The 54,251-nt window shown below is 59.3% G+C and carries 50 protein-coding genes and 5 pseudogenes; 26 read left to right on the forward strand and 29 right to left on the reverse strand.

Features of this window, described 5'->3' with window-relative positions; translation table 11 throughout:
- Positions 1-508: 508 nt before the first annotated feature.
- The 7 genes and pseudogenes from IVA74_RS35775 to IVA74_RS35805 all read right to left on the reverse strand — a co-directional run bounded on the left by IVA74_RS35775 (position 509) and on the right by IVA74_RS35805 (position 10,266).
- Positions 509-2,083: a porin gene (locus IVA74_RS35775; RefSeq protein ID WP_247352201.1), complete on the reverse strand. Its 1,575-nt coding sequence runs from the start codon at positions 2,081-2,083 to the stop codon at positions 509-511.
- Positions 2,084-2,802: 719 nt separating this feature from the next.
- Positions 2,803-2,913, reverse strand: a pseudogene (locus tag IVA74_RS35780) (transposase); the annotation flags it as partial.
- Positions 2,914-3,577: 664 nt separating this feature from the next.
- Positions 3,578-5,293 (reverse strand): arylsulfatase, encoded by a 1,716-nt coding sequence (locus IVA74_RS35785; RefSeq protein ID WP_247352203.1) that lies wholly within the window; start codon positions 5,291-5,293, stop codon positions 3,578-3,580.
- Positions 5,294-5,650: 357 nt separating this feature from the next.
- Positions 5,651-6,625, reverse strand: a complete 975-nt coding sequence (locus tag IVA74_RS35790) for a formylglycine-generating enzyme family protein (RefSeq protein WP_247352205.1) — start codon at positions 6,623-6,625, stop codon at positions 5,651-5,653.
- Between the two features lie 107 nt (positions 6,626-6,732).
- Positions 6,733-7,266 carry a DUF308 domain-containing protein gene (locus tag IVA74_RS35795; protein WP_247352207.1) on the reverse strand — a complete coding sequence of 178 codons (534 nt, stop codon included), beginning with the start codon at positions 7,264-7,266 and terminating at the stop codon, positions 6,733-6,735.
- Between the two features lie 150 nt (positions 7,267-7,416).
- Positions 7,417-9,111 (reverse strand): arylsulfatase, encoded by a 1,695-nt coding sequence (locus IVA74_RS35800; RefSeq protein ID WP_247352251.1) that lies wholly within the window; start codon positions 9,109-9,111, stop codon positions 7,417-7,419.
- Between the two features lie 201 nt (positions 9,112-9,312).
- Positions 9,313-10,266 (reverse strand): helix-turn-helix domain-containing protein, encoded by a 954-nt coding sequence (locus IVA74_RS35805; protein ID WP_247352210.1) that lies wholly within the window; start codon positions 10,264-10,266, stop codon positions 9,313-9,315.
- 331 nt (positions 10,267-10,597) lie between these two features.
- Between IVA74_RS35805 and IVA74_RS35810 the strand changes: the two genes are divergently transcribed.
- Entirely contained in the window at positions 10,598-11,599 is a 1,002-nt protein-coding gene (locus IVA74_RS35810; protein WP_247352212.1) for a transporter, read from the forward strand.
- Positions 11,600-11,890: 291 nt separating this feature from the next.
- On the opposite strand, the gene IVA74_RS35815 is transcribed toward IVA74_RS35810, so the two are convergent.
- Complete coding sequence (locus IVA74_RS35815) at positions 11,891-12,904, reverse strand: HAD family hydrolase (RefSeq protein ID WP_247352214.1); 1,014 nt, start codon at positions 12,902-12,904, stop codon at positions 11,891-11,893.
- Positions 12,905-13,188: 284 nt separating this feature from the next.
- Positions 13,189-14,175 carry an AraC family transcriptional regulator gene (locus IVA74_RS41320; RefSeq protein ID WP_247352215.1) on the reverse strand — a complete coding sequence of 329 codons (987 nt, stop codon included), beginning with the start codon at positions 14,173-14,175 and terminating at the stop codon, positions 13,189-13,191.
- Between the two features lie 241 nt (positions 14,176-14,416).
- Here IVA74_RS41320 and IVA74_RS35825 point away from each other — a divergent pair, with 241 nt between their 5' ends.
- From IVA74_RS35825 to IVA74_RS35850, 6 genes are all read left to right on the forward strand, one after another.
- Positions 14,417-14,590 (forward strand): hypothetical protein, encoded by a 174-nt coding sequence (locus IVA74_RS35825; protein WP_247352216.1) that lies wholly within the window; start codon positions 14,417-14,419, stop codon positions 14,588-14,590.
- A gap of 768 nt (positions 14,591-15,358) precedes the next feature.
- Complete coding sequence (locus tag IVA74_RS35830; protein ID WP_247352218.1) at positions 15,359-15,706, forward strand: HdeA/HdeB family chaperone; 348 nt, start codon at positions 15,359-15,361, stop codon at positions 15,704-15,706.
- 140 nt (positions 15,707-15,846) lie between these two features.
- Positions 15,847-16,617 carry a hypothetical protein gene (locus IVA74_RS35835; RefSeq protein WP_247352219.1) on the forward strand — a complete coding sequence of 257 codons (771 nt, stop codon included), beginning with the start codon at positions 15,847-15,849 and terminating at the stop codon, positions 16,615-16,617.
- A gap of 163 nt (positions 16,618-16,780) precedes the next feature.
- Positions 16,781-17,503: an outer membrane protein gene (locus IVA74_RS35840; protein WP_247352220.1), complete on the forward strand. Its 723-nt coding sequence runs from the start codon at positions 16,781-16,783 to the stop codon at positions 17,501-17,503.
- A 59-nt stretch (positions 17,504-17,562) separates the two neighbouring features.
- Positions 17,563-18,048: a DUF992 domain-containing protein gene (locus IVA74_RS35845; protein ID WP_247352221.1), complete on the forward strand. Its 486-nt coding sequence runs from the start codon at positions 17,563-17,565 to the stop codon at positions 18,046-18,048.
- A 94-nt stretch (positions 18,049-18,142) separates the two neighbouring features.
- Positions 18,143-18,607: a cysteine rich repeat-containing protein gene (locus IVA74_RS35850; protein WP_247352222.1), complete on the forward strand. Its 465-nt coding sequence runs from the start codon at positions 18,143-18,145 to the stop codon at positions 18,605-18,607.
- Between the two features lie 574 nt (positions 18,608-19,181).
- Here IVA74_RS35850 and IVA74_RS35855 read toward each other — a convergent pair.
- Positions 19,182-19,589, reverse strand: a complete 408-nt coding sequence (locus IVA74_RS35855; protein ID WP_247352223.1) for a hypothetical protein — start codon at positions 19,587-19,589, stop codon at positions 19,182-19,184.
- Between the two features lie 324 nt (positions 19,590-19,913).
- Between IVA74_RS35855 and IVA74_RS35860 the strand changes: the two genes are divergently transcribed.
- Positions 19,914-20,741: an LssY C-terminal domain-containing protein gene (locus IVA74_RS35860; RefSeq protein WP_346730999.1), complete on the forward strand. Its 828-nt coding sequence runs from the start codon at positions 19,914-19,916 to the stop codon at positions 20,739-20,741.
- Positions 20,742-20,942: 201 nt separating this feature from the next.
- Here IVA74_RS35860 and IVA74_RS35865 read toward each other — a convergent pair whose 3' ends face one another.
- From IVA74_RS35865 to IVA74_RS35890, 6 genes are all read right to left on the reverse strand, one after another.
- Positions 20,943-21,845 (reverse strand): GNAT family N-acetyltransferase, encoded by a 903-nt coding sequence (locus IVA74_RS35865; RefSeq protein ID WP_247352225.1) that lies wholly within the window; start codon positions 21,843-21,845, stop codon positions 20,943-20,945.
- Between the two features lie 217 nt (positions 21,846-22,062).
- Complete coding sequence (locus IVA74_RS35870) at positions 22,063-22,221, reverse strand: hypothetical protein (RefSeq protein ID WP_247352226.1); 159 nt, start codon at positions 22,219-22,221, stop codon at positions 22,063-22,065.
- A gap of 173 nt (positions 22,222-22,394) precedes the next feature.
- Positions 22,395-22,985, reverse strand: coding sequence for an NADH-quinone oxidoreductase subunit B family protein (locus IVA74_RS35875; protein ID WP_345946890.1), 591 nt, complete (start codon positions 22,983-22,985; stop codon positions 22,395-22,397).
- A gap of 43 nt (positions 22,986-23,028) precedes the next feature.
- Entirely contained in the window at positions 23,029-23,244 is a 216-nt protein-coding gene (locus tag IVA74_RS35880) for a hypothetical protein (RefSeq protein WP_247352227.1), read from the reverse strand.
- Positions 23,245-23,364: 120 nt separating this feature from the next.
- A complete protein-coding gene (locus IVA74_RS35885; RefSeq protein ID WP_247352228.1) occupies positions 23,365-24,252 on the reverse strand; it encodes a hypothetical protein in 888 nt (295 codons plus the stop codon).
- Between the two features lie 4 nt (positions 24,253-24,256).
- Positions 24,257-26,248 carry a protein-L-isoaspartate(D-aspartate) O-methyltransferase gene (locus IVA74_RS35890; RefSeq protein ID WP_247352254.1) on the reverse strand — a complete coding sequence of 664 codons (1,992 nt, stop codon included), beginning with the start codon at positions 26,246-26,248 and terminating at the stop codon, positions 24,257-24,259.
- A 358-nt stretch (positions 26,249-26,606) separates the two neighbouring features.
- Between IVA74_RS35890 and IVA74_RS35895 the strand changes: the two genes are divergently transcribed.
- The 3 genes and pseudogenes from IVA74_RS35895 to IVA74_RS35905 form a co-directional block, all read left to right on the forward strand.
- Positions 26,607-26,933, forward strand: coding sequence for a hypothetical protein (locus IVA74_RS35895; RefSeq protein ID WP_247352229.1), 327 nt, complete (start codon positions 26,607-26,609; stop codon positions 26,931-26,933).
- Between the two features lie 317 nt (positions 26,934-27,250).
- Positions 27,251-27,757, forward strand: a complete 507-nt coding sequence (locus IVA74_RS35900) for an Hsp20/alpha crystallin family protein (RefSeq protein WP_247352230.1) — start codon at positions 27,251-27,253, stop codon at positions 27,755-27,757.
- 127 nt (positions 27,758-27,884) lie between these two features.
- Positions 27,885-28,274, forward strand: a pseudogene (locus tag IVA74_RS35905) (IS481 family transposase); the annotation flags it as partial.
- A gap of 1,381 nt (positions 28,275-29,655) precedes the next feature.
- Here the strand turns inward: IVA74_RS35905 and IVA74_RS35910 are convergent.
- The 3 genes from IVA74_RS35910 to IVA74_RS35920 all read right to left on the reverse strand — a co-directional run bounded on the left by IVA74_RS35910 (position 29,656) and on the right by IVA74_RS35920 (position 33,234).
- Entirely contained in the window at positions 29,656-30,045 is a 390-nt protein-coding gene (locus IVA74_RS35910; protein ID WP_247352255.1) for a response regulator, read from the reverse strand.
- Positions 30,046-30,130: 85 nt separating this feature from the next.
- A complete protein-coding gene (locus tag IVA74_RS35915; RefSeq protein WP_247352231.1) occupies positions 30,131-30,802 on the reverse strand; it encodes a response regulator in 672 nt (223 codons plus the stop codon).
- On the reverse strand, positions 30,799-33,234 hold the full coding sequence (locus tag IVA74_RS35920; RefSeq protein ID WP_247352232.1) for a PAS domain-containing sensor histidine kinase: 2,436 nt from the start codon (positions 33,232-33,234) through the stop codon (positions 30,799-30,801). The genes IVA74_RS35915 and IVA74_RS35920 overlap by 4 nt, the downstream gene beginning before the upstream one ends.
- A gap of 726 nt (positions 33,235-33,960) precedes the next feature.
- Between IVA74_RS35920 and IVA74_RS35925 the strand changes: the two genes are divergently transcribed.
- From IVA74_RS35925 to IVA74_RS35935, 3 genes and pseudogenes are all read left to right on the forward strand, one after another.
- Entirely contained in the window at positions 33,961-34,329 is a 369-nt protein-coding gene (locus IVA74_RS35925) for a hypothetical protein (protein ID WP_247352233.1), read from the forward strand.
- A 1,042-nt stretch (positions 34,330-35,371) separates the two neighbouring features.
- Positions 35,372-35,643, forward strand: a pseudogene (locus tag IVA74_RS35930) (hypothetical protein).
- A gap of 75 nt (positions 35,644-35,718) precedes the next feature.
- Positions 35,719-35,883 carry a DUF2934 domain-containing protein gene (locus IVA74_RS35935; RefSeq protein WP_247352234.1) on the forward strand — a complete coding sequence of 55 codons (165 nt, stop codon included), beginning with the start codon at positions 35,719-35,721 and terminating at the stop codon, positions 35,881-35,883.
- Between the two features lie 439 nt (positions 35,884-36,322).
- Here IVA74_RS35935 and IVA74_RS35940 read toward each other — a convergent pair whose 3' ends face one another.
- Positions 36,323-36,499, reverse strand: a complete 177-nt coding sequence (locus IVA74_RS35940) for a hypothetical protein (RefSeq protein WP_247352235.1) — start codon at positions 36,497-36,499, stop codon at positions 36,323-36,325.
- Positions 36,500-36,862: 363 nt separating this feature from the next.
- On the opposite strand from IVA74_RS35940, the gene IVA74_RS35945 reads away from it, so the two are divergent.
- Positions 36,863-37,630: a Crp/Fnr family transcriptional regulator gene (locus IVA74_RS35945; RefSeq protein ID WP_247352236.1), complete on the forward strand. Its 768-nt coding sequence runs from the start codon at positions 36,863-36,865 to the stop codon at positions 37,628-37,630.
- Positions 37,631-37,635: 5 nt separating this feature from the next.
- Positions 37,636-37,875: a hypothetical protein gene (locus IVA74_RS35950; protein ID WP_247352237.1), complete on the forward strand. Its 240-nt coding sequence runs from the start codon at positions 37,636-37,638 to the stop codon at positions 37,873-37,875.
- 217 nt (positions 37,876-38,092) lie between these two features.
- Here IVA74_RS35950 and IVA74_RS35955 read toward each other — a convergent pair whose 3' ends face one another.
- Positions 38,093-38,338 (reverse strand): PilZ domain-containing protein, encoded by a 246-nt coding sequence (locus IVA74_RS35955; RefSeq protein ID WP_247352238.1) that lies wholly within the window; start codon positions 38,336-38,338, stop codon positions 38,093-38,095.
- Positions 38,339-39,248: 910 nt separating this feature from the next.
- Between IVA74_RS35955 and IVA74_RS35960 the strand changes: the two genes are divergently transcribed.
- From IVA74_RS35960 to IVA74_RS35970, 3 genes are all read left to right on the forward strand, one after another.
- A complete protein-coding gene (locus IVA74_RS35960; RefSeq protein WP_247352239.1) occupies positions 39,249-40,019 on the forward strand; it encodes an outer membrane beta-barrel protein in 771 nt (256 codons plus the stop codon).
- Positions 40,020-40,082: 63 nt separating this feature from the next.
- Complete coding sequence (locus IVA74_RS35965; protein ID WP_247352240.1) at positions 40,083-40,373, forward strand: addiction module antidote protein; 291 nt, start codon at positions 40,083-40,085, stop codon at positions 40,371-40,373.
- A gap of 273 nt (positions 40,374-40,646) precedes the next feature.
- A complete protein-coding gene (locus IVA74_RS35970; protein WP_247352241.1) occupies positions 40,647-40,823 on the forward strand; it encodes a hypothetical protein in 177 nt (58 codons plus the stop codon).
- 85 nt (positions 40,824-40,908) lie between these two features.
- Here IVA74_RS35970 and IVA74_RS35975 read toward each other — a convergent pair whose 3' ends face one another.
- Both IVA74_RS35975 and IVA74_RS35980 read right to left on the reverse strand, forming a co-directional pair.
- Positions 40,909-41,229: a DUF4142 domain-containing protein gene (locus IVA74_RS35975; RefSeq protein WP_247352242.1), complete on the reverse strand. Its 321-nt coding sequence runs from the start codon at positions 41,227-41,229 to the stop codon at positions 40,909-40,911.
- On the reverse strand, positions 41,195-41,359 hold the full coding sequence (locus IVA74_RS35980; protein ID WP_247352243.1) for a hypothetical protein: 165 nt from the start codon (positions 41,357-41,359) through the stop codon (positions 41,195-41,197). Before IVA74_RS35980 ends, IVA74_RS35975 begins: the two co-directional genes overlap by 35 nt.
- Before the next feature lie 685 nt (positions 41,360-42,044).
- On the opposite strand from IVA74_RS35980, the gene IVA74_RS35985 reads away from it, so the two are divergent.
- Together IVA74_RS35985 and IVA74_RS35990 are read left to right on the forward strand one after the other, a co-directional pair.
- Complete coding sequence (locus IVA74_RS35985; protein ID WP_247352244.1) at positions 42,045-42,710, forward strand: hypothetical protein; 666 nt, start codon at positions 42,045-42,047, stop codon at positions 42,708-42,710.
- An 80-nt stretch (positions 42,711-42,790) separates the two neighbouring features.
- A complete protein-coding gene (locus IVA74_RS35990; RefSeq protein ID WP_247352245.1) occupies positions 42,791-43,417 on the forward strand; it encodes a hypothetical protein in 627 nt (208 codons plus the stop codon).
- Between the two features lie 64 nt (positions 43,418-43,481).
- Here IVA74_RS35990 and IVA74_RS35995 read toward each other — a convergent pair whose 3' ends face one another.
- The 3 genes from IVA74_RS35995 to IVA74_RS36005 form a co-directional block, all read right to left on the reverse strand.
- Positions 43,482-43,802 carry an SMR family transporter gene (locus tag IVA74_RS35995; protein WP_247352257.1) on the reverse strand — a complete coding sequence of 107 codons (321 nt, stop codon included), beginning with the start codon at positions 43,800-43,802 and terminating at the stop codon, positions 43,482-43,484.
- A gap of 112 nt (positions 43,803-43,914) precedes the next feature.
- Positions 43,915-44,370 (reverse strand): carboxymuconolactone decarboxylase family protein, encoded by a 456-nt coding sequence (locus tag IVA74_RS36000; protein ID WP_247352246.1) that lies wholly within the window; start codon positions 44,368-44,370, stop codon positions 43,915-43,917.
- Positions 44,371-44,496: 126 nt separating this feature from the next.
- Complete coding sequence (locus IVA74_RS36005) at positions 44,497-45,918, reverse strand: PLP-dependent aminotransferase family protein (RefSeq protein WP_247352247.1); 1,422 nt, start codon at positions 45,916-45,918, stop codon at positions 44,497-44,499.
- A 423-nt stretch (positions 45,919-46,341) separates the two neighbouring features.
- On the opposite strand from IVA74_RS36005, the gene IVA74_RS40890 reads away from it, so the two are divergent.
- The 5 genes and pseudogenes from IVA74_RS40890 to IVA74_RS36030 all read left to right on the forward strand — a co-directional run bounded on the left by IVA74_RS40890 (position 46,342) and on the right by IVA74_RS36030 (position 50,771).
- Entirely contained in the window at positions 46,342-46,638 is a 297-nt protein-coding gene (locus IVA74_RS40890) for an NAD(P)H-dependent oxidoreductase (protein ID WP_346731000.1), read from the forward strand.
- A 182-nt stretch (positions 46,639-46,820) separates the two neighbouring features.
- On the forward strand, positions 46,821-47,813 hold the full coding sequence (locus tag IVA74_RS36015) for a nitrilase-related carbon-nitrogen hydrolase (RefSeq protein WP_247352258.1): 993 nt from the start codon (positions 46,821-46,823) through the stop codon (positions 47,811-47,813).
- 117 nt (positions 47,814-47,930) lie between these two features.
- Positions 47,931-48,206 (forward strand): annotated as a pseudogene (locus IVA74_RS36020) (tyrosine-type recombinase/integrase); the annotation flags it as partial.
- A gap of 42 nt (positions 48,207-48,248) precedes the next feature.
- Complete coding sequence (locus IVA74_RS36025) at positions 48,249-49,418, forward strand: IS91 family transposase (RefSeq protein ID WP_247352259.1); 1,170 nt, start codon at positions 48,249-48,251, stop codon at positions 49,416-49,418.
- A 429-nt stretch (positions 49,419-49,847) separates the two neighbouring features.
- Entirely contained in the window at positions 49,848-50,771 is a 924-nt protein-coding gene (locus IVA74_RS36030; RefSeq protein WP_247352248.1) for an arginase family protein, read from the forward strand.
- Between the two features lie 520 nt (positions 50,772-51,291).
- Here the strand turns inward: IVA74_RS36030 and IVA74_RS36035 are convergent.
- From IVA74_RS36035 to IVA74_RS36045, 3 genes and pseudogenes are all read right to left on the reverse strand, one after another.
- Positions 51,292-51,657 carry a response regulator gene (locus IVA74_RS36035; protein WP_247352249.1) on the reverse strand — a complete coding sequence of 122 codons (366 nt, stop codon included), beginning with the start codon at positions 51,655-51,657 and terminating at the stop codon, positions 51,292-51,294.
- The gene (locus IVA74_RS36040; RefSeq protein ID WP_247352250.1) at positions 51,650-53,833 is read right to left on the reverse strand and encodes a PAS domain S-box protein; all 2,184 of its coding nucleotides are present in this window, start codon (positions 53,831-53,833) and stop codon (positions 51,650-51,652) included. Before IVA74_RS36040 ends, IVA74_RS36035 begins: the two co-directional genes overlap by 8 nt.
- 284 nt (positions 53,834-54,117) lie before the next feature.
- A pseudogene (locus IVA74_RS36045) lies at positions 54,118-54,251 on the reverse strand (ABC transporter substrate-binding protein); the annotation flags it as partial.

The raw sequence follows: 54,251 nt of genomic DNA on the forward strand, positions 1-54,251 counted from the left end.
CGCTCGTCGGCACGAAGTTCTGGGCTCACGGAGAGCAATCCGCCCTGCCCGCACTTTCGCGCCCGACGCTGCCGCGTCCACCGCAAGCCCGGCTCTACGACCATCACGACACATGGTCGCCCCTCAAGGGTGAGCCGGGATGGGCGACTACATACGCCAAAACCGAATTTCGGTAAAGTGGAATATTTTTGCGGGGAGGGATTGACGGGGTGACGGGTGTTTTGCCCGACGGGTGACGGTTGGCAACGCTCAGAATTTTGGAGCGTCCGAGTGCCACCGGACAAGCGCATCCATGTTCAGTCGCATTTCGTTTGCATTGAACAATTATCAAGCCATACCGAGAAGCTTAGCCGAGAAACTGGTTGAGAGACGTTCGTCTCACCTTTGCTGGGTGGAGAGCCAGTTTAGGCTGTCCCGATTCTCACCCGCTGCCGGAGGCATCAAAAATGCAAAGAACCCCCGGCAGTTTCCCGCCGGGGGCCTTGGAGGTCAGGTCGTTAGACCAAACTTACCAGTTGCGCTGAGCGCGGAGCAGCACGCTGACGGTGCTCTGATCCTTCAGCTCGTAGGTGGCACCCGGCTTTGCGACGAGTGGCGCAGCGGCAGGCGTGGTGATCGTACCAGCGTACTTCTGGTCGAGCATGGTGTAGGCCACGTCCGCCGAGAAGGTCAGGTTCTTCACCGGGGTCCAGCGGGTGATGAGACCGACCGTGCCGAGGTTGAAGTCCGGGTTGCAGGTGGTGATGCCCGCAGTGGCTGCGCCCAAACCGAGGAGAGCACCGCAGACGAGAGCCGAACCGCCGTTGCCGTACTTCAGCTGAGAGTACGAACCGTAGATCGCGGTGTTCCAGAACGCATCCCAGTTGTGGGTGAAGGCGCCACGGAAGCCCCAGCTCGTAACCGTGGAGATGCCGGTTCCGTTGGCAAACACACCGTCAGCAGCGCCGGCAAGGCCAATGCTCTGATAGGCACCCGCCAGGCCGGTACCGCCGAACATTGCATAGTTCTGCGAGGCCAAGCTCTGGAAGTTGTAGCGGGTCGCACCGTCCGTGTAGACCGCCTGCACGTTGAGCGTGTCGCCGGCACCAGTCGGGATGTTCTTGATGGACAACGCCGCCTGCACAGCATATCCCCACTTGTCGCCCGGGTGACCGGCCGCTTCGGTTCCCGCAATCGCAGCCGCAGCGGGCAAGCCAGTGTAGTACCCGACGTGGTTGTCATGCGCCGCGGCGGACAACTGGAACAGACCCCAGGCCTGGTCAACGCGGATCATACCCTGGATGTCAGGAGACCGGGTGCCACCGAAGGCATTGATGCCGTAGCCGCCCGAACCAAAACCCGCGACCGAAACGCCGGCGCTGGTGTTGTACAGGTTGCTCTGATAGTAGGCAGTCGGGTCTACCGCCGAAATCGCGGCCGTGATGCCCTGACCGAAGTCAGCGGTGTAGGTGAACTGGTTCACACCAGTGACCGTGCCGCCGCCACCCGTCAGACCGTCGAAGTTGTTGCCCGGATAGTTGGTCCAGGGAGCGTCGAACTGCGCGACGGCCTTACCCATGGTGAAGCCGGCGAACTGGATGAAGGCGTAGTACACGCCGAGCGTACCGCCAGCGATCGCGCCTGCGTTGGCATTGTTGGGTGCGCCAACGCCCGTGCCGCCGAGCTGCGAGTAAACGGTCGCGCCAGGAGTGGTGCCGCTGCCCGAGTACGCATCCGTGGTCCACGAGAACACCACATCCGCGAAGGTACGAACCACGCCGTATTCGGTCGCGGTGCGCGTGTCGACGTTGAAGTCTTCACGGGCGCGAGTGACGTAGTAGTTCGTCAGACGGTTCTGAGCACCTTGGGTGCTGCTGAAGTTACCGTTGAAATCGGTCGCGTTGATGGCGACTTCGGCGCGCAGATAACCACCCAGCTTGATGCAGGTGTCAGTGCCCGGGATGTAGTAGAAACCGGCACCATAGAGCGAACAGATCCTCACGTACTCGACCGCTTTGGCCTTTACGGGAAGATCAGCCGCTTGTGCTCCCCCAACGGCGAGCAGTGCTGCCGCGGAACCGAGCAAAAGGCCCTTGAACTTCATGTTAACCTCCAGTTGAAGCCCCGTACAATTGCTCGTACAAAGCCGTTTGAGCTACCCGCAAAAACACGTCGAAATTCAACGCGTCCCTGTAACGATGGTCTACTTCAGTGAAAGACCTAAACGGGACGACCTTGGGATGCCCCCCTCCGTCGCACTCACGATAAGAAGCGAAGACCTCCGATCAATCAATGACAGACTGCCTTTGTTGAGGCCTGAATGGCGCGTTTTTGGACGGATGTTGCACAAATATCACTTTTTGCTGAACGGCTACTTTTCACCAATACCTTGATAATACTTACGAAATACCGCCGCTTGACGAGAAGTGCTCGGGGCGTGATCTCGCGCTGGTAGGAGTTCCCCACAGCCTCAATTCTCTCTCTGCGGCTGATCATCTCGGGGAATCAGCCCGACCCCAAGGCCTTGCGCCTTTCGAACGAGGGAGTTTCTTGCGAGGGAGTTTCTTGGCGGAGACCCGAGGCTTTGCCCGAGCGACGCGGAGTCACTGCTCGGGCGGCTGATCTGAGCTAGAGCGTCACTCTTCTAATCAGGACTTCAAGGAGAACCTTCACTTGCAGCGTTGGGCGAAGCAGCCATGTGTTCGGCCTTCTCGTGCGGTACTCATGACCGCTGGCCATAATGCCCTCCGCTGATCAGGTCCCGATTAAAAGCACGCATTCATAGCGGATCACGGCGAGTGCGCCCGCCGTGATCCGGCTGCCCAAATTGCGATCGCCTTGCTTGCTGATACTGCCAAGCTTGTCCTTGCCCCCACTGGAGTTCTGCTTCGGCACGAGCCCGCTCCAGGCCGAGAAGTCCCGCCCCGATCGGAAGGCCACTGGCATCGGCAACCCGCAGGGGTGTCGAACAGCTGTTGGCGTCGCCGATCCAGCTGACTGCCGGGTCCCGGAGGTTGCCCGCGCGTGTCTTGCGTATCTCGGCAGTCAGTTGCGGACACTGAAGGCTCAGATCCCGGAGTTCGCAGATCCTGGAGTTCGATAGGCGCATTATTGCTTGGCATCGATCAAAGGCGACAAGCAAGCGACTGGATGCGATCCCTGGCATCGGTTCAGCACCGGCAACGGCGCTAGTCGCGAGCGAGTTGATGACGGCAGTCTGCTAGCGAACGATGAGATGGCGCACGCGATGAAGCATCAGACAGCTCTGTTGTTCGATCGTCTTGCTCGCCACGAACCGCATGTTAGGCCTTGTGGCCGCCTCGCAAATAGCCTCCGCGTCGGTGCTGTCGTTCTTCTGCCGCTTGACGTGGGGCTTCACATGGACGGAGGCATCAGTTGGACCGTATGCCCCAGGGCCTGCAGCCGGCGCGACCAATAATGCGAGGACGCACAAGCCTCGATCCCCACTGGGCACGCGGCATCTTCTCAAAGAAGGACGGCACGAAACGGCGCTTGAGCTGAAGGCGTACGACCACATGGAATGACGGGTGCCTCGCTATCAGGGCACCCGTCCGAAGTTGATCAACCAAAGTTCATTCTACCTGGCGATTGCAGCTTGGGCCGCGGCGATCTTCGCCTTCACGGCCTCAAGATTGAAACTCGCGCCTTTCTGCATCGGCGGAAACTCGATCGCAGTCATCGCCAGCTTTTCAACCTGTTGTTGAACAAATACGAAGCGCCAGAATTCGTATTTGAACCAGTCGAAGTATTGCTGCGCACCTTCCTTGGTCCCGTTGTTCGGCCAGCCCGTGCGCTCGAACGGATCGAGGCGCAGGTTGGTTATGTAGGGTACATCCGGCTTGCTTTTGTCACCCAACCAGCCCCCAGGCTGGTCGATGAACCGAAACTTGTAGTCATCGATGCGCACCGCGCCGAGCTCGCTTTCGCCGAAGTACCAGATCTCGTGCCTTTTCGACGGCCCCTGACCGGTGATCATATCCATCTGATTATAACCATCGAGATGGCACTTGAACGTGGTTTCGCCGATCTGCTTTCCCTTCTTCAATTCTTCGACGATGTTGGGATTGCCCGCGGCAGCAACAAGCGTCGGGAACCAGTCGAGGCCGGAGATGATGCCATTCTCGACCTTGCCCACCGGCACTTTGCCGGGCCAGCGGATCATTGCTGGGACGCGGAAGCCGCCTTCCATCACCGTGCCCTTGCTCTGCGCGAATGGCGTCTGTCCGCCATCGGGCCAGGTGAACACTTCGGTGCCATTGTCGGTCGTGAAGATGACGATGGTGTTGTCGTCGACACCCATGTCCTTGAGCTTCTTCATGACAATGCCGACGTCATCGTCGAGTTGCGCCATACCGGCTTCATGGATCGTCCAGCCGTTCTTGGAGTTGCGCAACGCCTGATATTTCGGCGACAGATGGGTGACGATGTGCATGCGGGTCGGGTTGAGCCACAGGAAAAACGGTTTGTTCTCGGCCTTCGCTTTATCGATGAACGCCAGCGAGAGGTCGCGAATTTCGTCGTCCACAGTTTCCATTCGCTTCGGGTAGAGCGTTCCGGCGTCCTCGATCCTCTGCTTGCCTACCTTGCCCCAGCGCGGATCTACCGTGGCGTCGTCAACGCTGGTCGCATATGAATGAATCATATTCCGCGGACCGACGGTGTTCAGCAGATCCTGCGGATAGGCGGGATGGGCCGGATCTTCCATCGCATCCAGATGATAGAGGTAGCCAAAGAATTCGTCGAAGCCGTGCACGGTTGGCAAGAACTCGTTCTTATCGCCGAGATGGTTCTTGCCGAATTGGCCGGTCGCGTAGCCCATTCCTTTTAGCGCCTGAGCGATCGTTACGGCCTGCGCCGGCAGGCCTGTGGGAGCGCCGGCTTGGCCAACGGTCGTCATACCGGTGCGGATCGGCAGCTCGCCAGTGATGAAGTTGGCACGACCGGCCGTACAACTCGCCTCGGCGTAATAGTCGGTGAACAGCATGCCTTCGGCGGCGATCTTGTCCAGGTTCGGTGTCCGGCCGGCCATCATGCCGCGGTGGTAAGCGCCAAGATTCCAGATGCCGATGTCGTCGCCCATGATGACGACAATGTTGGGCTTTTGTCCGGCAGACGCAGCTGCGGGTGCTGTCGTCGCCTGCTGCGCTTGGGCAGGGCTCGTCAACCCGACGGCTGCGAGTGCCGAGGCCGCGACGAGAGAGCTGCCGCTCAATAGCAATTCGCGGCGTTTCAATCCTGCGCTGCCTGGCCCGGTAGCGAGCTCTGACTTTTCTGACGCCTTTTTGTCGCTCATGACGATTCCCTTCCTGGTGAGCACGTGAAGCCGAATGACGAGAGCGTCGGCTCGAGGCGGCATGACTCGGCCGGGCAGAGCGACAACAGTATGCGCAAGTACTGCAAGTACTGAAGGCTCTCCACCTGACGAATGTCGACCGTCGCAAGTACAGCTTGTGAGCCGACGCACTAACGAAAATGACCCACGACCCATCCTGGCGGAGTTTCTAGGGATCGACTATGCGGAAACGGCAACCGCTCCAATTGCGAGTCCAACCCGATCATGCGGATGGCTTAGGGGCTGTGCAGGATCGCTCCGTTGCGGAACGAGGTCGCTGAGATGGGTAGATGGCAAGCTAGGCGTTGATCTTCCTCATCAGGATTTTCTCCTGGAGATGCACCGGAATCCAACATGGCTCGCAGACGTATCGATCGGCTCGGCATGACGGGCTGCCGGGCGATAGCGTCGGCAGTAGTTCGGCGCACACAGATGTGAGCCTCCCTTGAGCACTCTCCGGGGAATGCTGATGTTCGGGGTGCGCGGGTCGTAGCTCCCGCCCTCGGCGCCTCCGCGCGGATTCTGCGGAACGCAACAAGCTTTCGGCGCATCGGCATCGTGCTTCGCCGAATACCAGTCGGCCGTCCACTCCCAGACGTTGCCGATCATGTCATAGAGGCCGTAGCCGTTCGGCGGAAACGCGGTCACCGGCGAGGTACGTTCGAAGCCATCGGCTGCGAGGTTCTCGTGCGGAAAATTCCCTTGCCAGGTGTTGGCCATGTGTTTGCCAGCAGGCGTCAGTTCGTCTCCCCACGCGAACTCCGCGTCGCTCAAGCCCCCGCGCGCGGCGAATTCCCATTCGGCTTCGGTCGGTAGTTCCTTCCCGGCCCAGTTTGCGTAGGCTTCCACGTCGCGCAAAGCGACGTGAACGACGGGGTGATCTTCCAGCCCACGGATATTGCTGTGACGTCCGTAGGGCCGTCGCCAGTTGGCGCCGAAGGCGAATGTCCACCACTCCCCCCAGTAACGCAGGTCCACCGCCTCTTTGGGCGGAGTGAACACAAGGGAGCCTGCTTTGAGCATCCGCGGCAATGCGTTTGGATAATCCTTCGCGTCGGGAGTGATCTCTGCGAAGGTGACGTAGCCGGTCGCGTTGATAAACTCGCGGAACTGGCGATTGGTTACAGGCGTCCGGTCCATCCAAAAACCGTCCACGGTAACGCGGTGGGCGGGCGCTTCCTCCGGATAGTGCTTGTTTGAGCCCATCCGAAACGTACCGCCTGGTACGTGCACCATCTCTATATGCGGTGAATCTTCAACGCGCCTGGGATCAGACTGGGGAGCGAAATTCATGTGACTTCCGTCTTGCCGATCACTTCAGTAGCAGAGTGCCCAGCCTGCGCCGCGCGCACTATGCGAATTCGGCAGAATCCCGAAATCCTCGAAGCGAAGACCAAGCCTTAGCTACGAACTCGAAAGGCCAGGATTACCAATCCCGCCCCCTGAATGAGGAGCAGCGCACCAAAGACAACCGGCACGGCCAATGCGGCTGCGATCGGAGACCCTAATAGCAGAAGACCAACCAGGCCGTTGATCGCTCCCAGGATAAGCGGCCCGATGCCGCCACCCTTGAGGCCGGCAATGATCTGCAGGGCGCCCATGACAAGTCCTTGCACGCCGAGAATGAGGATAAGCACAGTAGGCACGGTCAGGGAAGCAACCAAAGGGTGCCTTAGAACGAACAGTCCAGCCAGAACGCCGACAAGCCCGCTAAGCAGGGACCATATCCACGGAGTCGAGCGATCGACGAAGACCTGAACCAGCGCAAGGAGGCCGGTGATAAGCCAGTAGAATCCCAGGAAGGTTGTGAGCGCCAGGATTGTGGCTCCGGGCTGAGTGACAAGCATAAGGCCAAGAATGATACCGGCAAAACCCTGCAGCAGGAAAACCCACCAGATGCTCGGCTGTTGCGGAAGGATAGCGATATTGGTCATGACGAGCGGGCTCCCTCTGCTAAATGGCTGGCGGCAATCGCTGCGGCTTGAGCAGCTCAGCGATGTCGAGCGCGGCTCGACGCCAGCTCACAGTATCCAAAGTGACCGGCTTTTGGGCCGGCCACCAATGTTGGATATCGGCAGGCGTCGTTACTCGCTCTGGTGACCGGACTTCTTCATCTCTGCGAGGATACCGTCGAGGTTATAGGTCTCCGGTGCCTGCATCGGAGGGAAGTCCTTGTACGAAAAGAGCTCCTTTTCCCAGAGCAGCTGGCCGAGCGGCAGGATATTCCAGTCATAGAGATAGGCCGTGCTCGGAGAGCCGATCGAACCGGCATAGCCCAGCAACGATTTGGCATCGGAGCCGACCGTCTGCTCGAATGGGTCACGCTTGATGTTGGCGACCTGCGTCCAATGGAAGCTCTGCGCTCCGAACAGCCCGCCGGTCCCGGTGTCCGGCACCATCGTGTAGTACATCTTCCAGTTCTTGTAGCGTACCGCCGATGGCTGCGCGCCGGTGTAGTAGAAGAAGACTTCGCGCGCCGACTTGTCCGTGCCTTCGAGATAGGCGCGCTGATCGACGCCGTCCAGCGTCGTCTTGACGATGCCGGGATAGCTTCCGGCCTCGATCTGCTTCTTCAAAGCGTCGCCCTTCGGGCCGCCGGCGATGTCGACCAGCGTCGGCAACCAATCAAGTGAGGACATCATTTCGCTCTTGACCGTGCCCGGCTTGATGTGGCCCGGCCAGCGAACGACCAGCGGGGCGCGCATGCCACCTTCCCAGGTGGTCAGCTTGCCGCCCTTGAAAAGGGTGGTGCCGCCGTCGGGAAAAGTGATGTTCTCGGCGCCGTTGTCGGTGGTGAAGACGACGATGGTGTTGTCGAGCTGGCCCATGTCTTCGAGTTTCTTGAGAACATAGCCGATATTGTCGTCCATCTGCTTCATGCCGGCCTCGTTGAGGCCCCAGTCCTTGCCACCGGGCTCGCCGATCATCGCCTCGTATTTCGGTGGCAGCACGGTCGTGATGTGCATGCGCGCCGGGTTGTACCAGACGAAGAACGGCTTGTTGGTCTTCTTGGGATCGTTCCGATCAAGATAGTCGATGACCTTGGCCGAGATTTCTTCGTCCACGCTTCGGGATCGATCGAGCGTCAAGGGACCTTCGTCCTTGCAGGTCTGGTTTGCTTGCGAGCCGTCTGATGATCTGCACGCAAGCACTGGCCGCGGCGGCGTCAAGCACGTCGTTGTTCGAGGATCCACGGCACCTGGGACTTCGGTGAGACCCGGGACCGGGGTTGCTTTGCACGGAGGCGCAATGCCTTGCACGGTCGGGCTCTTGTTGATGTCCGGGAAACTCACCCCCTGCATCGCGTCGAGGTGATACAGGTAACCCCAGAACTCCTGGAAACCATGCGCAGTTGGTAGCGCCTCGGGATTGTCACCAAGGTGATTCTTGCCGAATTCGCCGGTGTTGTAGCCGAGGTCGAGCAAGAACTTGGCAACGGCGGGGGTGCCAGGCCGCAACCAGGACGGGCTGCCGGGTAGCTGCGGGGGAATCATGCCGGTGCGAAGGGGATGCATGCCGGTGAAGAACGCGTTGCGGCCGGCGGTGCAGCTCTGCTCGGCATAGTAGGTCATGAAAAGCGCACCGTCATTTCCGATGCGGTCTATGTTCGGAGTCTCTCCCACCATCAAGCCGCGATGATAGATGCTCGGCTGCATGATGCCGATGTCGTCGCCCATGATGAAAAGGATGTTGGGCTTTCCGGCTGGCGCCTGTGCGAAGGCTGGCAGGGTCATCGCAGGCAAACTGACGGCCGCCAAGGCCGCCCCTGAGACCAGCATCCGTTTTAAGCTTTTAGTGATCGTCATAGCTCCGGCTCCTACTCTCACGATGTGTGAACGGCAGACTTTTCGAAGTCTGGAGGGCGGCCGCAGAAAGCGAAATGAATTGGCCGCACTCGCAGAGCTTTCCGCTTGCTGACGTGGCTAGTCTTCCAAGCTCTCTCAGATGGGGCTATGCGAATTCGGCAGAGCGCTTGTAAATTATTCCGCTTTGTTGGAAACGCGGCGCAAAGTTGACGAAGGTGTTTCACCGAAAGCGTCACGGTAGGCCACCGCAAAGCGGCCTAGTTCGGTGAAGTGATGATTTCGCGCAATCTCTGAAACACTGGCCGATTCCGGATCGGCGCAACTCAATGCGGATCGCGCCCTATTCAACCGCCGCAACAGGTAATACCGGCTTGGACTAACGCCCAGAAATTCTGCGCAGCAAACTCGCAACGTGCGCTCCGGCACTCCGATCGTGCTGCAGAGCTCGGACAGGTTCAAATGAGGCTCGCTTCGTCGCGCCAAACACTCTTCGAAGCGAAGCATGATATCGGCGTGGCGCAGCCTGGAATTCGAGAGCCCATCGGCATGCCTGGTCGACAGGCATTTGACGAGTGCATGGAGCAACTCGCGCTCGAGCAAGGCCGCACCGGCTTTTGAAATGAATTCTCCAGCCCTTTCAGCGAGCTGACACGCTTGGGAAACCAGGCCCAACAACACAGCAGTGGCGCCGTCTCCAGGAACCAAGACGTAGCCCTGTGATGGCGCTCTAATTGTTTCACCAATCAGAGTTTTGCTGCATGCGATCAGCTGATCTGGCGGCAGAGATAGCATGTACCAGTCCCCTTCTCCGACGGTTCGCTGGTGCGCTTTCTGCCCAAGGGAATGGAAAATCAGATCGCCAAAATTCAAGCCCAAGCCGCAATAGATCAGGCTCCGCGTCCGATTCGTCGAAAACGAGATGTGCACATGGGCCGGCGGCAAGGTGAGGAAAGCGATGCGCGGAAGGTTCTCTCTCCCTCTCAACACGTTCAGGCAGCCAAGATCCAAATGGGTCAGTTGCCCCTTGAACGCTCCATTCGATGTAATAAAGAGCTCGACCTTCGCCGCTCCAATCGCCGCACCGTAGGCGTCTGGACTAGCGAAAGTCGCCATTCCGTTCTGGATCATCCAAATCGTCTCGTTCGAAGACGGCCGCCGCCGCCGGCCCAGGCGGGCCCCAGCATGGTAGATCGGCAACGATCCGCCTATGCAGCTTCGGAAGCGGAATGTACTCGGTTGCGACTATTGGTTTCCTGGCTCCCCCTCGGGGCGACTGGCGCTATGCCCCAAGTGTTGCGCCGAGACATCAGCCGCCAAGAGTTTGCTGTTTTCTGCCGATTTTGCATAGCTTACGACCGAACCGCAGATAGCATAGGAGAACAAGGTACCGGGGAGCGGGCAGATGCGGCGTGATGGTTCGATCAGGGACTTCGGGCTCGGCGCGGGTACGATCTGTGCGATGCTGATCCTCACCACCCAAGTGTCCCGCGGCGACGAAAGCGGCATTTCGTTCTGGCTACCCGGCCAGATCAGCAGTCTGCCGGCGGTCCCGCAGAGCGCGCCGGGCTGGTCGATGGGGACCGTCTATTATCACACGAGTGTTGCAGCTTCCGGTTCAGTCGCTGCGGCAAGAGAGATTCAGATCGGGAGGCTCGCGCCGAACGTCAATGTCAGCCTCAACGCGAGCCTGCATGCGCAAGCCGATCTTTTGCTATTAAACCCGACCTACACCTTCGGCACACCCGTCCTTGGTGGCCAATTGGCAATGGGAGTAACGGGCATATTCGGCCGGTCGGCTGCGACCATTGATGGAACGCTGACAACCAGCGTGGGAGGATTTGCGGCAACGCGAATGGGGAGCATCGGTGACTCGATTACGTCCGTCGGCGATCTCTACCCGATGATCACGCTGAAATGGAACTCGGGCGTTAACAATTATATGACGTACATAACCGGCGATATTCCGGTCGGCGCTTACGATCCAAGTCGCATCGCGAACATCGGGATCGGTCACGGCGCCATCGATGCTGGCGGCGGCTACACGTACTTGAACCCGGCTACGGGTGTGACGCTTTCAGGCGTTGCGGGATTCACTTACAATGTCAAGAACCCCGACACGCAGGTTCAAAGCGGAATTGATTTCCATTTCGACTGGAGCACAGCGCAATTTCTTTCGAAACAGGCTTTCGTGGGCTTGGTCGGCTACGCTTATCAGCAAGTCTCAGATGATACCGGCGGACATCCACTGCTTGGCGGCTTCAGATCTCGCGTTCTTGGTATGGGGCCCCAGTTCGGATACATTTTCCCCGTCGGCGACATGCAGGGATATCTGAACATAAAGGCATACGGAGAATTTGATGCGGCGAACCGGCCGTCTGGTTGGAATACGTGGCTGACGTTTGCAATTTCCCCAACGGCGGCAACGGATGCGAAGCCGACTCGGCATCTCGTGACGAAGTAGTGATCGGGACTTCGTGACGGCTTCGCTTCTGCACGCGTCCCTTAACTCACCATCAGGCAGTTAGGTGACTTCTGCTGTTGAGCTTTGACGAAACGTCTGCCAGCCCGTTGATCGCTTCAAGGCTCAACGCGTGATTGCCTCGCTCGTTTGTGTCTTGCGCAAGCCTCGCAAGGTGGCTTCGCTACCGACGTGCGTCAACTCCGCAGGTTTCGATCGAGAACAACTTCTTCCCAACGGATCGAATTGAACCGAGGCTTTGATGCACAGTCGGCTGAAGGCAACCGCGGGAACTCAGCGCGCATCGAAGGAAAAGATCACTTTCCAATCTTTCTTCATGTCGATCACAGTCCACCGGTTTGCAGCAGCCGCGTCCAACGCCACGTCGAGCCGTCCAAAATGTGACTGTCGATCATAGGCGTACTCGCGCGCTGCGTCAGTGTGATGAACTATAGCCCCAAGACGCAAGCCATCGCCGCCGATGGTGGTCCATTGAAGCATTTGCAGATCGCCGTCTGAGTTTCCGAATGCAGCAATGGGACGACGGCCAACAAACTCGTAGATTCCAACGGGCTTGCCCGCCTTGTCGTCGATGAAGTTCACCTCCGGCAAACGGAATAGCGTAGGAATGCCATCGCGCATTTCAAATTTGGTCTTGATAGATGACCCTACCACTTGTTCCGGAGGAACCCCGTACACTTTGTCCGTCCATGGACGCATAAACTCGACGCCGCCGCCGGACACTATATAGGTCTTGAAGCCGTTCGCCCGAAGATAGGAAATCAACTCAAGCATCGGCTGATAGACCAGTTCAGTGTAAGGCCGCCGGAATCGCGGATCGCGCGCCGTGGCGAGCCAGTCCACCACAATCTTGGAGAATTCGTCAGTCGTCATGCCGGCGTGGGTCAGCAGGATTAGATCCAGCAGGCTGCGCTCGCTGAAGCCGGTCAGAGCTTGCATATCCCCTGCAAGTACCGACTGGAAAGGCTCTGTATACTGCCATTCCGGATGCAAGGGCGCCAGAGCCCTTACCCGATCGAGCGCGAATGCCAGTTGAACATACATCGGCTGCTCAACCCAAAGCGTGCCATCGTTGTCGAAGGTCGCAACACGTGCGGCGGCCGGCACGAATTCCGAGCCGCCTAGTGTAGTGACTCGACGCACAAAATCCACGATAGCCTGTTTCGTCGGCGTGTCGTTCCATGATGGGAGGGGATCGCTTTGGGCAAACGTGGGCACCAGGCAGATCAGGTTCAGCAACAGACCCAATGTGGCGCCGGCAATCGCGCTCAAAAATTTGCGCCTCATAGCTCACACTCCAAGTGCCGACAAATTATCGGGACTCCCGACTTGGTGGAGTTTGAATGAGCCGGATGTTCACCGTCTATGCAATTTCGGCAGACCTTCTGCATAAGCACGCCTGAGCTACCAGCGACGGAGCGGCCTCTCGACAATGCACGAACAGTGGCGAACGTCGCGCAACGAGGCGGGTTAGCGTCACCTCGGATCGGGCCGGAACCTGTCGCCAAGAACTTGCGCCGGTCACGCGATGGAACGTGACGTTCGTCGGCGAGCCGGGCTTTATCTGAAACTCAAGATACGAGCTGTGAAGGACGATCTATATTTCTCGATCGGAAGTCCTCACGACGCCGTAGGGTGGCGAGCGGCGGTTCGCCAAACAAGTTGCGATAGGCAACTGAAAAGCGGCCCAGCTCCCAGAAGCCATGCGTGGTGGCGATCTGGGTGACCGTTGCACAGTCGGGTGCTGCTTGTCCCAAGGCGCGGTGAACAAGATGCATCCTCCGCAAAGTGAGGTAGCGAATCGGGCCCATACCCAGATGCTCCTCGCAGACAACTCGCAGCGTTCGTTCCGCGACCCCGATCGCGGAGCATATTTCATCCAGGTACAAAGGAGTATTTGGGTTCGCATCTATAAAGTCTTCGAAGCGCGCGACGATAGTCCCGTGTCGCAGCCCGCCATCTTTCGATGCCGAGACGTTGCAGTCAGCCACACATCGCAGCAGAGCGTAGACCAATTGGTGCTCGATTGCGCGGATTACCTCCGGAACCTCCAGAAGCTCGGGGGCGGTTTTGGCAAAGGCTCCGGCGATCGCATGCAGGTCCAGAAATCGTTTCATCAGGTCCGGGGCAGGCCTCAGGAAACGCGTGCGCTGCTGTGGATCGAACTCGAAACCCATCATCGAACTGCACGCTTCAGCAAGCTCCTTCACTGCAAGCGACACTCCGCCGAGGCGATATTTTCCCGTCGTCACCACATGCTGCATGTCATGATCGTGCGCGCACAGATCACCCAGGGAGAATAACCGGCCTCGATTGTACACCTCTGGCTGATCTTCAGTGAGGAAAGTAAATACCTTGCGAGTTGCCGTGACCCTGCCTCTGTGTATACGCGGCAAAGTTTCCTCGAATCGCTGCATCCACAGTCGATCCAATGTCACTTGCGTTAGCTGGGATCTGAATTCGCCCTTCGCCGTCGGGAATATCTCTATGTCGGCCGAACGGATGCTCGCTGCGTACTGAGCCGGGTCAACGAAATTGAGGACTTTAGTCCGATTCACTTTGAGCTCCACCAAATACGCCGGTACACGCTCAGCGAGCAACACTATCTGTTTCTAATTCAGCATGTCAGGAAAATCTATGCAGTATCGGCAAAAATCATTTTCCGTCGATATGCTGAAATCGCATAGGCGGCCCGAAGCAAAGATGACAACTTCTCAAAGCGCGCACAAAAAATTTTCCGGAACCGCCCGGTCTGAATTGATTTGAGATCATATCAAATGCGACCGGCGAAGAGGCCAGATGCGCGAAGAGCGATTGACCGCGGCCGAGTGCGAGGAAATCGAGGCGGCGATGCGCGACGATGCTGCATTTCTGCCACCGGGATCAATTGCACGAGAGAAACTGTTGCAGCTGGCGGAAGCGTACCGGGTTCTCGCCGGTCTCAAAAGAATAGTACGTCGTCAAGTGAATTGATAGTTTCCCATGTACCTACCGCATCGCACCATTAGAACGGTTGCCGCAGCGCAGGACTTCTCCTGCTGTTGCGCGTCAGGGAATGCGAATGGCGACCTGGTCGTTCGTCTGTGGACTCTTCTCCCGAAGCAACAGCGGCGATGGGCTTGGTCATAGGCACTCGAGCTGGTTCGATGACCTGAGTTTTTCCGGAATTGCATAGCCGGCCTGAGCGCTGAATTTTATGCTGACCAGCCAGCGACTCCCACGAACCCACCTGGAGAACACTTGTGCAAACGTCAATCTTGCATCGCCCGGGTCGCGAGAGCCGATCGTTTCATCTCCCGACAGGCTTTCCACGGTTAGAGGAATGCTCATGATCACTGCTCGCTTGCTCCCCATCATTCTCGTCCTTGTACATGCGCTGCCGTCAGTTGCTATCGCCAAAGAGGCGCACGACCGCACCGTGTCAGTTCGCGATACTCGGCCCGCTCCGCGCCTGAGAACGAGCACCGTCGCTCGACAGGATTTGTTTGATCGCCGTAACCCAAATAACGCTCGTGCAGACTGGCCCAGTCCGCCTGCTCAACCCGGACAGTTCTGAGGGTAGCAGATCTCATCTGGCTGACGCCGGCACGCCAAGGGGTGATGCCAAGTTCTGGTCCAGTCTTCTTTGATTGGCCGCTAGGGCCGAGGCCCATCGGCCGAAAGTGCATAGCAAACGGCCCTTGTTTGTTGTGATCTCGAGCGCAGAACCCGATCGCTTCATCATTTCTCAGAGAGTTCCAGATGCGCAAAATAGTTCTTTTCGCGACAACGATCCTTTTAGCTACGAGCTCGCATTCTCGGGCCCAAACAGACCTCACCGCCTACGCCGATGCCAACGGATACATCGACGTCCAAACATTGACCTGCGCCGCGCTCGCGGGCACCTGGCAGGGAGACGCCGATCGGCTCACGACTTGGTATAGCGGCTGGTACAACGGCCTCGCCAAGAAGCATTACCTCAATATAGCGAGATCGAAAGAGCTCGAGCATGAGGTGATCGTCTACTGCAAAGCAAATCCTCAAATACGCATCATTGAGGCCATTGACGTCATGCTCAAGCAAGAGAGGCTCTCGGCCGGTTTCAAATGATATTGCTCTTGACCGCAACTTTTTAGATCGAGCTGGAGCACGCGGTTTTTGCGAAACGGCCTTCGTCCCGGATTCGGCATCAGGATTGGTCGGCAGAGAAAATAGATCTCGATCGCCGGAATTGCATAGTCAAACCTATAATGCTCTTCCATGGTTGCCCGGAGAGCGCGACGCCTTCCGCAAATTCTGGAAGCAATAACGTCGACGAAAGAGGGGGCGATATGACGAGCAAGACGAAGGCTGCCGCGCTTGCGGGATTTTTGGGCGTTTCAATCGCGTTCGCAGGCATCGCCGGCGCGTTTGGGCAGGCTGCTCCGACGTCATCCTCGATAAAAACGATTGGCACCCCTGCCGCGGCTGTCAAACCGGAAATCGTCCCGTCTTTGTTCGTGATGAACTCCCGCGGAGCGACACTGCAGGGAGATAACCTCGTTCTGACTGGCGTCACGCCGAGCTCGATCATCTTCGCAGATCGCCCAATACGAGCTGCCGGTCACCAGGCCACTGCCGACGTGATCGCAGAATGGGGCTCAGGAGAGGACAGCTTCGCCAAGAACCCACCCAATGCGACAGTGTCCGTTTTAGCGAAGGACGGCTCAGTGAAGGATGCGGTGGTGGTGCTGAAGAACCCGAAGCTCGAGGGTGACAAGCTGACTTTCACCGTGCAGACCCTGGAAGGTGATCTCGCCGGCGCCGATGGAGCGGCAGCGGTCTTCATCGATATTATCGGGCGGCCCCTGACGCCGCTATCGTTTGCCGGAGTTGCTCGCCGTTCCGCATTCCGCGGCGCAATGTACGCGGGCGCCGTAGGGGCCGCCGCATATGGAGCGGCCGCTTATGCCGCGCCCTACTATCGTCCCTATCCGCCACCTCCGGCATGCGGCTACTATCCCTACCCGCCTTGCTACTGAAGACCGCAGCTCCGCAACAGACAATTCGTTGCCTTCGACGCTCGGCGCCCTTTGCCGGATGCGCTTGATCGCGGCATCCGAGTGGCCCCCCGAATGCTCCTTCAAAATTCCGTCCGAAAACTTGGCGGCAAACTTGGCGGCTTCGACTCATAAGGACCAGCTCATGTGGCGTTTGGCACGTATCGCTCTCCTCGCCACCACGACCGGCGCTGTTAGCGCATCGGCATCTGCTGCCGACCTCCCGGGCCGAGTGGAGTCCCTCGCGCCGGTCGCCTATGCGCCTGCATTTTCATGGACCGGCTTCTACGTTGGTGGCGAGCTGGGGTGGATACAAACAAACCCCCAATACACGACCGGCGCGCTACTGCTCGGTGCTCCGTTCCTGCTCACATCCGGATCGCGTAAGGATGGCCTGACATATGGAATGCTCACTGGCTATAATTACCAGGTGGGTCAGTTGGTGTTGGGCGTCGAAGGTGATTTTCAGGGATGGACGGTCGGCGCTATACGCTACACCGCAATCACCGGCGATTTCCTTACGGCGCATAGCAAATGGGGCGGCTCGATACGCGGGCGGCTCGGCTACGCTGCCGATCGCGCCCTGCTCTATGTGACGGGTGGAGCGGCGTTCGCATCCATCGAGACCTCGATTCCCTTTACCGGTATTTCAGTCGGCGGCGACGGCACGCGCGTGGGCTGGACGATCGGGGCCGGGCTGGACTACGCCGTCACAAACAACTGGTTCACAGGGCTCGAATATCGCTACTCACAGTATCAATCCAGATCCTTGGTGTATCCGATACCGGTTCTTAATCTTGGCATCATCGGGTTCAAGCAAGAGCTGAGCAACAACCAGGTCACGGCTCGCCTGGGCTATAAGTTCTGAATCGTTTTCGACCCTGGCTAAGCCCACATCGAGTAATTGCAGCAACGCGGGATTTCGTCATGCTCAAACATCTAGGCACGCTGTTGCTCGTGGGGCTCGCCACGCTGTTCGTATCACCTGCGGTTGCCCAACAGCCGCCTCCCGGAGTTAGCGTCGGTACCCTGACGTGCAAAATGGCGCCTTCCATCGGCTTGCTCTTTGGATCCCGCCAGCGGATGGCATGCCGCTTCGCACCCAACGGCCCCTATCCGCCAGAAGCATATCTTGGCGTGATGGGCACTATTGGTATCGATATCGGGATCACGGCAGGCGGGGCGATGGCATGGGGCGTCTTTGCACCAACGGCAGGTCCACGACGCGGATCGCTATCCGGCACCTATGTGGGTGCGAGTGGCGCCGTCGGCGTTGGCGTCGGCGTCGGCGCCAATCTGCTGTTCGGTGGAACGGGTCGTTCAATCGCCTTGCAGCCGCTCTCCCTCGAGGGCTCGGTCGGAATCAATTTGTCGCTTGGAGTTTCAAGCCTCACGCTTTCCTTGGCGCAATGAATTACAGCCAAAGAGCATCCCTCAGCGTTCATCACGAGCCTGCAGCCAGTTCAACGACCGCGCGGTTCGGAGCCAGTCATCAGAGGACGTATCGATGAGAATGACAGTCAGATCAATTATCATCCTTGGGGCTTTCCCGTGGCTCGCCATTTCGTCGATTGGCACGGCTTCCGCGCAGGCAGACGTCGGAAAGGCGCTTTTGGAAAAGCTGACCGCCAGGGTGGCAAAGCTTGAGAGCGCCTGCGCAAGCGATATCAAGAAATACTGCAAAACGGTGACGCCTGGTGAAGGGCGCATGATTTATTGCATGCAAGCCCATGAAGACAAGATTAGCCCCAAATGCGCGTTCGAACTCGGGGAAGCCACGACAAGCGTGCAAACGACGGCAGACGTTCTGAAAGACACTGTGATTGCATGCAAGGCCGAGATAAGCGGACCGTGCGGAAAAATATTGCCCGGCCAAGGTCGAATGGCTGCTTGTCTGCTGTCGAATAAATCGACAGCGTCTGCGGGTTGCGTCGAAGCCATTCAGAAGATCGAGTCCATGGCCGCTCAATAGCACGGCAAGCGCGTAGCATCTGTCAGGGATGGCTGTCTCTCCTCCCGTGTACTACGCGGCATGGTCGATCGGGCCTGAAAGGCGACACTGCCTCGCGGAGAAGCGGCCATGAACAAGGGACGGGAGCCACTCTTGTTCTCCTGAATACAAGATCCTTCGCTGACGCCAACACATCAATTCAATTCGCCCGGAATCAACTTTTTGAAGTTCACCGGGGCTCGATAACTGTCTTCGCGGCGAGTCTTGCACGCTTGCAGCACCGGACGATTTTGACGCGGGCGTGCAAAGTTATCGCAGGTGATGAATTTTCGGGATTGGAGTTAGAATACCTGGTCCGTCTAAGCCCGACACTTATGTCACGATTGCAACAACAGCATGAACTGATTGGCAAGATGGCCGTCTGCGACATCGCTCGTCCGGCAATTCGACGTTTCCGATCATCGGTCTGAGTGGGTAGAATTCTCGGCCGGGCAAATTGATGGGCTGCGACTGAGATCGTTGGGGGGAATTCCCACCCCTCAGTTCCGCCGCAAGCCTTGAGGATGAATTCCGAGCGAGGAGACTGGCAACAGCATCACATCGGGCAACGCGAATAGCTCAAAGTTAAGTCCGGCATTCCCGGGAAAATTCTTACGATAGTGTTGTCGTCGACGACTTTCGCGCTGAATTGAACATTCGATGCCATGATGTCATTCGCACATCTGGCGATGATATGAAGAACATTTCCATCTTCTTTCCGCCTGCTGACGGTACAGGTCTGCATTTGACCCCGAATCTTGTCTCCCTCCAGGATGAACCCACCGCCGTACTGGTCCGAATCCCGCCGAAAGGAAATCGCACCGTCCTTCTTCATGAAAACTTGGCCGCAAGACGAGGGAGAAGTGGCCCACGAACCGGTGATTTCGAGCGCGTTCGCCGGAATGGCGAGGGCAGACCAAGCAACAGCAAGCGTCGCAACGAGGAGGCATGCTCTGCGCTTCATATGATTCTCCACGTTGCTAAGTGTCCCCCAAATCCGGCGGCGGATCACCATTCAGGAGAGACTACGGGAGATCGCTGGTTTCCGGCTATGCAGTTTCGGCAGGAAGAGAGGGTTCAGTCGACCGGGCAATTATCGCGGCGGTTTCCGCGCGCTGGCCGTAGAGACCTTGAATTCGGGCCATCGAGAGTATGGAAGGCGAAGCGGGACGGCCGATTTCGCATAGTCGTCACGATGCGCAGTTCCTAAGATCGAGGCTGTTTGCGTAAGCCAAGCTGGGGCGGCATGCTCGCCAGGTGGCATCAGAGCGTTGTCGGAGTTCGGACGTTGGACAAGCTACGGAGGCGCTGGGGGATGTCGTTCGGGAGAGGGCAATGGTGGCTTGCCGTTTTTGGCGTCGGTGCACTCGGCTATCTGCTGGTGGCGTACGTCTTGGTCCCTTCCTTCTGGAAGCACCACGAACACGAACCCGGGCTGGCCGATTTACCCGAGGTAACTCGCACAGCAGACGGCATTCCCGGCGATGCACTGAATGTCGGGTTGGTCGGCGACGCCCAAGATATTGCCCGCGCGATGCATGCCGCGGAATGGTTTCCCGCAGACCCTATCACTCTGCGCACAAGCATTGAGATCGTGGGTAGCGTCATTCTCGACCGGCCATACCGCGACGCGCCGGTCAGCCCACTGTTCTACGACGGAAAACGAGAGCAGCTCGCTTTCGAGAAACCGGTGGGAAGCAGCGCGGACCGTCGTCATCACGTTCGACTGTGGAAAGTTCTCGAGAAAGGGACCAGCGGGCGACCGGTCTGGCTTGGCGCGATCACCTTTGATCGGGGAGTTGGAGTGAGCCGCGACACCGGTCAAATCACCCATCACATCGGGCGGGATATTGACGCTGAGCGAGACCTTCTGATGCACGACTTGCGAGCCGCCGACATGGTTGAGGCGTTTTTTAAGGTTTCCGGAGTTGGACCGACACTATTTGCGCGGAATGGCGAGGGAGATCCTTATTACACCGACGGGGAAATCGACGTGGCGCGCCTTGTCGTCGACGGTCACAAGAGCACGCAACCACCAGGAGCCTTGCCAGCGCCGGCCTTGATAGCCCTAAAGGACGCGGTCTGGCATGCTGTGAGTGCCGGCGTCGCCAAATAAAAGCGGACGCCCCGTCCTGTGCTCGATGTCGATGCTCTCGGGCCTTGCAGATAAAGAAGAGCCTCAAGACCGTCATGCGCAAATACAAAGTTCACCGCTCCGTCGCGAATTGCTTGCGGAATCTCGGCAGGACCAGCGCCTCGAGCTCTGGCTCCTGGCACCCGCTGACCAAGCCTGGATGGTGAAGAAAGCTTCGTCGTTTCACATAAATCCTGGGTTCCGAGGCAGGTACTGGGCCCAACTGCCGAAATCGCGTGAGGACATCAGCAACATCGGAAACTTGATCCGCATGCCGTGCTCGAACGCCGTCGTCAGGGCAGCTTCGCTCGCACCCGGTAGAAATGCCGATACTTGCGGTGCGCCACTCTCGACGGCCAGGCGTAGCGCCGTCCTGAAGGCGGTGGCTGCGGCGCCGGACTGCAGGACCGCGACCGGTCCGATATGGCCGCCGGCATCGACGTAAACGTAGCCGGCCCAATCATCTCCGTCGTACAGGCTGAAGCCTCGCATCCGGCTGTCGTTGATAAGATAGCGATGGTGCTTCTGGCGAGATACTCCAAGCACCCGCTCGTCCGCCTGCACGAGGCGGGCCAGGGTCGAGGCGTCTTGGTCGAGCGGAGCGCATCTGAACTGCGGCCCATTCATACGATCGATCAAACGCTCTCGGGGCACGCTGACGCTGTAGATCGGAAACCGTGGAAACAGTCCGTGACGGATGTAGAGCCCCTGCGACACGGCATTGAAGGCAAAAGTGATCAGAACCCTGTTGGAAGCGCCGGACTTCTTGGCGTGATCTAGCGTCCGTTCGATCAGCTCGTTGCCGATACTCCCACCCTGGCGGTCAGGCGATACGAAAAGCTGCGCCAGAAACCAGATATCGCCGCAGACCCAGCTCCAAGCAAAGCCGAGGATCCGGCCCTCGTCTTCCGCGACCCAGAGACCGTCGGGATCGTCCCTCAGGGAGAACAACTGAAAATTCGGCGGACTCGCTGCGGCCATGGACCCAAATCCATGGCGGCCCGTGAGATCGTTGATGCTGGCGACGACAAGCGCATCGGCGAGCTCCAGGTCCTCCGCGCGGGCGGGTCGGCAAACCATTGTCATCGAACGACTCCACGATCACGGGGACTCCCGAAAGGTCCGAATACCTAATGCCGCCGGATCAGTCTCCACAGCGTTAGGGACGCAGAAAGCCTCACCCGAGGGCTTTCCGCCACGCAAGACCGGACCGCCGGAGGCCAGTGGGCGGACGCCGCCTCAAGCGACCTCGCCGGCAGTCAAGGCACAGACGCATCCGGCCCCTGGAGTCGGAGCGCTCAGCTCAGAACCATTCGCCCGGGGTGTATTTGTCGACGATCAGAACAGAGAGGGACAGCAGCAGGCCCAGGCCACTAAACAGCGCCACCGAAAGCGCGGTATCGATGTCGGCGATCGATTTCGCGGACACGCGGGGCAGCAGCCATGCAATCGCAGCGTTCATGTCACTCTCCGGTGAAGACGGCCAAGACCCGACGCCCACCATAACAGCAGGCGTTCGTTTCAGGATGACTTCGTGGGATTAACGAAACGGCTTCTCGATGCATCGAAAACGCCTGTCGATCCGTTCCCCGACCACCGCTGCGAAAAGATGGTTGCGCGGTGTCGGCAAGCTTGTCAGCGCTCGATCGTACCGGTTCGCAGTATCTTCTTTTGCAGGAGCATAACTCCGTACAGCAGCGCCTCGGCGGTAGGCGGACAGCCCGGGACATAGATGTCGACCGGGACGATCCGATCGCAACCGCGCACCACCGAATACGAGTAGTGGTAATAGCCGCCGCCATTGGCGCACGATCCCATCGAGATCACATAGCGCGGCTCCGGCATCTGATCGTACACCTTGCGCAATGCTGGCGCCATTTTGTTGCACAATGTGCCGGCAACAATCATCACGTCGGACTGGCGCGGCGAGGCACGCGGGGCAAAGCCGAAGCGTTCGGCGTCGTAGCGTGGCATCGCCATCTGCATCATTTCGATCGCGCAGCAGGCGAGACCGAAGGTCATCCACATCAGCGAGCCGCTACGTGCCCAGGTAATCAGATTGTCTGCGGACGTGACCAGAAACCCCCGGTCCGACAGTTCGTGGTTCACTTCACGAAAGAAATGATCGTCCGCGCCTTGCGTGCCGGCATAGCGATGGACGGTCCCGACCGGCGCGGTCGTCGTGGCTGAATGCCCGCTTTGCATTATGAGTTGAATCTTGCCCATGCAAATCTCCTGCTGGCCCAGCACTGGCGGCGCACCGCCTGGTTCAATGAGCAAATCGGTCGAAGCCGAGAAGCAGGGCCAACACTGCAGCTCCCGCCAAGCCTGCGATAAAGATCGCGCGGCGCAGGGGAGTGCGGAGAATGATCTCGCCGCCCCTGGCCTTCTCGGCCGGATAGGGCGCCGTCTGGCGTTCGTTCCTTTCTGTCATCGCTGGATCGGCTCGGTTTCCATGCATCCGATTGGTTTTCGAGAAATGCACGCCGCTCTCGCGCTCTGTGGGGCCAAATCAAAGCAAGGCGAAACGTTCCAGGCCGGCCGGCTCAAATGTCGCCGGCCGGCAACCTGTTCCTCTTGATGCCGCGCGAGACTGCGCGGGTGCTTAGATGAACGCCCCTGGATAATGGGACGTGCATGCCATAACCCAAGTGATCGCCTCGCGATCATATTCATCGCCTGATCGCCAGCTTTCAAAAAATGTGTTTAGGCGCTCGACGCGCTCGGGCCAGACATGCGTCGCTTGCAGACCCAGGGAAACGCCGAAATTGGTGAAGGCGAACTTTGTGTCGCGCAGCGACGGCGCCCGACTGAAATAGCCCGGAGGATCAATCCACATCGTGTCGAGCGACCGCAGTGCGCGTTGCGCTTGCGCGATGGCCCATGACTCTTCAGGAAAGAAGTGAGCGAGCCACAGCATCATACCGAGCGCCAGGTCCTGGTCGATTTCGAGCCCGCGATAGGTCTGCTCGATCATGACGCTCATTTCCGCGATCTCGGACCTGAGTACATCGCTGTCGAGCAGCCGGTAACTGATATAGCCGTCATATGCATCCATGGCGCCCAGACCATAGCCGGGATAGGGACCGCTCAAATCTTCTTTCATTTTCCAGACCACACCGCGGTCGGGGATGACGAATGCCCGATGGATGTCGCGCGCCAACGCAATGCCGCGTTCACGGTATTCAGGCTTCACATCGCCCAGCCGTGCCAGCGCAAAAAGCCACATCGCGAGGTAGTGAAAGTACTGTCCGTCGCGGTCGGCGGCCTCGCCGATGCGCAGCCCGCGCGAACGGCCGAGTACGCGCTCCACATCGCTCACCAGCCGTTCGGCTTCGTCCAGCCAGCGGCGCTCGCCCAGTTCGCGGTAAAGCGAGACATACAGCACTACCCCAAAGGCATCAGTCCAGAGATAACGCAGGCCGTTCGGCCAGATCCGCTCGGCCCGCATCCAATCGAGCTTTTCCAGCACATAGCCGATGTCCCGCAGCATCGGGCTACAAGCCGAATGGATAAGTGTCGGGCACGCCGGCCTTGGCGTGCTCCGGTCCTAGCGGCGTAACCGCCGAGGTCTCATCGAACCAGACGAAGGCGTCGAATTGCTGCGGTAGCGAGGCATTGGCGTAGTGGCTCATTAGTTCGGTATCCGGCCTGTAGATGACGCCGATGAACCGCTCCAGCCGCGGCTCCAGAAGACGGCGCCGGACTGCCTGATCGCGGCCAAGATCGAGTAGGCAGCGTGGAACATTGGCATCGTGGCAGGCGCGCTCGTAGCTGTCGCGATGCGACGGTCGCACGCGCTTGATTTCCATATCGCCGCCCCAGTCAGAAGCCGCTGCCACGGTGCCCGTGTGCGTGCCGAAGCCGATCAGTGCAGCCTCGCCGCCAAATCGCTCTCGGCAGAGCTGGCCAATGTTCAGTTCATCGCGGACGGCGCCCATTTCGGTGTGACGGGCATCGCCGATGTGAGAGTTATGTGCCCAGACCACGGCCTTGGATTGTGGCCCGTGCGCGTCAAGCAGATGTCCAAGCGTCTCGAACATGTGCGTGTCGCGCAAGTTCCAGGATTCAGCGCCACCATAGTACATGATCCGATAGTAGCGCTCGGCGGAGGCGATCAGACGTGCGTTCTGCGCGGCATCCAGAAAGTCTTCACCGTTCTCAGCAATGTATTCGATCCGCCGTTGCAGCAGCTCCCGACATTGATCGACCACCGCCTTTTCGCACTTGCGGTAGCCTGCTGTGAGCACCGCTCGGCCGTAAGTGGAGGGTTCTTTCTGCCAGGGCGTGAGGCAAGCATAGCGCTCACGCGCCACGGCCGCAGCTTCAGGATCGACTTTGTCGAGATATTCGAGAATGGCGGCGATGGAACCGCTCATGTTGTAGAGGTCGAGACCAAAAAAGCCGGCGCGCTGCTCCGGCTTGAGATTGTCATTGTGCTCCCTCATCCAACCGAGGAACGCATCCACATCGGTGTTGCGCCACATCCAGGTCGGAAAGCGCTGAAATGGCGGCTCCTCTCCAAGACGTGCTGGCCGATGGCGTACATAGCGGTCGGCGGCGGCCGCATCGGGCCAATCCGCTTCGACGGCAACGATCGTGAAACCATGCTCCTCGACCAGACGCATGGTGATGGCCGCCCGCGCGCGATAGAACTCGGATGTTCCGTGGCTCGCCTCCCCCAGCAAAACGACGCGGCGATCGGCGAAGCGATCGAAAAATTGTCCGAAAGCGGGGTCGTCGAGCTTGGGCAGCGGTTCGGCCAGGCCGGCGATCATTTCAGACAAAGTTTGTCCACGTGATTGGTCCTGCGCGCCGCTCGTGGCCGCGCTTCGACCATCCTCCGCCCAGCCCTGTTCGCCGATCAATGGCACGAACGCGACGGCGCCAAGATTCTCTTCTTCGAATTCGGACCCGCTCTTCCGGGTGAGCTTTATCAGAGTCTGATAGCGCTCTTCCTCGCCTACCGGAATCACCAGACGGCCACCGATTGCGAGCTGCTCCTTCAGCGCCGAAGGCACCTCGGGTCCGCCAGCCGCGACCACGATTGCATCGAACGGCGCGGCCTCGGGCCAACCGCGCGTGCCATCGCCGACGCGCAGTTCGACATTGTCATAACCGAGCTTCTTCAACCGTTGCTGGGCGGATTTGCCTAACGAAGGGTGGCGCTCAATGGCGCAGACCCGGTTGGCCATCTGACTCAGGACAGCTGCCGCGTAGCCGGAGCCAGCGCCTACTTCGAGAACGCTGTCGCCGGGCTTTACCTCGGCCGCCTCGATCATCAGCGCGACGATGTAAGGTTGCGAGACGGTCTGACCTTCGCAGATCGGCAGTGGGCAGTCTTCGTAGGCGAATTCTTCGAAACCGGGTTCGACGAAAACCTCGCGTGGCACACGCCGCAGCGCCTCCAAGACGTGGGTATCCCGCACCCCGCGTCTGGCAATCTGAATATCAACCATCTGGTCTCGGGCGCGCGCGAGATCAAGCATTGGCTTTACCTCGTCATCCGGCATGGGTGTGCTCTCCACCCGGACGAAATTCCGCGCAGAGCATCGCCGGCGTCCTTGCGGTCGCGGCTGAGTGCAGCGACAATTTCGTCGAACCAAATATTGGTCGTCTGCAGTGTCTGTGGACGACATCAAGGCCAGTTGCGCTCATCGCAGCCTCGATCTTTAGCGTCATGACGGAACGCGTCCTTCAAAACTTCGTTCCAGAGCGTCGATCTATTGGCGGATCCCGGTGCGACGCGGAAAACGACTTATCCAAAAAACTGGTGTGAACCGGAACTACCACGCCGGCTAGAGGGTTCGTTTTGAAGGTCGCAACAAGCAGCAAAGGAGTTGCAGAATGGCAAGAGTGAGCAAGCTCTCAATTGCCGGCTTGGCGATAGTCGGCTTGTTTGGCCTCGGCGCCACCAGTGCGTCCGCGCAGGCCATCTATGTGGATCCTTATATCCAGCCCTATCCTGTCGTCGTAGCCCCGGGCAGCGCTTATGTCGCACCGGCGCCGATCGTGCGCGAGCGCACCGTCGTGGTGGGCCGCCCTGGGTACACCCGGCTTCCAGCATATTCGTATCGCGCGCCGATAGTGCCGTACGGCTATGGAGGCTACCACCCCGGATACAGCTACGCGGGATATGACTACGCGACGGATGTGATCGCCTCCGATTGGTGAACCGGATCCGCGGCTACATACAGCATGGCCCCGCCGAGGCGGGGCCATTTCACCAGGCGGTTTCTTTGCTCGCTGCTGCAGATGCACGAGCGCACATTCTCCCGAAACAAGACGCTGACGATTCGTTGCCGACGTTTCAGCGGTACGGCGCGATCGGATTGCTATCATCTGGCTTGGCCAAGAGCGTGCGGGTTCCGAGCCAAGCCAAAAATGTGGCAGAGGCTTGAAGCGGTAAATCGGGAGGCTACTTTTTGGATCAGCAAATCAACTTCCGCGTTGGTATGCGGAGGAAGTAGCCTGGTTGAGGGAGGATCATCATGTCCATCAAGGATCTCGTTCCATGGAATAGTAGGAGTCGCGAGGTTTGTCTCCCGCGCAGTACGGACGTGCATCCATTCTATACGTCGCAGCGCGAAATCAATCATATGTTCGACGATGCGTTTCGCGGGTTCGATCTAGCGCCATTCGGACTAACCTCCTGGTCGGCGGATGGGCCGGGCTGGCCTCAGATCGACATTGACGAAACGGACAAAGAGCTGCGTATCACTGCTGAACTGCCTGGTCTCGAGGAGAAGGACGTCAGTCTGCAAATTGCAAATGGCGTTCTCTCGATCTCCGGTGAGAAGAAATCGGAGTCGGTAGATAAGGATCGGCGTTTCAGTGAACGGTACTACGGCCGCTTCGAGCGGCGCATTCCGCTACAGGACGTCAATGAGGATGAAGTCTCAGCCGCGTTCAAGAATGGCGTACTGACAATTACGGCGCCAAAATCCGCGGAAGCGAAGCGCAACGTTCGCCGCATCGCTATAAATCGCAACGGCTGACGTACTCGTTTGCCCGCGAGAGTCTCGCCGAGTTGGGGGCTCGGCGTGACGATGGGAATTTGCGCCGGCCGCGGGTGACGAGCCATTAGTATCGCGCCTGACTTTATCGCTGAAAGAAGCCGGGATGCCGGGCGCCAACAGCCTGATGCAGCAGGACCGCTTCGACGCCTTCGTCCGCGAGTTCAATGCCGAACGGCCGCATGACGCGCTGGGAATGAAATGCCCCGCCGAACTCTATCGCGCCTCACCACGCCGTTACGATGGCTTGCCCGAGTTGATCTATCCGTTCCACGATCGCGAGGTTCTCGTGACCGCTTGCGGGCGCCTTTGCCTGCATCGCAAGCGAATCAACATCTCGACCGTGCTGGCCGGCCAGAAACTCGGCATCAAGGAGGTCGACGACGGCATTTGGCTCGTCAGCTTCATGCACTATGATTTGGGATATTTCGACCTGGAGCAGAAAACCCTGCAACCCCTCGACAACCCGTTCGGCACGAGGTTGTCACCCATGTCTTAGGGACGACCTGTTACCGATGTCTCCGGGCTGGACACAAGGCCGTTGGTAGCGGGAGACCGCTACATGGCTAAACCCACTATTGTGGAGGCGCTATTCTCTTACAGGAGGGCAGCTTAACTCCCGACGTCGCGCCTTCATAGCCCGCCAGGAGCCGCCGTTCTTACGCGGTCCTCGCACGCCCGTGCGTTGACATAAAATTTACGATTCGGACGGAGCCGCTGATTAAGAGGCGTGTGATTTCGCAGCAAGATCAATCGTCATTCCGACAAACGTTTCGTCCCACCTGCATTGAACCCGCAATAGGTTTTCTCTTTGTCGGAATGAGCCGTCTCGTACACCGAGGGCAATAACCTCGCGATCCACCTGGCCTGCGCAGGTTCAATTCCCGGAGACGCAAACACCGATACCAACACGCTTCAAGTCCCGATCTGAGCGAGGCACCTCCCTACGTCCCGAACGTAAGTAGCGATCGAAAAGATCAACGAAAACAGTGAGCTTTGGGCGGGATTGACCACCTTTATCGCCGTTTGTTCACGGGGTTTCGGTGGTCAATCGGTGGTCGAGTGCATCGACTAACTGTCGGAGCCCGCCTGAGGAAGCGGCAGAGACCATAGCGGATCCGCCGCACCCACCATTCGTTGCCAAAGGACGGCGGAGCTGGATTTCAGGAAGCTCCTCTGCTCGAGGTGCCCAGGGGCGGACTGGACATCAATCCATCAAACTACAGCCGAGCCACTCCTGCCCACTCGTCACGCCGCACCGCCGGGCGGCACAACGTCGCTACCCAATACGGATTCTGTCTGCGGGAAGACGGTACAGGCCAAACGGACGAACGGCGGGTGGCCCCGTCTTGGTGAAGGCGAACTTTCTGCGCGCCTCGACTTCTTTAGAGATGCGCGGTCCAGGCGCCCCATCGTGAACGAACTTAGAGCGTTCGCCCAATTGAATGAGCTCCTTGGGACCAGCGATCGAGCGCGTGCCATTGAGGAATCCAGAGGTGTGCGCATTGGCAATGTCCAAAAACTAGTCGGATCACGATCATCAGTCTCTGCGGTAAAGGCGCGCGAGGTCAGGCGTACCATGGCGCGATCTGCTGGAGAGCTTTGGGCCTTACTCCTCTTTCGAGCCCACCGAACAATGCAACAACGACCGTTCCGAATGATCGAGAACGTACCGCGCTGAATCCAACGCCGCTATGCGCCCGAGAGCAAACGTCAATCGCCACAACAGCTACGTCCGTTAACCCCGGCAGAAGCTCCACTGATCCAAGCGGAGATTCTGTTCAGACAAACGGGACCAGCTCTGAGAGCGGTTTTTGCTATGTTCATGCCTCGATAATTTGGAGCTTCTCAACCACTCTCGCAAGAGTGCTGGCGGCCCACTATTTCGTGGCTACACCGGACCCGGACAGAGCGGTCTCCAGACAGTGAATCAGAGCCGGCGTCGAAAACGGCTTCGCGAGAAAGCAGATGGCGCCGGCCTTCAGCGCGCGCTCGCGCACCGCGGCGTCGTCTGGAAAGGCCGTCACGAAAATGAAAGGCGTGTGGTGGCCCAGGCCGCGAATATGCACCAACAGATCGACACCACTCATGGCCGACATCTGCACATCCGCGATGACGCAGGACGTCGTCTTCAGTTCTGCCGACTGGAGAAATTCGCGAGCGGAGCCAAAGATGGAGACAGCGTATCCCCGCGACGTCAGGAGATTATTCGTTGCAAGGCGGACTGATGGATCGTCGTCAATGACGGAAATGACCGAGGGGGCTGACAAGATGATCGCTCCTGATCGGGGGCTGCCGATCATGGTGCAGCGCCCACCGGAAACTGGGCCCTCGTAGCAAGCTTGAAAAGCATACTTAGGTTTGCACGTTTCCCCCTGGGCGTGGGATTCCGAGCGCCTCGGTCATTCTGACGAGATCGGCCAATGACTTGGCGCCCATTTTCCGCATGATCTGTCCGCGATAGATCTTGACGGTAATCTCTGCCAATCCAAGCTCGGCGGCGACTTGCTTGTTCATCAGGCCGGACGCAACCAGGGCGAGGATGTCGCGCTGGCGCGCGGTCAGACCCTCGAAACGGGACCGCACTCCTGCGACCGACTTCTCGGCATTGCGCCGCCTGCGATCTCGATCGATGGCAGCCTGAACCGCATCCAGCATGTCCTGGTCGCGCACCGGCTTGGTCAGAAAATCGATGGCGCCGCTCTTCATGGCCCTGACAGTCATGGGAATATCGCCATGGCCGGTGATGAAGATAATGGGCGTGCGAATGTTGGCCTTCGCGAGGTCCGTCTGGAGGTCGAAGCCGCTCGAGCCCGGCAGCCGGATGTCGAGCACAAGGCAACTGGGGACCACCGGCGGCTTGGCTTCCATGACCTCCGCCGCTGAGCCGAAGGCCTCGACCCTGAGGCCGACCGATTGAAAAAGATTGGTGAGCGCACGCCGCATCGACGGATCGTCATCGACGATCAGGACGATCGGATCGTCGGCACTCGCCTGTGCCTGCATCGGCTTGGCGTGGTCCGTCACGACGTGTCCTTGTGTGGGAAGGGCAGGGCAATCTGGAACGTTGCGCCGCTCCCCTCATTGGGAAGGGCCGAAAGCCGGCCGGCGTGAGCCTCGATGATCGATCGGCAGATAGATAGTCCCATGCCCAGGCCGCTCGACTTTGTGGTGAAGAACGGCGTGAAGATGTGGTCTGTCACGTCGCAGCCAAGGCCGACACCGCGATCTCTCACGGTGAGGAGCAGGTGGCGGTCGCCGTCCTCGCCAGCCTGACTGGAGCGGATCGCCAACTCGCGCGGACGGTCAACATTGGCTTGCATGGCTTCGATCCCGTTCACGACAAGGTTGATCAGCACCTGCTGGAGCTGGATCCGATCGCCGCAAATCTTGGGCAGGCCGGACGACAACTCCATTCGCACCGACACGGCATTTGTAGCGAGCTCGCGCCGAACGAAGGCTATCACCTCCCTGACAACCTGATTGATGTCGAGCGCAACCATCTCGATTTCGGTCTTCTTCGCGAGCGCCCGAATCCGGCGGATCACCTCGCTAGCCCGATTGGCGTCCTCGACAATCCATTCCACGGAACGTCGCGCAGCATCCAGATTGGCCGGGTCGCGACCGAGCCAGCTGATACAGGCGTCCGCATTGGAGATCACGGCGGCAAGAGGCTGGTTGATTTCGTGGGCTATCGAGGCGGTGAGTTCGCCGAGCGTCGTGATGCGTGTGACATGGGCGAGCTCGGCTTGCGCTTTGCGTAGCGCTTCTTCAGCCTGCTCGGCGCGGATAGCCGCCGTCACATCGCTGCTGACGCCCCGATATCCGAGAAAATGGCCGTCCGCATCATGTAAGGGCTTGCCGCTGGTGCGCACGTAAATTGGAGATCCATTGCGATCCCTGCCGCGGTAAACCAGATCGCGGAACGGGAGGTGGGCGTCGAGCGTCGCGCGATGCTGCTCCCACTTTCCCGGCTCAAGCTCAACGTCGGGCGGAATGTCCCAACGGCTCAGGCCAATCAAGCCCGTCGGCGTAGCACTGGCCGTATCGGCGTGTTCCGATATCTGCGTGATACGATGATCCGACCCGGTCTCCCAAAACCAGTCAGATGCCGTTTCAGCATAGTCCCGGAACCGCTGCTCGGATGTCTTGAGTTCATCAAATGCCCTTTGCAGCGCTTCTTTTGCAGCGATCTGCTCGGTGACATCCACGTGGGTACCGATGATCTCCATCACTTCGCCGTCGCTGTTGACGATGGGATGTCCCTCGGTATGGACTCGTCGTATCGAGCCGTCCGGGCGCGCAATGCAAAAGTCAACTTCAAAGGGTTCCTTTCGCCGGACGGCCCGACGTTCCACCTCGACGATCCGTTGGAAATCCTCAGGGAGGATGCGTTGCTGGAAAGCCCGCGCCGGTACTTCGATCGGGCCTGGGTCAAATCCGAACAGGCGGTAGAGTTCAGCCGATCGGTAGGCAAACTCCTGACGACGCACATCCCAGGCCCAGCTGCTTGTATGGCTGAGCCGCTGTGCCTCGGCCAAATAGGCCTCGCTGCGGCGCAGCCTCTGTTCCGCCTCTTTTGCAACCGTGACATCGGTGACAGCCCCGACAAATTCGATGAGCCCGGATCCATGTCTGACCGCGCGTGCTACGGAATGGAGATATTTGACTGATCCGTCAGGCATCAGCAGGCGATATTCATGGTCGAAATCCGCTGCTCGGCGGGCGGCTCGATCGAGGGTCTTGCTGACCGCAGCGCGATCTTCCGGATGGATGCGCTGGACAACAAAATCCAAGGTCGGCTTCACCGCCAGGTCGCATTGGAAGATGCGAAAGGTTTCCCTTGACCAGACGATCGCGCCTGTTGCGATGTTCAGGCCGAAGCTGCCGGTGCGGCTCAGTTCCTGGGCCTGGGCGAGGTAGGCCTCGCTCTGGCGTAGCGCATCCTCCGCCTCCTTGCGCTGGGTAATGTTTTCGCAGGCGACCAGCACGATCGGCGTACCGTCGCCGCGCAGCATCGCCTTGGCGTTTTCACGGACCCAAAGGACCGATCCGTCCTTCCGGAACTTGCGAATCTCCCAAGTATGCGACTGGTGCAGGGTTTCCAGGGACAATGCTACACATCGGCGAACAAAGTCGTGGTCCTCCTCGAAGAAGACGTTGAGCACGGACTGGCCAATCAGCTCGGCCGCGGTGTAGCCCAGCTGTGCGGCGCCGAATGTATTGACGTTGAGCACCGTTCCGGCCCGATCGACCATGAAGTACATGACCGGATTGTGCTCGAACACCTCGCGCCACTGCTTCACGGCGTCGCGTAGATCGAGGATGTCTTGCCGCGAGTCATCTCCGACAGCGGGCCTGTCCTTCTCGCCGTTGCCGAAAGATCGAAGTGCCGCGAGGCCGCCGAGCAGCAATTGTGCGGCCGAATTCCCGAATTTCGCGATTTGGCCAGGCATCATCGCAGGCGTCCCGGCTCGCTGGGGCCGCAGCAAGTAGAGCACTTTGCAGCAAGGGGAGCAATTCCCTCCGACCAAGTTAGAACTCCGCGCCGAAATTCGCGGTGGCCGTGCAGCCTGCCGGCCTTGCGCCGTCTCGTTGCGAAGGTGCGGCGGGGTCCGAAACTACGGGACAAACTTACGTATAGCTCGCGCATCCCAAGTCATAGCGCACATTTACCTCCGTACAGTTGAGCGGTCCGTTGCGGGCGGATTAGTCTCATAACCAATCGAGGGGACGCGATGTGCAAGGCACAAGCCGGCAATTAGCTCGATGTGCTGCTTACAGCTCTGCGTCCGTTGCCCGACTTGCCGCATGAATGGCTGATCACGATTAATAGGCTGCATTTCACGAACGGAGCGTGGATGGCTCTGCGTCAGCGTACGAGCGAATCCACGGCCATGAAGCCGGGAGAGTATGATGTGCGATACGCCTGAACACTCCGAGCGCGGTCCTGCTGTAAAAGGTTGCGCTGTCTGTAGCGGCAAGTTTGGCCTGATCCGATATTATTCCTGGCGAACGCCACTGTGCTCCAGAAAATGTCTCGACCGCTTCAGGGCGCGTCGCGAACGCGACCGCCGATGGTTGTTCCGATTTCAGGCGGCATGAGGATTTGTCCTTCGATCCGCTCCATCCGCCAATTCTGAACAGGAGGCTGCGTGCTGAACCGTGCTTGCAAGCTCCTCTTGATGATCGCGCTGCCGCTTCCGTTGATAACGGGAGTGGAGGCCGACGAGATTGGACCGGATAGTGCACATCGTCATCATCCGCCCCAGGATCAGCTCCTGCACGAGAAGTTCTATTCCAGCTGGCGTATGCCCGACAATCCGGTGCTCAGCTGCTGCAACAATGCGGATTGCTATCCGACCGAGGTACGATACATCGACGGCAGGGTCTACGCGCGACGCCGGGAAGACGGGAAATACATCCTGATCTTGTCCCAGAAGGTCGAGCGAAACAGAGACAATCCCGACGGCCGCAACCATTTTTGCGCGCCGCCGCCGTCCGCCTCTCTGGTCGACACGGTCTACTGCTTCGCGCTGGGAGGCGCCACGTGAGATTCATATTGGTGAACGACAGAACCCCTTTCCGCAAGACGTTCTGTCTATGGTGCTGCGAGCAGATCAGCACTGGTTATCTGCGCGACGCCAGGACGCAACTGCCTTACTGCGACTACGAGTGCTACGCGCTTCATGGCGAAGCTGCGCCGTTGATCGAGGGGCGTACGCGAGCGGCGTCTTGAGCGGACACGTGCTCGAGACGATCGGCGATGCGCCTGTCGGCAGGAGAGGACACGGCCTTGAGATTCATGCTCATCAATCATGGACGACCCAGCTACGGCGCCACCTGCAGCGCGTGCGCCCAGCCATTGGGCGCGAGTTACGTCCGGCATTTGTCTACGCGACGGCGTTATTGCGATGCGGATTGCTACCGTCGCTATCAACAGTCGGCCATGGGAATGCTCTGGCCTTACCACAGTTCGCTCGAGACGATCACGGTGTTGGCGGCCACTTCGAGCTGGAGCTGGCTGATGCAGATGAGCGCGCTCTCGCGCTCGCTGACGGACGCGTTTCTGCGCGCGCACGAACCTTCTGACCACGGAAGGAGGTGACGGCTAGCCGATGAGGGCCGCGCAGAGTGGTCGGCCGCAGTCACTGCATCCAGCTTCGCGCCGCGTCCAGCCCCGGCGTTGCGAAGCTAGGGCGCGGAGGCTGCGGCCGCTGCCGGCGTGTGCGGACGCGCAACTTATCTCTGAAGTGCGGGTCTCCTAAATTTGCCCGAGAGTATACCTTCCCAGAACCACGTCCGGCTGATCATTGCTGTTGCGACACCAGGACATCTTCGCTCCGCACAGGAGGATTACAAGCCGGTCGTCCCGTCTCGTGCCGTTCACGGCATCGCTCAAAGAACTGCCTAGCGCGCCCAATTTGGCGATGGTCCGAGTTTGCATCAGTTCGTTCCAGATCCGGAACGCGGTGAAGCAAAAGTCGCGGTGCTGCAGATTTAGAACCCGCACAGCCGTTCGAGATCCTAAGCTCGTCCATTGAGACGACAAAACATGTTTGTTGCTTTGTTCAAGATGATCAGCGGGGTCGAAAAGTGTTTGATGTCTATCGCAATGACAAGCGTGACATGCTCGCTCTGCCGTACCCGTGCTTTACTCTGCACATAACTGGCGCAACAGCAGAAAAAGAGTTCTCAAGGTCAGCGACGAAATTAAGTCGGCCGTTCAGGACTTCCAATTTTCCTTGACATCACGGCGGCATGGGGCCTCAGCTACCTTGAATGCGACTGAACTTGCGCTGATCGATCAGGTGCGGAGCGGTGATGTCCTGCAGCTGCAACGGCATGATGAGCCGGATGTGGATTAGGGAGAACCGTACAAGAACTACGCGAACAGGGCGGTCAGCCTAAGCCGCGCTTGGTCTCATTGGGAGTAACGCACCATGGCAGGTCCTTTGACCCAGAAGGACGTCGAGCGCCGCGCATATCAGCTGTGGGAGCAAGCGGGAATGCCTAAGGGGCGGGATCAAGAGTTCTATTTGGAAGCGGAGCGACAGCTGAAGGAAGAGCTGATCCACCACGAACTCAAAACGCCGGATACGCTGTAGAAAACAAGGAAGAGAGGTCCGCGCGCCTTCTATGGCGTCGAGATCAATCCACTGGCTGTTGCAACGATCCAGCGGTTGCCCAACGCACGATGGAGTCGATTCGTCCGATGCCGGGAACGGTGTCGGCCCGTGTTGCCATCCGAACCCCGTCGGGCCCTCCAAGAACCGCCATCCCGCCTCTAACATCAAGAACGGTCCAACCCTCAATGGTTGTCGGTCTTGTCTCCGGCGTGGGCATGAGAGGCGCTCCGGGCGTTCGTTGCCGAACGGCTTGTGTGATGTCGCTTGCCGTGATCGTTGTCAATACGCAAGGCCGCCGACAACATGGCGTCCATCGAAGCGCTTGCGGCGCTGAATCTCCATGCAGTGCAGCAGATAGGATTCAGGATCGACCTTCTCCACGTCGGCAATCAAGTCAAAGCTTGCGTCTCGAAACTCCTCACGCGATGGCGGCGGCATCGCCGAGCGACGCAAAGCCGCCCGCAGTCGGATTCAAATTGGCGAATGATCGTTCAATGCGATCAATTGCTGCATCCGCCATATCGCCAGCTTGATTCATATCGCTGGCGAATTGGTCCAGTTTTGCGCCGAGTTGGACTACGAGGTCGTTGGACATTTGTATCCTAAATTGAGACGTGAGGTTAAATCTGAAGTCGCGCGGATTTGCGTACCGCGCGCGTCTGGCAAAGGTCGCTCATACGTTTGAGGGCGCGCCAGGCTGCCCGAGAAGAAAGAAACTGTTCGTCGCGACGGAGGGATTGGGACCGGCTTCGCGTCTCTGAGGTAGGCCATTGCCGGATTCGAAAAAAGCAGGCTGAATCGGACAAGTCCAAGGCTTGACTTGGAATTTTCCTAAATCGTCGGTTGCACTCCGCCCACCCTCATGCGTTACTATGCCATCACTGGCCAAGGCTTTGTCCGTAGGCGTCGGTGGCTGAGAGACCAACTGGGCTCCCGCCTGCATCGCACGGAAGCATGAATGCCGCATCAGAAGCTAATAGCGCGCCTACAGGCGGTCGGCGGTTTATCTGAACGAGATAAGGTTAGACTCACGCGCATTCCATACAGGGTGAAATCCCTGGCTGATGGCGAATACGCGGTTCGCGAAGGAGACAAGCCCAGCAGCTGCATCGTTGTGATCGACGGCTTTCTAGCTCGGCAAAGAGTGGTGAATGATCGAAATCAGATCTCCTCGTTCTACATGGCTGGGGACATGCCCGACTTGCCTACCCTGCATTTGCCGATCGCGGATTGTGATCTTTGCAGCATAGGCAATTCGACGATCGCCGCTGTGCTTCATTCATCTCTCAGAGAGATGATGACCGACTCTCTCGGACTTGCACACGCTTTTTGGCGCGAAACGCTGATACAGGCTTCCATCTATCGCGAATGGGTTGAGAATCTCGGAGCCCGCCAAGCCTTAGGTCGACTCGCGCATCTTCTTTGCGAGCTTACCACTCGCATGGAATTCGTTGGGCTGGCGGACAACGGCAGCTTCCGGATTCCGCTCACGCAGCAAGATGTTGCCGATGCATGTGGACTTTCGATAGTTCACGTGAACAGGACGATCCAGGAACTCAGGGGTTTGGGCCTCATTGAATGGGAAAACCAAACCGTTACTCTGCTCCGCCCACAGGAACTGCAAGCTGTAGCCGAGTTCAGCCCTGAATATCTTCATGAGCTGAGCCCAAACGAAAGATCAAAACTCAGCAATGTTTTTGGAACGTCCCCACCCGGAGTGATTTAGCCGGCATGGTTCGATATCATTTCGACTACCATGAAGCGGACCTCGTTACCGTAGACAGCGCGGGTGAGGAATTCGCCAGCGTTGACGCCGCCCGAAGAATGGCGCTGATCGCCCTTGGCGAGGCCGTGCGCGACTTCACCTTTGCCGGCCGGCCTGGACGGATAGCTATTTGGGTTAGGGACGACACCGGCGGTGTTTTGAGTGTCTCTGCCATTATTGAGCATACTTCAGCCGGCGATGGGTAGGCAGGCGTCACTACCGCCGCTAACGGCACGATCGAATCGGCGCGCGCTCCATCAGGTCGCTAGGCCGTAGGAGCAAGCCGAAGAAAAATCGATGGGCTGGTGATTTGGACCGGTGACGGAAAACAGGCAGCCTCGGGTCGCGCCTAACCAACTGCGCACACGAGATTTGGAGAGCCGAGCGGCCCTGGGCTGGGACCAACAACCTAGCAGAGCCGACTCAATCGGCTTTAAAAACGACCCCGATGCGAGTATCACTGGACCAAACGAGACGACAATCTCTGATGATACGGTCTCTTTCCAACATCATCTTGAATGTGGGACGCATGTGCAGCTTCGTCGGTAACTCGATCCCGGCCCCGTCCTCCGAGATGTTGAACACGCGGCAACGTCGGCTGCCGCCATCTCCAAAAATGTATGCAACTAAGTCGACGTCCGAACGATCGATCTTCCGGCGATCCGGCATAATTATCCTTGAGCTGACGCGGCTGTCTCGTGTCCTTCACTGGCCGATGCAATTTCAAGCAACCTAAACTGCCTCGCGATCCGTGTCGCCAAATGCGACCGCTCTTTGGCTAGCTCTCTCTCATGGTCGGATACGTCGTGTCTGTCTCGCTCAAGGACCTCGACCAGGATTGTCTGGTTCTGAACATAGGTCGCCTTGTCAGCGATCTCTCGCGTCAAAACAGCCAATTCGTCATCATTATCTGAGGTCACCGCAATCTCTTTGGTCCGACTGATCACGTCGCAGAAAGGCGCTATTTGCATGCCTACTACTTACAGATCGTTACGCGAGCACCTTGGACTGCCCTACCTTCGGCTGGCCTTACACGTGCACCAACACCCTCCAACACCGGAGTCGTCAACCACGACTACGACCGTGCCCGCACCATGGTCGTAATCGGGATCGCTGGCGATGTCCCGAGCGACACGGGCACCGTAATCGACTGCTAGTTCAGCAGAGCCAAACATCTCTCCTGCATCGTCCGCCTGTATTTGACCATTGTGGATGATCGGAAAATAGTAGCGCCGCACAGCAATGCCTCCGTCCTTTAGCCGCGATCATGCCCACGTGTCAGGACGGCGCGCACCTGTCGGGAACGACAGGGACAGCTGCGCTAGCGTCGCTTCCACCTTAGGTCACACAACACCCGTGTGCCCAAACGCTCGGTCAGTGTGTTTCGCAAGGGTCCCATGTGCACGCTGCCGCACATTCAGTTCCTGTAACTAGTTCATGTGTATCGAGAATCCGGCCTCGCTTTGACCAGCGAGTGTTGCAACTCAGCTACAGCCACGTGCACCTGACCAAATTACGATCCTCTTGCAGGTGGGCGAATACACCGATTCATTGAACTCGTTTCTGGGGAGACACTCGCATGAAGAAGCTTTTAGTTGCCGCAGCCGGAACACTAGTTTTGGGCCTGTCGGCTCCCGCCAGTGCGGCGGACCTCGCTGCACGTCCCTACACCAAAGCTCCGCCGATGGTCGCTGCCATCTACGACTGGAGCGGCTTCTACATCGGCATCAACGGTGGCGGTGGTTCGAGCCACAAGTGCTGGGATTTTGTGGATGCGACTGGCGTTGTGACCGGCGTCCCGGGTGCTCTAGCAGCCGAAGGTTGCCATAATGCAGTCGGCGGCACGGTCGGCGGCCAGATCGGCTACCGCATGCAGTCGGGCCAGTGGGTGTTCGGCATCGAAGGTCAGGGCAACTGGGCTGACTTCTCGGGCGACAACGTCAGCGCGATCCCGGGGTTTGGGACTCGCAACCGTTCGCGGATCGACTCGTTCGGTCTGATCACCGGTCAGGTCGGCTACGCCTGGAATAATGTTCTGTTCTACGTCAAGGGCGGCGCCGCGGTCGTCGGCGACAAGTATGATGTGTTCGATATTCCGACCGGTGCGCTCTTCTCGTCGGCTCGTGAAACCCGTTGGGGTGGCACCGTCGGCGCGGGCCTCGAATATGGTTTTGCACCGAATTGGTCGGTTGGTGTCGAGTACAATCACATCTTCCTGGGTGATCGCACGATCGACTTCACTACGCCCATTGGAGGTTTCGCCGGGAGCGACCGCATTCGCCAAGACGTTGACATGGGCCTCGTCCGCGTGAACTATCGCTGGGGCGGTCCGAGCATCGCGCACTACTGAGCGCACCTCGATTTAATAACGAAGGGCCGGCTTAAAGCCGGCCCTTTTGTTATGGAGACCGAGATGACGAAAAGATTTAGCCCCGTCGTACCCTCGCAGTTAGCCAACGAGCTGAACGAGGCATTCGAGTCGGCCGAAGCTCGCACGATCTGCAGGGCCATTGGGAAGGCGCTAGACAACTTCAACATTTCAGAAGTCGCAAGAGAAGCCGGTCTGCAACGAACGAGCATTTATCGAGCCTTCGGGAACGAACGGCTTCCAAACTTTTCGACTGTTCTTGGTGTGCTCACGGCCATGGGATTGGAGATCAGGGTAGTCCCCCGGCGACGTCGCAAACAATCGCCTACCTTTTGATGCCATCAGCGTCGTTGTCGTTAAAGAGACCCATGTTGTGATCTCGGCCCTCGCGCGTGGACAAAGGGCTTCCGAAATAGCACGTGTAAAGGTTTGGTCCTTCAAAATACCACCCGCGGCACCCGAACTGATCAACCGGCCGTCGAGCGGGCGGCGAGTGCCAAACTTCCATCAGAAGACCGAACCCAAGGCCAGGTTGCCCGTCCACCGGCGGGATACGACCGGGTGAACACGCCTCGTTGCTCAATCCGATCGTGAACGAAACGTGCAGCCATGAGCGCGGGCGAAGACTTCGGCCTCTGCAAGTGCGAAGGCACCATTCCCGCCGAACGCCTGTTCGATGTACCGGCCCCGAATTGTCAACTGCTGGTCCGCCCCGATATCATCCAAAACGCTCGCCAGCCGGAGCAAGTAGTCTTCGCGCTGCTCTATGAGCGTCCGCTATCGTGAAGTTGGCTTGCCGCGCTCCTGCCGACCCAGTTCCGGCGTCGGATTAACGACCGCCTTTCAACGATTTTGCGGCATCCAGATGCTTTTACAACGTATCTATTTGGCCGGAAGCATATTCTCCGGCAGCATCCTTACTTTTTGATGCCTTCTTGTACTCGGCGATATCCTTTTGGTGGTCTGCGACCATGTGAGCCGCGAACATTTTATCGAAGCCTGCGCCGGACAGTTTTGACATCTTGTCATGGTCGGCTGTTTGCTTGGCATTCGGTCCGCTTGGTGAGTTCATTCCCAGTCCTTGGGCAGCATCTAAAGCCTTCTGATTGGCGGCGGTGTGGTCTGTGGAAAGCATTCTGCCATATGACTTGACGGCATCACTTTGACCGTTCTGCTGCGCCAGCTCTCCCATGCACTTCAGCGAAATTGCCCTCGATTGCCTTCTTGAGGAACGTTTCGCTTTGCTTATCTTTCGCAGCTGCGTTGGCAATTGAGAGCGCCATCAAGGTTGCTGTCCCGAGCGACAAAAGCATTCTGTTCAAGGCAAACTCCTGTGGGTTGTTTGTCGATGAACACGCCAATCGTGGAAGAGGTTCCAATTGAGCACATGGGGCGCGTTCCCTGTAGCGGTGCTGGCGCAGGTACATCCGCAGGATTGTCTCCGGCTTCGGGCGCTGCCAGCTTACAGGCCGAAGTCCGCACGATCCGCAACAGGAACCGAATAGTGCGGGCACTATTAGCCCCTATGTCCGATCGGGTCCTGTATGAAAGCAGCAACGGCGACGTCTGGTCTTTGGCGCGACACCCGGCTTCGAGCACCCCAGTCGTGAAGCATCAGCCGAATGCCGGCTCAGGAGGACGGACCTCGTACATTGAGATCGGCAGATCCCTGCGGGGGAGCGCAAATGGTCCGGAGCACCAGGCGCTGCTCAACCTGATCGAGACGCTGATACCAGACTAGGGAGGACGCAATGATGCGGTATCCTTGGATTTTAGCGGCAGCCCTTTTCGCAGTCGGCGTCGTTGCCTGGGCTGTGGTGGCTGAGCGCCCTCCAGAGAACCCGCTCCGGATCGATGCTTCCCTGACCTTGGCCGCCGACCCCGACCTTCGATTGGTCTCGGAGCGCAGCCCTTACATGCGGACAGAGCGGTAATAATGGACAGGCGCCCAGCCTCAGCGGAGTCAGCGGTCGCGGGGATAGCCGGGCAAGCCGGGCTCGCACCGCGATGCAGGGCGCGCTCGATTCGGCCTCGCTGATGGTCGCCAAGAACCTGTCGGACGGCAAGATCACGACCAACCAGATTCCCACGGCGGGGCCGGCCTACTTCGCCGCACTGTACACCGAGACCGACGTGCAGAGCGTCCAGGCGGCGGCGACCTACACCGCCAACAGCGGCGGGAAGGGATCGACGGTGGCGATGACTGCCTCGGGCGCGATCAAGTCCCAGTTCATGCAGATCGCCGGCTTCCCGACCCTAGGATTCGGCGTCTCCTCGACTTCGACCTGGGGCAGCAACCTGCTGCGCATCGCGCTGGTGCTGGACAATACCGGTTCGACGAGCGGCACCAAGCTCTCGAACCTGAAGACCGCGTCCAAGAACCTCGTCGACAAGCTCGGGGCGCTCGCCAAGACCCCCGGCGACGTCATGTTCTCCGTCGTGCCCTTCGCGAGCGCCGTAAACGTCGGTACCGATAAGGCCAGCGCCAACTGGCTGCGCTGGGACTTCTGGGATCCAAGATCGGAGGATGCCTCCGGCAACTCCTACTGCAGTTCCGGAAGAAGCTCCTGGTACACGAGGGCGATGTGCAAGGGGCACGGGTACACCTGGAGCCACTCCGTCGGTTCTCCTTCGACTTCGAACTGGAACGGCTGCGTCACCGACCGCGACTAGAGCTACGACGTCTCCGACGCGGCCCCCTCATCGCTGACCACCCAGTTCGTCGCGGATCAGGACCGTACTGCCCGGCCAAGATGCTGGCGCTGACAAGCACCTTCAGCACCGTCAAGAGCACCATAGAGGCGATGGTGGCGAACGGCGGCACCAATCAGACCATCGGGCTGCACTGGGGCTGGCTGTCGCTGCTGCGCCAGTCGCCGCTGAACGCCCCGGCCGAGGACGTCAACAACCAGTACCAGCACGTGATCATCCTGTTCACCGACGGACAGAACACAGTCAACCGCTGGAACGGCGACGGCTCCATGAGCACGTCCTCGACGGAGCGCGGAAAGATCGATACGCGGATGGAGACGCTGTGCGCCGCGGTCAAGGCCAAGAACACCACGATCTACGCCGTTCAGCTTGATGACGGCACCGGCGTGTCGCCCGTGCTGCCCAAATGCGCGAGCGGCTCGGCCACCTTTTTCATGTTGACCACGCCGAGCGAGATTGACGCCGCGTTCGCTCAGATCGGCACCTCGATCTCGAAGCTGCGTCTCGAACTAGCCCGCAAGCGAAATAAGGTCGCTCTTGCGGGCCGACGCGTGAGCGCCAAGGCGATGTCGCTCGTTCAGTTCGAGACATGCCTGTCCGATCTGACCACGTCCGCTTGTCCGGCTAGACCGGAAGTCATCGCCTCACGGGCAAACCGACGCGATTGACCCGAGGTGGACAAAGGGCTTGCTGCCTCACGAAGATTGTCACCACCAGAACGCTTCACGCGTCTCAGTTTGCGGAGACAAACTTTAACCCAATCACCCCTGCCACAATCAAAGCAATGCAAAACAACCGCGCCGGCGACGCAGAGTCGCCGAGCACTGCGATACCTAGAACGGCAGTACCTGCGGCACCGATGCCGGTCCAGACGGCGTACCCCGTGCCGACTGGAAGTGTGCGGAGTGCCAATGAGAGAAGAACGACACTTGATAAGCCGGTGGCGGCCGCAAACAGCGCGGGTAGCAGCCGCGTGAAACCTGCGGACCACTTCATGCCAAAGGCGAATCCGATCTCGAGGAAGCCGGCGGCGGTTAACATTATCCATTCCATGGAGGCGATCCATCCGCGATCGCCAGGCACTACGGCTGGGCGGCGTTTGTAGGGGGGCAGGATGCGCATGGACGGATGTCCATGCGCTACATGTTTGCTCACTGGGGGTCCCTCAGGACTCGCTGACGGCGCGGGGAATCGAGCGGAATGAGATTCCAAATCGATTGAATGCGTTCATCAAGCCGATGGCATAGGTGAGGTCAGCCAATTCCTTGTCGCTGAATGCACTCGTCGCGGCCTCATAGTCGACCTCCGGAACCCCGGTTTCCGCCACTAGCGTCACGGTCTCCGTCCAGGCCAGCGCACAGCGTTCGCGCGCACTGAAGATCTCACCCGCGTCGCGCCACACAGGAACCAGCACGAGCTTGTCGACGGCGACGCCAGACTTGAGCAGATCGCGGGAGTGCATGTCGATGCAGTAGGCACAGCCGTTGATCTGAGAAACCCGTAGATACACGAGATCGACCAGTTGCTTTGGAAGGCCGCTCTTCTGAAGATGGACGTAGACACCTCCAAAAGCCTTGAAGCCTTCCGGCGACGCCTTGGCGTAATCGATGCGCTTGTTCATGATTGAATCCTCATCTGGTTGAGAGATTCGATCGTCTCGCATCTTGGCCTATCCAAGAAGGTCCATGATCGGCCTCCGTTGCTAGACCATCATTTTCCTGGTCCAGAGGTCCCTCTCAAGCGGCTGTCACATCATTTTCAAAATGCGCCCTCCGAGATTTTCGGCTGTACGCTGAGAATCAATATTCGTGAAACTCAAAAGTAGGGCTGAGGCACCATCGTTGCGCGCCGTCCAGTCCGTGAGCGCCTCGGCGTAAAGCTTCTGCTTCCGCATGCTTGCAACCAGCCGGCGGTCTGAACGATTGCCTCGCAGACGCAAGATCAGGTGCATGCCCCCGGGCTGCAAGTCTATGCGCACATATTTTCCGAGCACGCTTTCCAGGCCAGCCGCGGTCGCTTCCCGGCGCTCGGCATAGAGTTTCCGCATTCGCTGGATATGGCGGGCAAAATGTCCTTCGCTAATGAATGCAGTGACGATGGATTGCGTGAGCCCGGGGCAGCCAGCCGAAAGGCTTTCAGTGACCTGCTCAAACAGCTCGACTTGCTCTTCCGGCACTACGAGATAGGCAAGCCGCATACCCGGAAAGAGCACCTTGCTGAACGTGCCCGCATAGAGCACCCGCCCATCGCGGTCGAGGTTCTTCAACGCAGGGAGCGGGCGGCTGACATAGCGGTATTCGCCATCGTAATCGTCTTCGATGATCCACGCCTTGTTTCGCGCGGCCCAATCCAGTAGCGCAAGACGTCGGGGTAACGACAAGGACATGCCGAGCGGGCTCTGATGCGCAGGCGTGACTACCGCTGCGCGCGCCAGGGGCGCCAGCTTGACCGCGTCGGAAACAACCATGCCCTGCCCATCGACAGGGACCAAGACGCTTTCAACATGCATATACTTGCATATCTCTCGCGTGGGCGGGTATCCGGGGTCTTCGAGCCAGACGCGATCGCCCGCCTGGAGCAGGGCGTTGCCGATCAGCTCGACAGTTTGGCGATACCCCGAGGTGATGAACACCTGCGATGCAGTGCAGTTGATGCCGCGCGAGACCTGAAGGTATCTGGCGACTTCCGCGCGCAGCAAAGGTAAGCCTTGGACAGGAGGATGGATCATATCGGAAGGCTGCATGGCGCGCGCACGGCGCGCGGTAAGGCGCGCCCAAATCTTTCTTGGAAACGCATCCAGGGCAGGCAAGCCCATCTGAAAGGGTAAGATCGTATCGGGACGAAAACTGAGAGCGTCCGGAGCGAAGTCCAAAGGCGGCGCTGGGCTTGCCATGAGCGTACGCGGCTTGAGGTCCGGGCTTACAATGGTGCCTGCCTGGCCGCGTGCCTCGATTAACCCCTCCGCGGCCAGCAAGGAATAAGCGGTTTCGATGGTACCTCTGGCGAGTCCCAATTCCCCGGTCAGTGCCCTCGCCGAAGGAATGCGGTCGCCGGGCTTCAACATTCCATTGGCGATCGCGTCCCGGAACCGTTCGTAAATCTGGCGGTAGAATGGCTCGGTCGCCGTCGGATCCAGCGGAGAGATCCTTCCAGGCGTGGCGGCAGACATGGCCCGATCCGATCTTTTCCATGAAGGAAACCACTATGCCACAACGGTTCGGATGGGTCTCCAGTTCTCGCAGGACTCCAGCAGTCTAGCCCAGCGCGGGGGCATATCATGGACCAGTCGCAAAGCTCCTTCATGGTCCTTGGATGCAGGCCTCCATTGCTTATCGTTCATGATCCGAGTTCAAACAGCAGCGATCGGACAGTCAATGGAGAAGATACTGCATTTGATTTGCAGCCCCCGGGGGCAGGCATCGGAGAGTTACAGGCTATCTCAGAAAATCATCGGCAATTTGCTGGATAGCGAGCCCGCGGCAACCGTCATCATTCGAGCCATCAGCGACGCCATCGCCGATCTCGATGAGCGTTACGCAACTGCTCTCGGTGGGACCGAGCGATCGTGCGCGGAATATTTGCCGAGGGCTCGATGTCGCGGTCCGAAGAGTTGATCCAAGAGTTGGAGAGCGCCGACTGCGTGGTCATCGCAACTCCAATGCATAACTTCACCGTGCCAGCCGCTCTCAAGGCGTGGATTGATCACGTCGTTCGGGTCCGTCGAACTTTCGACGTGACTGCCCAAGGAAAAGTGGGGGCGCTGAAGACCGGCCGGTCTTTGTCGCAGTGTCCTCGGACGGGCGATTTTCCGGCGAGCGCACGCATCAGCCCGATTTTCTCACGCCATATCTTAAAGCTATCCTCGGCAGCATCGGGCTGCATGATCTGACGTTCTTCTCCGTCGAGGGGTCCGCCCTTGGTGCTGATGCATTGGCCATAGCCGGGCCACCACCGATCAAGCGATACAGGAGTTCTTTCTCCGTTTCGCATGCACTTCAGCGGTGGCGTTTCGGCAAGCTGTGTGAGCGGCCGACGGCCGTCGATTTCAATCACAGTTCTCGGAGAAACAACATGACGGTCGTCAAAGCCGCTGCCGTACAGATCAGCCCCGTGCTCTACAGCCGGGAAGGAACAGTGCAAAGAGTAATCCGAAAGATCGCCGAGCTCGCCAGGCTGGGGGTCCAGTTCGCGACGTTTCCGGAAACAGTGGTGCCATACTATCCCTATTTCTCGTTTGTGCAGACGCCCTTCGAGATCAGGACAGGCAAGGAGCACCTCAGGCTGCTCGATCAGGCCATAGCGGTACCCTCAGCCACCACAGAAGCCATCGGCGAGGCTGCGAGGCAGGCCACGATGGTGGTGTCGATAGGCGTCAACGAACGCGACGGCGGCACGCTCTACAACACGCAATTGTTGTTCGACGCAGACGGCACCTTGATCCAGCGCCGGCGCAAGATCAGTCCCACTTTCCATGAGCGCATGATTTGGGGCCAGGGCGATGGTTCCGGGCTGCGCGCAGTGGATAGCGCCGTCGGCCGTGTCGGCCAGCTGGCATGCTGGGAGCACTACAATCCGCTGGCGCGCTATGCCCTTATGGCTGACGGCGAGCAAATCCATTCAGCCATGTACCCGGGTTCGTTCGCCGGTGATCGCTTCGCCGAGCAGACACAAGTGAATATCCGCCAACACGCCCTTGAAGCGGGCTGTTTCGTCGTCAACGCAACAGCGTGGCTTGATGGCGAACAGCAAGCGCAGATCATGAAGGACACCGGATGCAGCATTGGCCCGATTTCCGGCGGCTGCTTCACTGCAATTATTTCACCCGAAGGTGAATTGATCGGTGAACCCTTGCGATCCGGCGAAGGCCACGTGATTGCCGATCTCGATTTCTCGATGATCGATCGCCGCAAGCAGATGATGGACTCGCGCGGCCACTACAGTCGACCGGAACTTCTCAGCCTGGCTATCGACCGCACAGCGGCGTCCCACTTCCATGAACGCGGTACGCATCCTCTGCCGATCATCGCGGGGCCGGTTGATGAAGATAGCGTCAAGGCGGCATAGTGCTGCTGGCCATTCCGAGAGGATGCGTTCTTTGGACTTCCGGGCCGCAAACCCGTTGTGCTGATATCAAAGCCCGCAACGATACGGCCACTACCACCTGCGCCGATGCCAGTCAGTCCTCTTACCACGCGCCAGTTCAATCGCGCCTGCCATGCGGCTGCCCACATGGCCGGGATCGACAAGCGGGTATCTCCGCACACACTCCGGCACAACTTTGCCACCCATCTTCTGGAACAGAACATCGATATCATAGTGATCCAGGTGCTGCTCGGCCACGCCAAGCTCGATACCACGGCGCTCTACACCCGCCTCGCCACCAAGACGATCCGCGAGATCATGAGCCTGCGCGATCACATCATGGGCAAGCTCAAGGAGGCCGAGCCACCCGCCTGACGTGCGGCTCGCGTGCCGCGCCCAGCGCTGGAGGTCGCGGATATTTTCCGCGACCGTGGACCGGCATGGCGTCAAGCCAACGCCGGCCATGTGAGCCTCGGCCAGCTCAAGGTCACGTCAGCCATCGAGAGCTGCCGCAGGGCATCGCTCGGGGGACATGTCGAGCGATCCGAGGATTGTGTCCACACCCAGATCGCCTACAACGCTTGTCGCAATCGGCATTGCCCGAAGTGCCAGGGCGCCGCGGCGAAGCAATGGCTCGCCGAGCGCGAGGCCGATCTGCTGCCCGTGCTGTACTTCCATGTCGTGTTCACGCTGCCGGCGGGCATCGCCGACATCGCCTACCAAAACAAGGCCGTCATCTACGACCTGGTGTTCAAGGCCTCGGCCGAAACGCTGACCACGATCGCCGCCGATCCAAAGCATCTGGGCGCCCGCATCGGCATCACCTCCGTGCTGCACAGCTGGGGTTCGGCGCTCACCCAACACCCGCACGTGCACATGATCGTGCCGGGCGGGGGCATCTCGCCCGACGGCACGCGCTGGGTATCGTGCCGTCCCGGCTTCTTCCTGCCGGTGCGCGTGCTCTCGCGCCTGTACCGCAGGCTGCTCCTGGAGAAGCTCATCGCGACCCACAAGGCCGGCCGCCCGTACGTATTCGGCAATCAAACGCCACTTGCCGATGCGCAAGCCTTCGCGGCTCACCTCGCACCGCTGCGCAACGCCGAATGGGTGGTCTATGCCAAGCGTCCGTTCGGCGGTCCCGAGGCCGTGTTGGCCTATCTGTCGCGCTATACACACCGCGTCGCCATCGCCAACAGCCGCCTGATCGCCCTCGACCAGCACGGTGTCACCTTCAGATGGAAGGATTACCGCGTCGAGGGCCGCGGACGACAGAAGATCATGATCCTGGCCACCGGCGAGTTCATCCGCCGCTTCCTCATCCACGTGCTGCCAAAGGGCTTCAACCGCATCCGCCATTACGGCCTGCTGGCGCGGGGCGCTTGCGCCGGCAACATCGCACGCGCCCGCGAGCTGCTCGCCATCAAAAAACGTGAGGATGCGCCCACCGAGACCATCGCCGTCGCCGACAAGCCGCGGTGTCCATGCTGCGGCGGCCGTATGATCCTCATCGAGCTCTTCGTGCGCGGCGAGACACCGCGCCATTCGCCAGCCGCTCCAACCCGCGCCATCAGGATCGACACCTCATGACCACACAACGGCGGTTCTGCAAAACGATCATCTTGCCCGCCGCTCATCAAACGGCCACCGCGGAGTGCATCCAAATGTTCTGCTATCGTCCAATCCGCCGACAATGCTGCGAGTTAGACGCCGCCAACCACTCAGTCGCCGCCGCGCCACCGCCCCGCAGTTCGCTGCATCGGTTCGAACTCAATCGGCCAACTCGCCTGCGGCGCTCAAATCCCCATAGAGCCTGCCGCGCCATTCCCGCCCACCATGCGCGGTTTCCTCCCCTGGAGGCTTTCGGACGCCGGCCCCGTGCACGCCGCCCCACCGTCATGGGGCCGGCATCCAAAACCCTTCACATTTGCGGACGTCCTAGGACACCGCCGCTGCCATCGGAACCCGATCAAGCGACTTAGGTTGAAAGGGACGCATCGACAATCTCGGATACTTGCAATGCATCCCGACAGGCCGACTTTTCTGGGCGTTGAGGCTTGTGACTTGACCAGCGCCCTGCCCGCGGCCGACGTGATCTTGTTTGGCGCTTCCGATGCCACGCCGTACGTTGTAGGTCAGACGAGCCATGCCGCCAAAGCGCCGGACTTCATTCGTCGCGCTCTGCGTCATTATGAGAGCGATCTCACCCGTTGGGATTTTGATCAAGAAGCGGAGCTGCTCACTCCAGCCAAATTGAAGGTCTTGGATGGTGGAAACTTGGTGACGGATCCCATGACACCTGAGAGCAATCGTGATGCCATCAGAACGACCACGCAAGCTGTCCTTTCGGCTGGCGCAGTTCCGATCCTGCTAGGCGGGGATGATTCAGTTCCGATACCTTTCTTCGAAGCATTTCGCAAAAGCAAAGGGCTAACGATCCTGCAGATTGATGCCCATCTTGATTGGCGTGATCAGCGAAACGGATCGGGCTATACATTCTCAAGCACAATGCGGCGAGCCAGCGAATTGCCCTGGGTAAGACGCATCGTGCAGGTTGGGTTGCGCGGCATTGGCGGCTCTGGTCGTGCCGAATTTGACTGTGCAAAGGCGTGGGGCACCAAGATCGTCACAGCAAGAGATATTCGGCTTCATGGGATCGCAAGCGTTCTTGCAGAGATAGAGGACGATAGCGAGTGCTTGATTACCATTGATTGCGACGGTCTCGATCCATCAGTCATCCCAGGCGTGCTCATACCACAGCCAGGCGGTCTATCCTATTTTGACGTTGTCGATCTTATGCAGGGTGTCGCGTCAAAGTGCAGAATAGTTGGGCTCGACGTCGTCGAGTTCGTCCCCGAGCGCGACGTGCAAAATCTTGGAGCGATTGCTATCTCGCGGATTATCTGCAATGGGCTAGGTTGTATTCGGCAACGAGCCGTATAACTGCTGCTCTTGACGCTTCCTCTGACCCCGCGAGAGGGCCATCCGTCTTGCGGTGCTGAGGTCGAGCAGATCAGTCCCTTCGGGGTGAACGTCGATCTCGCAGCTGGTGTGCTGATCAAAAAAGTATGTGGCCATCGGCGGACAACAGTTCCGAGCACGCCGAGTCCTTCGCAGCCCACTTTAAGACGAAGCCCACCATCCCGCAGGAAATGGCTCCATCAAATCCACTGTAATGTGGTTGTCGTTCAGAGGCTCTGGGCTCGGATCCTCCGTCTTTTCCAGAAGCGCCGCGGCGGAAAGAACAAGCCACTGCGAAGACTCGGGCGAGTTCGAAGCCAGCCTTTTATTCTCGTTCAAATGTTGCTCCCCCGAATGCGTCGATCATCCGATAGAATTCGAAGGGCTCGCCTCCGTTCCTGCGCTCGAGCGATGATGAGGGGAAGTGGCTTCCTAGCAACACTGCCTTGATGAGAAGAGACGTCTCTGGCGTAAACACCCGCGAAGCGCGCAAGCTGCGCCTCTATGGGAGCGCCAGAATCAGCCGCAGTTGCTCCTTCAATTGGTCGATGGAAAACGGCTTGCCGATTGCGGGGGCATTCCTGAATTCCTCCTCCAGCGGCGGTCCGCCGTAGCCGGTGCTGAACAGGAAAGGAATCTTTCGGTCGCGCAAGATGCGCGCTACCGGGAAAACGAACTTCCCGGCCAGGTTGACGTCAAGCAAAGCTAGATCGAACGTTGCCCTGGTGGCAAGTTCGCACGCCTTCGTCACGTGGGCGGCCGAGGCGACCACTTTCAACCCCAATTCCTCGAGCATGTCTTCGATCATGAGGGCCACCAATCCCTCATCTTCGACCAGGAGAACCCTGGCGCCGGACAGCTCAACCATTGGACGATGCAGGCACAATGGGAAACACCATGCGGCAGCGGGTGCCCTCCGGCTCGAACACCAGATCGAACTCGCCGGCGAGGTCATGCTCGACGCAACGCTCCATCAGTCGCGTGCCGAAGCCGCGCCGCTTGGGTGGCGAAACCAGTGGCCCGCCACGTTCGCGCCACTCGCACTCCACCGTGTTGTGCGACAGTTCGTTCGGGCCAAGCCGCCAAGTGAGGGACACAGCCCCGTCTGGCACCGAGAGTGCGCCGTATTTTGCAGCGTTGGTCAGAAGTTCGTTGAGCACCATGGTGATGCTCAGCGCCGTTCGGGCGTCCAGATCGACGTGGGGCCCCTGCGTCGTCACGCGTCCGCCCGACACCGGAGCAACGATATCGTAGACCAGCCTTTCTAAAGGTGCCTCCTGCCAGTTTCGCCTGGTGAGCAGGTCATGCGCGCGGGCAAGCGCAAGCAGCCGCCCAGTGAACGTTGGCAGGAATTCCTGCAGGTCGGCGGCGTGGCGCGCGGTCTGGCTCGCGAGCGACTGCACGGTGGCCAGAGTGTTCTTCACACGATGGTTGAGCTCGTCAATTAAGATCTTTTGGGCGTTCTCGGCGCGCTTGCGCTCGCTGATATCGACCAGCATGTTGATGGCGCCGACCAGATTTCCCGCGGCGTCTCGCAGGGGCGTCGGATAAGGAATAAAGGGTACGCGTCTGCCGTCCGGGCGTTCGGCCACCGCTTCGGCACCGCGGACCTCACGGTTTTCGCGCAGCGCGACGGCCATCGGGCACTCATTGTGCGGCAGTGGCGTGCCGTCGGGCCAATAGAGTTTCCAGGTCACACACCATTCGTCGCCCGGCTGCGGCGTTCTGCCCGCCATCTCGACCGCCGCCCGATTGTAGAAATTGATGCGACCCTCGGCATCCGTCGTGTAAATGGCTGCTGGCAGCGCCTCGAGGAGATCGCGCATGCGTTGCTCGCCGTCGCGCAGGCGGTCCTCCAGTTGCTTGGTGGTGGTGACATCCTGGGCGACGCGCACGCCATAAAGGAATCGGCCTGCCGAATCCCGCACCGACGAGCTGAAAATGTCGAGATGGCGCACGGACCCGTCAGGCCGCAGTGCGCGCTTGCGAATCGTGTAGTTGTCGATGTCGCCACGGACCTGCCGCGCGTAGAACTCAGCGTCCTCGGTCTGGTCGTCGGGATGGGTGTAGTCGAAGAAGGTCATCCGCAACAGCTCGTCGCGCGAGCGCGCAGAGATGCGGCAGAGGGAATCATTCACCCGCAAGAAGCGGCCGTTCTCGTCGGTTTCGGAGATGCCGACGCTGGCGGCCTCATAAGTTGCCGCGAGCCGGGCTTCACTAGCTCGGCGCGCCTCTTCGGCAGCATGCAGTTCGGTGACGTCAATGGTGAAGCAGCGCGTGTTGACGAACTTGCCGTCCACAAAACGGCTGTTCGACGTAATCAGCGTGTGCTTGACAGAGCCATCACGCGCCCGCAGCCGCGCAGGGTAGCGATCGAGCGGCTCGCCACATGAAAGACGGTGAAGGATATCGCCGATCACCGGCGCGTCGACATGAAACTCGGCGACGTGGCGACCAATGTACTCCTCGCGCCTGTACCCAAGCAGATCCAACTCAGCTTTGTTGGCACGAAGGATAATCCCTTCTCCGCTGACGATATGAAGGCCCACCGCCCCATTATCGAAAAAGTCCTCCAGGTCCTGCGTCTCCCGGCGGACTTCCTCCTCGACCTGCTTGCGTCCGGTGATGTCCTGGAAGCAATTTATGGCGCCTTGGATGCGGCCAGCTTGATCGCGCAACGCCCGGATGTTGAGCAGGGCCGCGAAGCGAGAGCCATCCGGCCGCGCCATTATGACTTCGGCATTGCGCGTCGGCGTTCCCATACGAACCGCGGTGGCCATGGGACAGTCGGCATGGGCAAGCGGACTTCCATCGAGCAGGTGGAGCCGGTGTGAACCGCAAAAGCGCTCCTTCCTGACGATGTCAGGTGTTCGGCCCCACAATTCCACGGCCTCGGCGTTGTAGGCGACAAGCAGTCCATCGGCGTCACAAAGATAGACCGCGCCGGGAATGGCATCGAGCGCGGCGCGGCCGGCCGCGGCCAGCGCCTCGAACTCCGTGGGCCTTTGGCGGGCGGACAGCGGGAATTCTTCGACGTTTGACATGAGGCGCTCGGCTCTCGGGGCGAGAGGAGCGACGGCCCGATGCGAGCCTCGCCTATTGAAATGAACATGGGCGGACGCCCCTGCAGCCCGCCGAACCGCTGATAACTTTAGCACGCGCCAATTGGTTCCCCCGGTACCCCCCTCCGATTTCGGCTAGGGGTCAATCGCGTCGGTGCAGACCTCTACCAGTCACTTCCGGCCTACCCCGAACTGCGGACATAGTGGAACCGGCGCAGCTGGTCCGGAACGGGCCAACACCAGACTCATGCAGCGCGGCGGGCCTTCTATTCAATCACCTCGTCGGCACGTACCAGCAACGATGGCGGAACGGTGAGACCGAGCGCCTTGGCCGTCTTCATGTTGATGATGAGGACGAACTTTGTTGGCCTCTCTACCGGGAGGTCCATAGGCTTGGCGC

The sequence above is a fragment of the Bradyrhizobium sp. 132 genome (assembly GCF_023074185.1).
Classification (GTDB): Bacteria; Pseudomonadota; Alphaproteobacteria; order Rhizobiales; family Xanthobacteraceae; genus Bradyrhizobium.

What these genes read in the sequence shown, in the direction of transcription:
- IVA74_RS35835 (WP_247352219.1), top strand. Translation starts at nt 15,847, where the DNA reads ATGCTCTTCCATGGTTGCCCGGAGAGCGCGACGCCTTCCGCAAATTCT.
- IVA74_RS36005 (WP_247352247.1), bottom strand. Translation starts at nt 45,918, where the DNA reads ATGTCTGCCGCCACGCCTGGAAGGATCTCTCCGCTGGATCCGACGGCG.
- IVA74_RS35995 (WP_247352257.1), bottom strand. Translation starts at nt 43,802, where the DNA reads ATGGAATGGATAATGTTAACCGCCGCCGGCTTCCTCGAGATCGGATTC.
- IVA74_RS36040 (WP_247352250.1), bottom strand. Translation starts at nt 53,833, where the DNA reads ATGTCAAACGTCGAAGAATTCCCGCTGTCCGCCCGCCAAAGGCCCACG.
- IVA74_RS35970 (WP_247352241.1), top strand. Translation starts at nt 40,647, where the DNA reads ATGAGCGCGGGCGAAGACTTCGGCCTCTGCAAGTGCGAAGGCACCATT.
- IVA74_RS35990 (WP_247352245.1), top strand. Translation starts at nt 42,791, where the DNA reads ATGCTGGCGCTGACAAGCACCTTCAGCACCGTCAAGAGCACCATAGAG.
- IVA74_RS35985 (WP_247352244.1), top strand. Translation starts at nt 42,045, where the DNA reads ATGCAGGGCGCGCTCGATTCGGCCTCGCTGATGGTCGCCAAGAACCTG.
- IVA74_RS35805 (WP_247352210.1), bottom strand. Translation starts at nt 10,266, where the DNA reads ATGATCCAGAACGGAATGGCGACTTTCGCTAGTCCAGACGCCTACGGT.
- IVA74_RS35895 (WP_247352229.1), top strand. Translation starts at nt 26,607, where the DNA reads ATGGCAAGAGTGAGCAAGCTCTCAATTGCCGGCTTGGCGATAGTCGGC.
- IVA74_RS35815 (WP_247352214.1), bottom strand. Translation starts at nt 12,904, where the DNA reads ATGAGGCGCAAATTTTTGAGCGCGATTGCCGGCGCCACATTGGGTCTG.
- IVA74_RS36035 (WP_247352249.1), bottom strand. Translation starts at nt 51,657, where the DNA reads ATGGTTGAGCTGTCCGGCGCCAGGGTTCTCCTGGTCGAAGATGAGGGA.
- IVA74_RS35885 (WP_247352228.1), bottom strand. Translation starts at nt 24,252, where the DNA reads ATGCTGCGGGACATCGGCTATGTGCTGGAAAAGCTCGATTGGATGCGG.
- IVA74_RS35845 (WP_247352221.1), top strand. Translation starts at nt 17,563, where the DNA reads ATGCTCAAACATCTAGGCACGCTGTTGCTCGTGGGGCTCGCCACGCTG.
- IVA74_RS35935 (WP_247352234.1), top strand. Translation starts at nt 35,719, where the DNA reads ATGGCAGGTCCTTTGACCCAGAAGGACGTCGAGCGCCGCGCATATCAG.
- IVA74_RS35945 (WP_247352236.1), top strand. Translation starts at nt 36,863, where the DNA reads ATGCCGCATCAGAAGCTAATAGCGCGCCTACAGGCGGTCGGCGGTTTA.
- IVA74_RS35955 (WP_247352238.1), bottom strand. Translation starts at nt 38,338, where the DNA reads ATGCCGGATCGCCGGAAGATCGATCGTTCGGACGTCGACTTAGTTGCA.
- IVA74_RS35855 (WP_247352223.1), bottom strand. Translation starts at nt 19,589, where the DNA reads ATGAAGCGCAGAGCATGCCTCCTCGTTGCGACGCTTGCTGTTGCTTGG.
- IVA74_RS35940 (WP_247352235.1), bottom strand. Translation starts at nt 36,499, where the DNA reads ATGTCCAACGACCTCGTAGTCCAACTCGGCGCAAAACTGGACCAATTC.
- IVA74_RS35975 (WP_247352242.1), bottom strand. Translation starts at nt 41,229, where the DNA reads ATGGGAGAGCTGGCGCAGCAGAACGGTCAAAGTGATGCCGTCAAGTCA.
- IVA74_RS35960 (WP_247352239.1), top strand. Translation starts at nt 39,249, where the DNA reads ATGAAGAAGCTTTTAGTTGCCGCAGCCGGAACACTAGTTTTGGGCCTG.
- IVA74_RS35850 (WP_247352222.1), top strand. Translation starts at nt 18,143, where the DNA reads ATGAGAATGACAGTCAGATCAATTATCATCCTTGGGGCTTTCCCGTGG.
- IVA74_RS35965 (WP_247352240.1), top strand. Translation starts at nt 40,083, where the DNA reads ATGACGAAAAGATTTAGCCCCGTCGTACCCTCGCAGTTAGCCAACGAG.
- IVA74_RS35810 (WP_247352212.1), top strand. Translation starts at nt 10,598, where the DNA reads ATGCTGATCCTCACCACCCAAGTGTCCCGCGGCGACGAAAGCGGCATT.
- IVA74_RS35775 (WP_247352201.1), bottom strand. Translation starts at nt 2,083, where the DNA reads ATGAAGTTCAAGGGCCTTTTGCTCGGTTCCGCGGCAGCACTGCTCGCC.
- IVA74_RS35800 (WP_247352251.1), bottom strand. Translation starts at nt 9,111, where the DNA reads ATGCTGGTCTCAGGGGCGGCCTTGGCGGCCGTCAGTTTGCCTGCGATG.
- IVA74_RS35920 (WP_247352232.1), bottom strand. Translation starts at nt 33,234, where the DNA reads ATGATGCCTGGCCAAATCGCGAAATTCGGGAATTCGGCCGCACAATTG.
- IVA74_RS35900 (WP_247352230.1), top strand. Translation starts at nt 27,251, where the DNA reads ATGTCCATCAAGGATCTCGTTCCATGGAATAGTAGGAGTCGCGAGGTT.
- IVA74_RS35950 (WP_247352237.1), top strand. Translation starts at nt 37,636, where the DNA reads ATGGTTCGATATCATTTCGACTACCATGAAGCGGACCTCGTTACCGTA.
- IVA74_RS36000 (WP_247352246.1), bottom strand. Translation starts at nt 44,370, where the DNA reads ATGAACAAGCGCATCGATTACGCCAAGGCGTCGCCGGAAGGCTTCAAG.
- IVA74_RS40890 (WP_346731000.1), top strand. Translation starts at nt 46,342, where the DNA reads ATGTCGCGGTCCGAAGAGTTGATCCAAGAGTTGGAGAGCGCCGACTGC.
- IVA74_RS35795 (WP_247352207.1), bottom strand. Translation starts at nt 7,266, where the DNA reads ATGACCAATATCGCTATCCTTCCGCAACAGCCGAGCATCTGGTGGGTT.
- IVA74_RS35890 (WP_247352254.1), bottom strand. Translation starts at nt 26,248, where the DNA reads ATGCTTGATCTCGCGCGCGCCCGAGACCAGATGGTTGATATTCAGATT.
- IVA74_RS36015 (WP_247352258.1), top strand. Translation starts at nt 46,821, where the DNA reads ATGACGGTCGTCAAAGCCGCTGCCGTACAGATCAGCCCCGTGCTCTAC.
- IVA74_RS35790 (WP_247352205.1), bottom strand. Translation starts at nt 6,625, where the DNA reads ATGAATTTCGCTCCCCAGTCTGATCCCAGGCGCGTTGAAGATTCACCG.
- IVA74_RS35875 (WP_345946890.1), bottom strand. Translation starts at nt 22,985, where the DNA reads ATGGGCAAGATTCAACTCATAATGCAAAGCGGGCATTCAGCCACGACG.
- IVA74_RS35785 (WP_247352203.1), bottom strand. Translation starts at nt 5,293, where the DNA reads ATGAGCGACAAAAAGGCGTCAGAAAAGTCAGAGCTCGCTACCGGGCCA.
- IVA74_RS35840 (WP_247352220.1), top strand. Translation starts at nt 16,781, where the DNA reads ATGTGGCGTTTGGCACGTATCGCTCTCCTCGCCACCACGACCGGCGCT.
- IVA74_RS35870 (WP_247352226.1), bottom strand. Translation starts at nt 22,221, where the DNA reads ATGAACGCTGCGATTGCATGGCTGCTGCCCCGCGTGTCCGCGAAATCG.
- IVA74_RS36030 (WP_247352248.1), top strand. Translation starts at nt 49,848, where the DNA reads ATGCATCCCGACAGGCCGACTTTTCTGGGCGTTGAGGCTTGTGACTTG.
- IVA74_RS35925 (WP_247352233.1), top strand. Translation starts at nt 33,961, where the DNA reads ATGATCGCGCTGCCGCTTCCGTTGATAACGGGAGTGGAGGCCGACGAG.
- IVA74_RS35825 (WP_247352216.1), top strand. Translation starts at nt 14,417, where the DNA reads ATGCGCGAAGAGCGATTGACCGCGGCCGAGTGCGAGGAAATCGAGGCG.
- IVA74_RS35830 (WP_247352218.1), top strand. Translation starts at nt 15,359, where the DNA reads ATGCGCAAAATAGTTCTTTTCGCGACAACGATCCTTTTAGCTACGAGC.
- IVA74_RS35865 (WP_247352225.1), bottom strand. Translation starts at nt 21,845, where the DNA reads ATGACAATGGTTTGCCGACCCGCCCGCGCGGAGGACCTGGAGCTCGCC.